Source organism: Caballeronia calidae (assembly GCF_900044055.2).
GTDB lineage: Bacteria > Pseudomonadota > Gammaproteobacteria > Burkholderiales > Burkholderiaceae > Caballeronia > Caballeronia calidae.
Map to the genome: position 1 here is coordinate 1 of NZ_FCOX02000061.1, position 40,644 is coordinate 40,644.

Annotated in this window: 33 protein-coding genes and 7 pseudogenes; 19 read left to right on the top strand and 21 right to left on the bottom strand. The window is 60.5% G+C overall.

The features are described 5' to 3' along the window. The first annotated feature begins 332 nt into the window (after positions 1–332). Positions 333–485, top strand: coding sequence for a hypothetical protein (locus tag AWB78_RS46925; RefSeq protein ID WP_157697698.1), 153 nt, complete (start codon positions 333–335; stop codon positions 483–485). 379 nt (positions 486–864) lie between these two features. Here the strand turns inward: AWB78_RS46925 and AWB78_RS33660 are convergent, their stop codons facing one another. Continuing rightward, positions 865–1,170, bottom strand: coding sequence for a type II toxin-antitoxin system RelE/ParE family toxin (locus AWB78_RS33660; protein ID WP_062610952.1), 306 nt, complete (start codon positions 1,168–1,170; stop codon positions 865–867). Continuing rightward, entirely contained in the window at positions 1,158–1,442 is a 285-nt protein-coding gene (locus AWB78_RS33665; RefSeq protein ID WP_062610953.1) for a CopG family ribbon-helix-helix protein, read from the bottom strand. Before AWB78_RS33665 ends, AWB78_RS33660 begins: the two co-directional genes overlap by 13 nt. A 149-nt stretch (positions 1,443–1,591) precedes the next feature. Here AWB78_RS33665 and AWB78_RS48660 point away from each other — a divergent pair. Next, positions 1,592–1,919 (top strand): annotated as a pseudogene (locus AWB78_RS48660) (tyrosine-type recombinase/integrase); the annotation flags it as partial. Between the two features lie 428 nt (positions 1,920–2,347). On the opposite strand, the gene AWB78_RS33670 reads toward AWB78_RS48660, so the two are convergent. Continuing rightward, complete coding sequence (locus AWB78_RS33670; RefSeq protein WP_062610954.1) at positions 2,348–3,562, bottom strand: MFS transporter; 1,215 nt, start codon at positions 3,560–3,562, stop codon at positions 2,348–2,350. A 33-nt stretch (positions 3,563–3,595) separates the two neighbouring features. Further along, a complete protein-coding gene (locus AWB78_RS33675) occupies positions 3,596–4,267 on the bottom strand; it encodes a DsbA family oxidoreductase (RefSeq protein WP_062610955.1) in 672 nt (223 codons plus the stop codon). Positions 4,268–4,387: 120 nt separating this feature from the next. Here AWB78_RS33675 and AWB78_RS33680 point away from each other — a divergent pair, with 120 nt between their 5' ends. The 4 genes and pseudogenes from AWB78_RS33680 to AWB78_RS47835 all read left to right on the top strand — a co-directional run bounded on the left by AWB78_RS33680 (position 4,388) and on the right by AWB78_RS47835 (position 7,897). Next, the gene (locus AWB78_RS33680; RefSeq protein WP_062610956.1) at positions 4,388–5,308 is read left to right on the top strand and encodes a LysR family transcriptional regulator; all 921 of its coding nucleotides are present in this window, start codon (positions 4,388–4,390) and stop codon (positions 5,306–5,308) included. A 515-nt stretch (positions 5,309–5,823) separates the two neighbouring features. Next, positions 5,824–5,883: pseudogene (locus AWB78_RS49880) on the top strand (hypothetical protein); the annotation flags it as partial. A gap of 353 nt (positions 5,884–6,236) precedes the next feature. Beyond that, complete coding sequence (locus tag AWB78_RS47830; protein WP_062610958.1) at positions 6,237–7,616, top strand: putative bifunctional diguanylate cyclase/phosphodiesterase; 1,380 nt, start codon at positions 6,237–6,239, stop codon at positions 7,614–7,616. Further along, positions 7,562–7,897, top strand: coding sequence for an EAL domain-containing protein (locus AWB78_RS47835; RefSeq protein ID WP_232477986.1), 336 nt, complete (start codon positions 7,562–7,564; stop codon positions 7,895–7,897). The genes AWB78_RS47830 and AWB78_RS47835 overlap by 55 nt, the downstream gene beginning before the upstream one ends. Before the next feature lie 2 nt (positions 7,898–7,899). Here AWB78_RS47835 and AWB78_RS33700 read toward each other — a convergent pair whose 3' ends face one another. The 5 genes from AWB78_RS33700 to AWB78_RS33720 form a co-directional block, all read right to left on the bottom strand. Then, positions 7,900–8,412, bottom strand: a complete 513-nt coding sequence (locus tag AWB78_RS33700) for a lipocalin-like domain-containing protein (protein WP_062610960.1) — start codon at positions 8,410–8,412, stop codon at positions 7,900–7,902. Positions 8,413–8,716: 304 nt separating this feature from the next. Further along, complete coding sequence (locus AWB78_RS33705; protein WP_062610961.1) at positions 8,717–9,649, bottom strand: ornithine cyclodeaminase family protein; 933 nt, start codon at positions 9,647–9,649, stop codon at positions 8,717–8,719. Between the two features lie 11 nt (positions 9,650–9,660). Next, entirely contained in the window at positions 9,661–10,719 is a 1,059-nt protein-coding gene (locus AWB78_RS33710; RefSeq protein WP_062610962.1) for a proline racemase family protein, read from the bottom strand. A 99-nt stretch (positions 10,720–10,818) separates the two neighbouring features. Next, positions 10,819–11,793: a LysR substrate-binding domain-containing protein gene (locus AWB78_RS33715; RefSeq protein WP_062610963.1), complete on the bottom strand. Its 975-nt coding sequence runs from the start codon at positions 11,791–11,793 to the stop codon at positions 10,819–10,821. A 367-nt stretch (positions 11,794–12,160) separates the two neighbouring features. After that, positions 12,161–13,840, bottom strand: a complete 1,680-nt coding sequence (locus AWB78_RS33720) for an ABC-F family ATP-binding cassette domain-containing protein (protein WP_062610964.1) — start codon at positions 13,838–13,840, stop codon at positions 12,161–12,163. A 371-nt stretch (positions 13,841–14,211) separates the two neighbouring features. On the opposite strand from AWB78_RS33720, the pseudogene AWB78_RS33725 reads away from it, so the two are divergent. Both AWB78_RS33725 and murJ read left to right on the top strand, forming a co-directional pair. Next, positions 14,212–15,356: pseudogene (locus AWB78_RS33725) on the top strand (IS110 family RNA-guided transposase). A 1,577-nt stretch (positions 15,357–16,933) separates the two neighbouring features. Further along, positions 16,934–18,307: a murein biosynthesis integral membrane protein MurJ gene (murJ, locus tag AWB78_RS33735; RefSeq protein ID WP_062610966.1), complete on the top strand. Its 1,374-nt coding sequence runs from the start codon at positions 16,934–16,936 to the stop codon at positions 18,305–18,307. Positions 18,308–18,456: 149 nt separating this feature from the next. On the opposite strand, the gene AWB78_RS46940 is transcribed toward murJ, so the two are convergent. Beyond that, on the bottom strand, positions 18,457–18,630 hold the full coding sequence (locus AWB78_RS46940) for a hypothetical protein (protein WP_157697700.1): 174 nt from the start codon (positions 18,628–18,630) through the stop codon (positions 18,457–18,459). Between the two features lie 408 nt (positions 18,631–19,038). Here AWB78_RS46940 and AWB78_RS33740 point away from each other — a divergent pair, with 408 nt between their 5' ends. The 5 genes and pseudogenes from AWB78_RS33740 to AWB78_RS49885 all read left to right on the top strand — a co-directional run. Next, on the top strand, positions 19,039–19,884 hold the full coding sequence (locus tag AWB78_RS33740; RefSeq protein WP_062610980.1) for a DUF3667 domain-containing protein: 846 nt from the start codon (positions 19,039–19,041) through the stop codon (positions 19,882–19,884). 48 nt (positions 19,885–19,932) lie between these two features. Then, a pseudogene (locus AWB78_RS48670) lies at positions 19,933–20,172 on the top strand (ATP-binding protein); the annotation flags it as partial. 960 nt (positions 20,173–21,132) lie between these two features. Next, the gene (locus AWB78_RS33745) at positions 21,133–22,218 is read left to right on the top strand and encodes a hydrolase (RefSeq protein WP_198399407.1); all 1,086 of its coding nucleotides are present in this window, start codon (positions 21,133–21,135) and stop codon (positions 22,216–22,218) included. A gap of 327 nt (positions 22,219–22,545) precedes the next feature. Further along, positions 22,546–22,758, top strand: a complete 213-nt coding sequence (locus tag AWB78_RS33750; protein ID WP_062610967.1) for a hypothetical protein — start codon at positions 22,546–22,548, stop codon at positions 22,756–22,758. Between the two features lie 370 nt (positions 22,759–23,128). Then, positions 23,129–23,335: pseudogene (locus tag AWB78_RS49885) on the top strand (transposase); the annotation flags it as partial. Between the two features lie 265 nt (positions 23,336–23,600). On the opposite strand, the gene AWB78_RS33755 reads toward AWB78_RS49885, so the two are convergent. Next, a complete protein-coding gene (locus AWB78_RS33755; protein ID WP_062610982.1) occupies positions 23,601–24,401 on the bottom strand; it encodes a gamma-glutamylcyclotransferase family protein in 801 nt (266 codons plus the stop codon). Between the two features lie 578 nt (positions 24,402–24,979). Between AWB78_RS33755 and AWB78_RS46945 the strand changes: the two are divergent. Both AWB78_RS46945 and AWB78_RS46950 read left to right on the top strand, forming a co-directional pair. Next, positions 24,980–25,066 (top strand): annotated as a pseudogene (locus tag AWB78_RS46945) (AraC family transcriptional regulator); the annotation flags it as partial. A gap of 380 nt (positions 25,067–25,446) precedes the next feature. Then, complete coding sequence (locus AWB78_RS46950; protein ID WP_157697701.1) at positions 25,447–25,755, top strand: hypothetical protein; 309 nt, start codon at positions 25,447–25,449, stop codon at positions 25,753–25,755. Positions 25,756–26,107: 352 nt separating this feature from the next. On the opposite strand, the gene AWB78_RS33765 is transcribed toward AWB78_RS46950, so the two are convergent. From AWB78_RS33765 to AWB78_RS33775, 3 genes are all read right to left on the bottom strand, one after another. Continuing rightward, positions 26,108–27,601 carry an ISNCY family transposase gene (locus AWB78_RS33765; RefSeq protein WP_062610968.1) on the bottom strand — a complete coding sequence of 498 codons (1,494 nt, stop codon included), beginning with the start codon at positions 27,599–27,601 and terminating at the stop codon, positions 26,108–26,110. A gap of 357 nt (positions 27,602–27,958) precedes the next feature. Continuing rightward, on the bottom strand, positions 27,959–29,353 hold the full coding sequence (locus tag AWB78_RS33770; RefSeq protein ID WP_062610969.1) for an ATP-binding protein: 1,395 nt from the start codon (positions 29,351–29,353) through the stop codon (positions 27,959–27,961). A 786-nt stretch (positions 29,354–30,139) separates the two neighbouring features. Continuing rightward, positions 30,140–30,703: a TetR/AcrR family transcriptional regulator gene (locus tag AWB78_RS33775; RefSeq protein WP_062610970.1), complete on the bottom strand. Its 564-nt coding sequence runs from the start codon at positions 30,701–30,703 to the stop codon at positions 30,140–30,142. 60 nt (positions 30,704–30,763) lie between these two features. On the opposite strand from AWB78_RS33775, the gene AWB78_RS33780 reads away from it, so the two are divergent. Together AWB78_RS33780 and AWB78_RS33785 are read left to right on the top strand one after the other, a co-directional pair. Next, entirely contained in the window at positions 30,764–31,216 is a 453-nt protein-coding gene (locus AWB78_RS33780) for a monooxygenase family protein (RefSeq protein WP_062610971.1), read from the top strand. A 225-nt stretch (positions 31,217–31,441) separates the two neighbouring features. Beyond that, on the top strand, positions 31,442–31,747 hold the full coding sequence (locus tag AWB78_RS33785) for a hypothetical protein (RefSeq protein WP_062610972.1): 306 nt from the start codon (positions 31,442–31,444) through the stop codon (positions 31,745–31,747). 380 nt (positions 31,748–32,127) lie between these two features. Here the strand turns inward: AWB78_RS33785 and AWB78_RS33790 are convergent, their stop codons facing one another. The 5 genes from AWB78_RS33790 to AWB78_RS33810 form a co-directional block, all read right to left on the bottom strand. After that, positions 32,128–33,327 (bottom strand): M20 aminoacylase family protein, encoded by a 1,200-nt coding sequence (locus AWB78_RS33790; protein ID WP_062610973.1) that lies wholly within the window; start codon positions 33,325–33,327, stop codon positions 32,128–32,130. 11 nt (positions 33,328–33,338) lie between these two features. Further along, entirely contained in the window at positions 33,339–34,571 is a 1,233-nt protein-coding gene (locus AWB78_RS33795) for a diaminopropionate ammonia-lyase (protein ID WP_062610974.1), read from the bottom strand. 256 nt (positions 34,572–34,827) lie between these two features. Continuing rightward, positions 34,828–35,991 carry a M24 family metallopeptidase gene (locus tag AWB78_RS33800; RefSeq protein WP_062610975.1) on the bottom strand — a complete coding sequence of 388 codons (1,164 nt, stop codon included), beginning with the start codon at positions 35,989–35,991 and terminating at the stop codon, positions 34,828–34,830. Between the two features lie 33 nt (positions 35,992–36,024). After that, positions 36,025–37,575, bottom strand: a complete 1,551-nt coding sequence (locus AWB78_RS33805) for an amino acid ABC transporter permease/ATP-binding protein (protein WP_062610976.1) — start codon at positions 37,573–37,575, stop codon at positions 36,025–36,027. A gap of 56 nt (positions 37,576–37,631) precedes the next feature. Then, the gene (locus tag AWB78_RS33810) at positions 37,632–38,468 is read right to left on the bottom strand and encodes a transporter substrate-binding domain-containing protein (protein ID WP_062610977.1); all 837 of its coding nucleotides are present in this window, start codon (positions 38,466–38,468) and stop codon (positions 37,632–37,634) included. A 221-nt stretch (positions 38,469–38,689) separates the two neighbouring features. On the opposite strand from AWB78_RS33810, the gene AWB78_RS33815 reads away from it, so the two are divergent. Next, positions 38,690–39,172, top strand: a complete 483-nt coding sequence (locus AWB78_RS33815; RefSeq protein WP_062610978.1) for an Lrp/AsnC family transcriptional regulator — start codon at positions 38,690–38,692, stop codon at positions 39,170–39,172. Between the two features lie 2 nt (positions 39,173–39,174). Further along, positions 39,175–39,399 (top strand): hypothetical protein, encoded by a 225-nt coding sequence (locus AWB78_RS33820; protein ID WP_062610979.1) that lies wholly within the window; start codon positions 39,175–39,177, stop codon positions 39,397–39,399. A gap of 443 nt (positions 39,400–39,842) precedes the next feature. Here the strand turns inward: AWB78_RS33820 and AWB78_RS33825 are convergent. Together AWB78_RS33825 and AWB78_RS48685 are read right to left on the bottom strand one after the other, a co-directional pair. After that, positions 39,843–40,453 (bottom strand): annotated as a pseudogene (locus AWB78_RS33825) (IS6 family transposase); the annotation flags it as partial. 2 nt (positions 40,454–40,455) lie between these two features. Next, the coding region (locus AWB78_RS48685) for a hypothetical protein (protein WP_157697702.1) at positions 40,456–40,644 on the bottom strand (189 nt) is incomplete at its 5' end.

Consider the following 40,644-nt stretch of genomic DNA (forward strand, 5'->3'; position numbering starts at 1 on the left):
ATGATTTATTCCATCCAAAGATGAAAAAACCTTCCTCTGATACTTCGTGTGAGACTCTTGATTACTTTTGCTATTGCCGATTCCGAAGAACCAGCCGCACTCGCCATCAAGCGCCCACACTTATCGGCTGTTAGTTTTTAAAGAGCAATTGCGCAGTTATTTGCTTCGCGAGTAATTTGTTTCGCTTGCTTTCTTGCGCGCCGTCATTCAACGGGAGGCGAATTATGCGGATATAGCTCTGTGCCGTCAAGCGACTTTTTTTAAACGCTTTGAGGGACAGAATACGACGGATTGAAAGGAACAGACGAAACCGGCAGACGGAAGGGAGCAGCATGCACCGCAGGCCGATGAAGAAGCTGCCTTACTTCTTCACCCAACTGCGCGACGTGAAGTCGGACGGTATTCCTGATCCGGCGACGCTCGCGCGCCCGGGCACGAAGTGGCGCATCGAATTTCTCGGGCCACCGCTGACAGTGGATCAGTGATTCGTTTGCCGTCGCGATATGTTTCGTTGCGCGGGTGGCGCATCTTGACTCACGGCCCGTCGCCTCCGAACTCTTGAACGATACAACGGCATCGGGTCGGCATCGGCGGATATTCCTAGCCGGCAACGCTGAAATACAGCACGGGCGCATCATGAACGGAAAGCGGCCACTCGAGCGATCAAGGTTGCGCGCGATTCGATGACCGCTGATGACCGGAGCCGGCGGTTCGTCATCTGGCGCCCTTCGCCCTGCGCACGTGTGTCATACGGCACCCGGCATGGCGTTAGCTGAATCGCGTCATCTGCGACTCTGCCAGACGACGACTTGCGCAGAGCCCCTATCGATCATTTGCGATCAGCATGTTGTAGTTGTGGCCCGCTCACTGAGATTCTCGTCGGTACCGCAGTTCGCGCTGACTTCGAACTGCCACGACGAACACCGCATCGAATTCAGGCAAAAACCGATACAGCGCCAAATAGCCATGCGCACCGTTCGAAATAACCAATTCGCGCATGCCCGGATTATCGACCGGCCGGCCAATCATTGGGCTTGACTTGAGGATGTCGAGTGCGGACACGATGTCGTCGATGCGCTCGACTGCACGCTCCGGCGTGTGTTCGAAGAAAAACTCAAATATGCGATCAAAGTCCTCACGAATTTCCGGCGCCAGGACTATTCGCGCCATCGTTTGGCCTTAGGCGTTATCGGCGAGCCACCAGCCGCGCGCTCGCGCAAATAGTCACGCATCTCGCTCCAGTCGAGCCCCGCGCCGGTCTCGAGCATCCTCGCGAAGCGAGCGTTCCCCTCGTCGAGAAACGCCTGTCGTAGTTCTTCATTCGCGACCCTTTCTGCGATCGCGTCCAACATGAAACTGTGTGCCGTAGTGCCGGACCGCTGGGCGAGTCGGGAGACGCGATCGCGAAGATCCGGTGGCAGGCGAAGCGTGGTCGTCGACATGACATCCTCTCTGTGCTACAGATGTGCTACATCCTACGCGGACCTGCGCGAATTGCAAGTGACAGTGATTGTTCAGCGCTCAAAAACCCACCTATCATGTTGATTAAATGGAATATTATCGTTAGACATTCATCCTATAATGTTGGTCTTTCGTCCGGCGCAATGCGAAAGGCGCTGTCCGTTGGTGGCTAACCGTCCCTGGCAAAGGCGGCAAGGAACGGCTGGTGCCGGGCACCCAGGAATTGATGACGGAACTCTCGCGATACCGACAATACCTCGGGCTGAGCGCGCTCCCCTCCCCCAATGAAGATACACCGCTGGTTCTGCCAATTGGCGCGACGGCCGCGAACGGTGGCAAACAGACGTGCACGCCGTTGACGCGGGCCGCGCTACATGTGATTGGGGGGCGACAAAGACGTGTTTGCGGGGGCCGCAGCCTTACTTCGTGAGCGCGATGAAGTGTCTGCGGGGCGTGCCGTGTATTCCGCTCCGAACGCCGCTGCGATTCATCGTGAAGCGGAAGGTGGTGTTCCTTGAGCATTGCTTTTTCTCTCGCGAGGACAAAGTTTCGAGTCGTTGCAAGCCACGGTTTCACCGAGGGCGGCTTAAACATGCGTGAATCTGGCTGACCACGGCCGCGCCGTCTCCGACCGCCGACGCCACTCGCTTGGCCGACGCCGCGCGCACGTCGCCAATGGCGAACAGTCCCGACACGCTCGTTTCCAGCGCAAAGCGCGCTGACGCAGCAAAGATGAAGGTGAAGACATGTCGATTTTCCTTGGCGAGTAGTGGAGCGTCGTTCGGGCCTTATCGACGATGGGAAGCGTATCGGCAGGCCCCTTGCGATGTCCTGAACGGCAATGAATTGTTGTTAACCCAACGTCGCTGAAGACAGCACCCTCGGTTCACGCGTGACGCCTGGCATGGGAGCGGCCGATCAATAGGTAGTGAGCGAGCGCGAGCAGTGGAAAGGAGGTGGCGACCGCGGCAACCAGCGGCCAGCCGCCATGCTCGTAGAGCGGACTGGCAATTGCCGAGCCCAACGAACCGCCGACGAAGATGCTCGTCATGTACAGCGCGTTAAGCCGGTTGCGGCTTGCCGCATGCAGCGCATAGATCTCGCGCTGACCTAGCACCATGTTCATCTGCACCGCGAAGTCGAGCACGATGCCGGTTGCCACCAGGCCTGCCACCCCCCAAGACGAGTGGATGAATGTCGGCATATAGGCTAGCGCGCCGACCACGAGCGCGATCAAGGTTGCGCGCACGGTGTGGCCCGCGTCGGCGAGACGGCCTGCTACCGGTGCGGAAGTCGCGCCGATCGCCCCGACCAGTGCGAACAGCCCGATCCGCGTCTGCGTGAGACCGAACTGGCGCGTCAGCTCAACCGGAATCGCGGTCCAGAAGAGGCTGAACGACGCAAACATCAACGCCTGATACAAGGAGCGGTGACGCAACACCGGCACAGTGCGCACGAGGTGGCCAAGCGAGCCGATGAGCTCAAAGTATGTGGCTTGATGGGTGGGCTGGCGCCGCGGAATGGTCAGTGCGAGCACGGTGGTCACCATTGTCATCAGCACCGCTGCGGAGCCGAACACGGCGCGCCAGCCGAAGTGTCCCGCAACTACGCTGGAGATCGGGCGTGCCAGCAAGATACCGAGCAGCAGGCCGCTCATAATCGTGCCGACCACCTTGCCGCGCGATTGGTCCGGTGAAAGATGGGCGGCGAGCGGAATCAGGATCTGCACGGCGACCGAACTGAATCCCACGAGGAGCGAGATGACGAGGAACCCGCCGGGTTGGTGCGCGAATGCCGCGGCGGCGAGACTCGCAATTGACACGAGTGCCGTGGAAATCATCAGCTTGCGATTCTCAATCAGGTCGCCAAGCGGCACAAGAAAGAACAGCCCCAACGCGTAGCCGATTTGCGTGAGCGAGACAATCAGGCTCGCCATGCCGTTCGACATGTGAATGTCGGGGGCGATCAGCTCAGTGATCGGCTGTGCATAGTACAGGTTGGCGACAATCGCGCCGCAGCAGATAGCGAACAGCGCGATCAGACCTTGTGTCAGTTTGACCGGACTGCCCGCGCTCGCTGTGGCAGATAGCTGATTTGACATGACGACTCCAAAAAGTAGATAGCAAAGAAGGGGTTATACGGGAGGCCCGGCAAACACGAACCGTTGCGCCGCTGCATGCAACGCGTCGACAAAAACCGCTGGCGGCTGCGCGCCGCTGATCACGTGCCCGTCGATCACGACGGCCGGCACGCCGGGAAAGCCGTAACCATCGGTCGGCTCATGAGATGCGAGTGGCGCGGCAATGCGTGCAGACAGTAACTCGGCGCGTAGGTCGTCGGTGTCGAGGCCGTACGACGCGGCGATTTCAAGCAGTACGTCGGGCGAACCGATATCGCGTCCTGCCGAGAAATACGCCGCAAAGATGGCCTCGCACAACGCAGCAGTCGCGCGCGACTGGGTGCGCTGTTGCGATAGCTGCATCAGTCGATGCGCAATGCGCGTGTTCGGCGTTCGCAGCACCTTGTCGTAGTCGAAGCGGACACCGGCCACGAGGCCAGCGGCGCTCGCCTGCGCGTCCCTCATTTGCGAGCGCGCCCAACTGCCGAATTTCTGGCTGCGATACGCGCGGCGATCCATGCCTTCGGACGGCATATCTGGGTTCAGCTCAAACGGCACGTAGCGGAAAGCAACCTCAGCCGTGTGTTCGATTCCGGCTTCCGCAAGCGCTGCGGCAAGGTTGCGCTGGCCGATCCAGCCCCACGGACAAATGAAGTCGTAGTGGACATCGATTTGGATGGTGGGCATGGCAGGTAGTCGCGTTGAGCAATGCCCGCAGCTTAAGCGTTGCGTTGAAAGTCTGGAATTGAGATAGAATGCAAGCTAGCGTTGCGTTGGGCGCAACGGCACTGATTGCATGAGTCGCGCATGGACAAATTACTCGCCATCAAAACTTTTCTCGAAGTAGCCGACGCGGGCGGCTTCACGAAGGCCGCCCAACGTCTGGGTGTGGCCACCTCATCCGTAACGCGCCTTATGGATTCGCTCGAGGCGTCGCTCGGCACGTCGCTGTTGACGCGTACCCCGCGTAAGGTAAGCCTCACTGACTCGGGCATTGCGTACGTCGAACAGGTGTCAAAGGTGCTGGACGATCTGGCGGAGGCCGACGAAAGCGTGTTCGATAGTGGCGCCGCGCCAGTAGGCGCGCTTCGTGTGTCGGTGCCGTCCACCTATAGTCGCTTGTGCCTCGCGCCACATCTGGCGGCGTTTCTCTCTGAATATCCGCGTGTACTCCTCGATGTGGCGGTAAGCGACCAGTTTGTCGATCTCGCAGTTGAGCGCATTGATGTCGCCATTCGCATCGGCTCTGCCGAGCGCGACGCCAATCTGATCGTGAAGCAGTTGGCAGATAATCCGCGTTACGTCGTGGCGAGCCACGAGTACCTTGAACGCAGCGGCGCACCCGCTGCGCCTGCGGACCTCGCCCGACACGAGTGCTTACGCTTTGCCTATGGCGGCGGCTACCGCGCGCGGCAGGTGTGGGCCTTCGAGCGCGAACGCACGGAAGAACGCGTCGACGTGCGCGGCCAACTGCTCTCCAACAATCTCGACATTCTGTTCGAAGCGGTCATTGCCGGGAGGGGTATCGCGCTGCTGCCCGAGTGGCTTGTGGCGTCCGAAATCCGCGCCGGTCGCCTGGTGCGCCTGTTCGAGACATTCCAGGCGCGACCTCAGCCGGGCGATGCAGTCGTGTATGCCGGGTACCTGCCTAATCGCCGCCAGTCGAGCAAGGTGCGCGCGTTTTTGCAGTTCATCGAGCCGCGGTTAAAATCTCGGCTGGAAGGCTGAGCCGTCCGGCCCGGGCGCAACGCTTGCGGGTCTCACGACGGGAGGTGCCGCCATGAAAGCGACCGCATTCTTGGAACAAGCCAAACGAACAGCGCAACTCGTCGATGCGCTTCTCGTTGCGCGCTATGCGGTCGTCATCCATGACGGCATCGCTTCCGGGCGCACGTCGTCATCGATGCCCTGCGCGACGAGCACGGCCATCTATTCGGCTTCGCCAAGATCACGCGCGATTGGACCGCGCACCGGCGTCTGCGCGAAGACACGCTCGATCATGAGCGACGCTTCCGCTATCTCGTGCAAAGTGTCACCGGCAACGCGATCTACATGCTCGACATCAACGGCATCGTGTCGAACTGGAATGCAGGCGCGCAACGGACCAAGGGCTATGCGGCGAACGAGATCGTCGGCAAGCATTTCAATGTTTTTACACGCCGGAAGGCCGGAAGACGGGCGCGCCCGCGCGCAGTCTCGCCATCGCGCTTACGGAGCGCAAGTACGAAACGGAAGGCTGGCGCGTGCGCAAGGACGGCACGCGTTTCTGGGCGCACGTGGTCATCGATCCCATTCATGAGGACAACGGCAAGCTGCTCGGCTTCGCGAAGGTCACGCGCGACCTGACAGAGACGCGCACGTTGCATAAGCAGACGCGCGATCCCGAGCGCAGCTTCCGTCTGCTGATCGAAGCTGTCACCGATTACGCGATCTACATGCTCGACCCAGGTGGCATCGTGTCGAACTGGAGTGCGGGTGCGCAACGTGCCAAGGGCTACACAGCGTGCGATCTTCGGCAAGCAGTTCTCCTGTTTCTACGATACGGGCGACCGCGGACGCGGCCTGCCGCAACACGGCCTCGATACCGCGCGCACGACGGGCAAATTCGAGGCAAGGCTGGCGCATCCGAAAGGACGGCACCCGCTTTTGGGCGCATGTGGTCATCCAGCCAATCTACGATGACGCCGGCGACCTCTTCGGCTTCGCCAAGATCACGCGCGACTGCACCGAACAGCGCGAGACCGCGCTCGCCCTCGAAGAGACGACGCGCAATCTCGACCTCGCGCTCGACAACATGCAGCAAGGCCTCTGTCTGTTCAACCGGCGCGGCAGGCTCGTGCTGTGCAATCATCAGTTCACGCGCATCCTGGCGCTTGCGTCGGACAGCCTGCCTGCCGGAAGCACGTTGCGCACTGTGCTACGGCGTATCGGCGAGCGCTCGGGCGAGCCATGCGGCGAAGCCGTGGCGCGGATCAACGCGCTGCGCGAGCAATTCCTGCGCGCCCGCATACCGGAGCGGGAACAATCGCAGGTCGAGTTTCAACATCTCGGACGCAGCATCGCTGTCGTGACGCGCATGCTGTCGAATGGCGGATGGGTCTCAACGATCGAAGACGTGACTGAGCGGCGCGCTGCAGAAAAGCGCATCACGCATCTAGCGCACCATGATCAACTCACCGATCTGCCCAATCGCGTGAGTTTTCAGGATAAGCTGAAGCAACTCGTCCATTTGCTGTCGCCCGAGCGGCCGTTCGCCCTGCTCTATCTCGATCTAGACCGCTTCAAAGTCGTCAACGACACGCTCGGCCATCATGTCGGCGACGAATTGCTGAGGGCGGTGGCGCACAGGCTGTTGTCGACATTGCGCGCGAGCGATCAACTAGCCCGGCTGAGCGGCGACGAGTTCACCATCCTGCAAACTTCGTTTAGACACGCCGACGATGCCGCGGCACTCGCGGAGCGCTGCATCGAAAAGCTCGCCGCGCCATTCGAGGTCGCGGGCAACGAGATCACCGTGGGCGTGAGCGTCGGCATCGTGTGCTGCACGCACGGCGTCGAGCACGACGCCGTGCTGCGACAGGCCGATCTTGCGTCGTACGAAGCCAAGCGCGAGGGCCGGAACTGCTATCGCATCTACGAGCGCGGCATGAACGATCCGCTGCGGCTTCGCAACGAGCTCGAAGACGAACTGCGCCGTAGTCTGAGCGCCGATGAACTCGAAGTGCATTACCAGCCGATCATCGACGGACGCACGGGGCAGACCACCGCGATGGAAGCACTGCTGCGATGGACGCATCCGAAGCGTGGGCCGATATCGCCGGCCGATCGTCCCGATTGCCGAGGAACGGGGCCTCATGCCCGAACTGGGCGCGTGGGTGCTCGAGCGCGCATGCCGCGACGCCGCGCGCTGGCCGGCATATATCCGCCGGAGTCTCAACGGCACGCCGGCTCGAACTGGCGATCACCGAGACTGCGTTGCTGGTGTCCTGGGGCACGCCGCACCGCATTCTCAACGAAGTCCGGGCCTTGGGCGTGACGATGGATGGCTTCGGTACAGGCTATTCCTCTTTGAGCCTGCAGAGCTTTCCGTTCACGCGCGTGAAGATCGATCGCGGCTTCGTGAACGGGCTGGGCCGAAATCCGAAGTCCGGCGCCATCGTGCGTGCAATCACCGAATTATGTCGCACGCTGGGCCTGCCGATCATTGACGAAGGTGTGGAAACGGAGCCGATTCCTACTGGATGGCGAGCGCGAGCGGATCGACGGCTGCCGACATTCGCGCAATCCATTGAGGGCGAGCCAAAACGATCGCGCTGAAATTATTTCAGACGCCGCAGAATAACTTCGGCCGTGCCGCCGCTCGAAGCCGGCGTTGCCCATTTCAGCTGTTCCGCATCTACTGTGAACGGTCGCTTTTGCTGCACCCCATTCCAATTGGGATAGGAACTTGCGATGACATGAAACGTAATCGTATTATCGAGACGGTTCACTGTGTAAGTGCCGAAGTGCGCGATCATGCCTTGGACCACCGCTTTATTTTCCTCTGCGGTGCCTTCCATTCGATTGTCGGACGCAAACTTCGGAATATCGCCGCGCGAGGTCATGAGAATATAGTGACCGCTCTCGTCGAAGACGGCGATCCCTTGCGGATTGGTCCCGTACATGGCTTGCCGAGTGCCGTCCGGACGCACGATGTCGACCGAGACGTACGCCCATGTTCCAATGACCTCATCCCTCAACGTGCCAGTCTGGACGGCTCCACGCGTGCAGGAAGCCAGCGAGCCCGCCAGCACTACGAAGGCGGAGCACCTGAGAAGACTTTTCCGTCTCATTGCAATCCTCCATCGAGAATATTCAGGCATGAGTCTCCCGAACTGGCTCAGCGCGCAAGTCTGTTTGGCCTGGTCGCAATATACGCCTTAGGTGCAGTAGTAGTCTGATCCTACCAAGGGATATTCACCGTACTCACATGTTATGTTCAACCGCGGCCGGCATAACCCGACCCGTAGGAGCCGTTCGTCACGAGCGCGCCCCTCTGGCGGCTTCCAGGGTACAACGGTCATCGATGTCACATTCGAAAACGTTGGCAAATCGGCTGAACCAGTCTTCCACCCTATCTTGCGCCGGGCCCGTTGGTTAGCGTGGTTTCAATTGCTCGACAACATACTGGCTGACGATCAGATCCAGGTGCGCACCGCCGGCATTCTTGTACACCGTCCTATCTGCGGCCGAACGATGGAACGCCGTCATTCGGCACAGATCGAACAGATCGCCTTCTATATCACTATCCCGAATCACGCCCGCTTGCAGCGGGATTTGAATGTCCCCCGACTGAACAGCATTCTGGCGGTCGTCCACGAAGATCCGCGCCCCGCGGAACACATCGCAATCGGCCTCCTGCATGTCGGACCGGTATCCGCCCACCAGATCGACATGGGTACCAGGGCGAACGCACTCGCCCCGGATCACGGGCGTGGATGCGCTTGTGGCGGCCGTGATGATGTCCGCGCGGGCGACCGCGGCATCGAGGTCCTGGACAATGCTGACCCGGATGTTTCTTGCGTCGAGCGCCGAGCGCGCGGCTTCCAGCCTCGACGGCGTGCGATTCCACAACAACACTTCGCGGATGGAAGGCCGGATGTGCAGGTAAGCGTCCGTCAACGACCGTGCAACCGGACCCGCGCCCAACACCAGCAGGACCTCGCTGTGCTCGCTGCACAGCATGCGGGCCGCCAGCGCGGAATCGGCCGCGGTTTTCCATCGCGTGATTTCGGGGCCGTCCAGCATCGCGACGAGTCCCTTGGTGCGCTCGTCCAGAACCAGAAACGCGGCCTGCTCCGACGGCAGCGGCGGGACGGCAACGCCATTGGCCGGATGGATCGAGGCGATCTTGACCCCGGCACCTTTGCCCGGCAGGATCACGCCCCGGCTGAACAGGCCGAACCTCGCATCCCCGATGAAGTAGCTGCCGCCGCTGGGCCGGGCACCCGCGTGCCCGCGGTGCAACGCGTCGAGAACACCGGACCAGTCGAGTACCGACTGGATCTGCTGCGCGGAAATGATCTGCATGTGTACCGTTCCTACTGTTTCGGCCATATGTCCCCAAGGGTGTAGCCCTCGGGAAAGGGGTCGTCGTGATCCAGCACGATGGTGTGGATGCCATGGATCCAGCTTGTGCCGGCCAGCGTCGGCACCACCGCCGCTTGCTGGCCGATGCGGGTCGTCTCCTCCAGGCGGCCAGTGAAGACAGTGCCGAGGATGCCCTGGTGCCGGAAGTCCTGGTGCAGTGGCAGTTCGCCCTTGGCGTGCAGCACGGCCATCTTGGCGCAGGTGCCGGTGCCGCAGGGGCAACGATCGATCGCGCCGGTCCAGGTGGCCGGATCGTCCCACGAGAGCGGCCCCGTGGGCATAGTGACCGCGTTCTTCCAGTCGGCCCGCGGGTCGTCGGTGGGGCCCGAGAGCTGGGAAATCGTGATGCCAACGCCCGGATAATCGGGGTGCGCAACTGGCAACTGCTCGATGGCGGCCTGCCGGATCATGGCCGAGACCCGCGCAATCTCCTTGCCATGTTCGGGCTTCAGTTCGAGCCCCGGAAACTGGCGCACGTCGGCAATCGCGTAGAACATGCCGCCCCAGCCGACATCCACCCGCACCTTGCCCAGATGCGGCACGTCGATGACGGCATCCAGATGCGCGGCGAATGCCGGTACGTTCCTGAACTTCACGCTCTTGACCTTGCCGTCCTTGCACTCGGCGGTGATGCGGATCAGGCCGGCCGGAGCTTCCAGAGTCAGTTCGGTCACCGGCTCCTGCATCGGCAGCATGCCCATTTCCAGCAGCACGGTGGCCACGGAGATGGTGTTGCCGCCCGACATCATCGGGTATTCGACCTGCTCCAGGATGATGTAGCCCGCATCCGCCTCCGGGTGACAGGGCGGCACGACGATGTTGCAGCAGTGGGCCGGGTAGCCGCGCGGTTCGCGCAGCAGCAGCTTGCGCAGTCCGTCGTCATTGGCCTCCAGCCATTTCATCTTGGCCTGGACGCTGTCGCCGGGAATATGCCGGATGCCGCCGGTCACGACGCGCATGGGAATACCCGAATGGGTCTCCACCGCATGGATGCTTCGCTTGAAACCCATGTGCTGATTCCTCTTACGTACCGCCGCCCCTGTGCGGCGTGAAGAGAAATTTAAGCCGGTTTCGTCGCAAACTTAAGCGACATTTCCTCCGGCATTCCTTCAACTTTTGGTTGAAGATCGCACGCCGAGTTGCTGCCTGATCCACTGACAGAATCGTTTGCACACGCGGGCGTCGGCCTTGTCCTTCCGCACGGACAGGTAATGTCCGCGATTCCTCATGACGGTCTTGTGCGGCAGCGGACGCACGAGGTCGCCGCTGTCCACCAGGTGTCCGACGAGATGATGCCAGCCCAGAGTCACCCCCTGATGCGCCAAGGCCAACTGCACGATGGCGGGATAATCGTTGCTGGTGAATAACTGCCGTGGGATATCGGCGCGCCAGCTGGTGTCGACGTCATGCAGCGCCAGCCAGACTTTCCAGTCGATATGCTCGGAAATCTGCGAGCGACCGTAAGCGCTGAGATCCAGCAGCGACATATCGAGCAATCCTTCGGGCGCCGAGATCGGGCCATGGTGCCGCAGATATTGCGGAGTGCAAACCGGATAGACTTCGTCGTCGAACAGGTGCTCGCTGTCGTATCCCTCGCGCAAGCTGGCCAGCTTCGCGATGTACACGTCCGGCTGCACGCCTGCCTCCATCGAAATGAAATTCTGCGTGGCCAGCACGGTGAGTTCGATATTCGGCGCGTCCTGAAGGAATTCGGGCAACCGCCTATGGAGCCACAGCGCCGAGAACGCCGGGGAACAGCACACGATCAGCGTCTGCCGGGAGGGAATTTTCTTGCGCAGGCGTTCGGCAGCCTGATGAATATTGATCAGCGAGAGCTGGGCGGCATCCTTGAACATCTCTCCATCTGCCGTCAGCGTAACGGTTCTTCCCGATCGGACAAACAGCGCCGTCCCGAGGTAGTCCTCCAGTTCCCGTACTTGTTTGCTTACGGCTGCCGGGGTCACGCTCAGTGCGTTGGCGGCCCCCGTAAAACTGCTGAACTTTGCGGCCGCAAGAAATGACTTGATGGCCCTTAGCGAGAGCGCGCCGACCAGGGTTTCGCTGATTTCGAATTGAGGCGCCATGACTACGTCGACCGGTCTGAGTGAATCAGGACAGAGTCCGAAGCGAAGGATCTGCTCGAGTTTACATGAGACAACGGCGCTATTCTCATATCCCAACGGACCGTGTTCAAGTAGCAGGCGCCTAAGTTAGGGTCCAGCAAACCCGGTGAACAACGAGGTCAAGAAGACTGCTTTGGTCGATGACACGACGCCGGCTCAGGGCGATCGGGCGGCCCTTTGCGGAGTGGAGGACCTGCTCGATGTCATGGCGACGCATCAAATAAAGGTCTCCTTCTGGCCGATATCTAGCGTTTGACCGCGCTTGGTCCTTGGCGAACCTCTGCGCTTCGCCTAGCACGCAACGCCCGCCACCCGCCCGAGCGGTATCTCAGGCGATGACCTTGTGCTCCCCGGCAGCCTGCTCGCGCATGCGACGGGCTTCGTCGCGCAGGAACTGCTGGTAGTCGTCCAGATCGCCATCGAAGGGCACGACGCCTCCCTTGGTAACAAGCCAGAACTCGTCGCATACCGCGCGCAGTAGGGACCGGTCGTGACTGACGAGCATCACGGTGCCTTCGAATTCGTTGAGTGCCATACCCAGCGCTTCGCGTGTGGCCAGGTCAAGGTGGTTGGTAGGTTCGTCGAGCAGGAGCAGGTTGGGTCGCTGCCACACGATCATGCACAGCACGAGCCGCGCCTTTTCGCCGCCGCTCATCGTGCCGACCGCCTGGTGGACCATGTCACCACTGAAGTTGAAGCTGCCAAGGAAAGTGCGGAGCGATTGATCGGTGCCACTCTGGCCGGGGGCACGCATGTGCGCCGGCGTGTCCCTGGCAAGGCGAATCATGTGTTCCATCGGCGTGTCGAGAGGACGCAGCACGTCGAGTTCCTGCTGTGCGAAGTAGCCGATGTTCAGGCCTTTGCCTTCGCTGATTTCGCCGGCAATCGGCGCCAGCTGGTGCGCCACCGTCTTCACCAGTGTGGACTTGCCTTGGCCGTTTGCACCCAGAATTCCGATGCGATGCCCCGCCAGGACGGATCGACTGATGCCCCTCACGATGACCGTCGGCGGCGTGCCCGGCGGTGCGCCGGTCGGCGCTGGGTAGCCGAAGCTCGCGTCCAGCATCGATAACAGCGGGTTCGGGACGTTGAGCGGCTCCTTGAACTCGAAGTTGAACTCTGCGTCGGCAAGCACCGGTGCGATCTTCTCCATGCGTTCGAGCGCCTTGACCCGGCTCTGCGCCTGTTTCGCCTTCGAGGCCTTGGCCTTGAATCGGTCGATGAATTTCTGCAGGTGGGCGATCTTGTCCGCCTGCCTGGCCATCGCGGCCTGCTGCAACACCAGTTGCTCGGCGCGCATGTCCTCGAACTTGCTGTAGTTGCCGCCGTAACGCACGAGCTTGGCGTTGTCGACGTGAACCGTCACCTGCGTCACCGCGTCGAGGAATTCTCGATCGTGGCTGATCACTACCAGCGTTCCTTGATAGCGCTTGAGCCACGCTTCCAGCCAGACGAGCGCGTCGAGGTCGAGGTGATTGGTCGGCTCGTCGAGCAACAGCAAGTCAGACGGGCTCATGAGCGCGCGCGCCAGCTGCAGTCGCATGCGCCAGCCCCCGGAGAAACTGTTGACCGGGTGGTCGAGCTGCGCATCACTGAATCCAAGGCCCAGGATCAGCGCTTGGGCACGTGCGGGGGCATCATGGGCGCCGGCGTCGTGCAGGGCCATGTAGGCGTGCGCCATGCGCATGCCGTCGTCGCTGGCCTCAGCGGCGGCTACTTCAGCCTGCGCGGCCAGCAGTACGGTGTCACCCTCGACCACGAAGTCGGTCGCACTCTGCTCGGTCTCTGGCATCTCCTGCGCGACTTGGCCCATTTTCCATGCAGCGGGAATCGAGAACTCGCCGCTATCTTCGTGCAACGTGCGGTTGAGAAGGCCGAAGAAGGACGACTTGCCGGCGCCATTGCGGCCGACGAGACCAATCTTTTCGCCGGGGGTGAAGGTGACGGACGCGCGGTCGAGTACGACATTGACGCCGCGGCGCAGCGTGACATTACGGACGGAAATCATAAGGAGCTACTTCGGAGAGGATAGGCATGATAGCCGACCGGACGTACAGGGCTGTCGCTTTTCTGGCTGCATGAGGAACGAGCCGCTTGCGCTTTGCAGGCACCCGGCCAAAAAGCGAGGCGGGCATTGACGCACGGGCGTTCCGGATGCGGGGCCAGCGAACAGACGGTGAGTGATGGCTCCTGGTCGACTGCCGTCCGCGCGTCGGGCCAAAGCCGACCCACTACGGTTAGACAAGTTTCTCCAAACCGGTCAATCAGCCACATCCAGATTTTCCAAACTGGAGTGCCACTAAGATGCTATCTGGGACTACCGGAGAAAGGTCCGTTTAGCTAAAACGGAATTTCCAACTCTGTGCGAAGGAGACGGAAATGTCCACGACCCAATTCGTCCCACAAGACGAGAATATGGCAATCGACGTCGAGCTATACATAAGCTTCGAACTCGGCGACAGGTCCTGGATATCGACGGCGAGCGATAGTCGTCGTGGCCCAAGTCGTTACATCGTGCAAGGCGACGACACGGCAGCGGTGCTCGATTGTGTACGCCGTGCGAAGGAGCGCTGCCGGCTTGCGCCCGGGGCCAAGGTAAATTCCTGCTATGAGGCTGGCCGGGATGGCTGGTGGCTACACCGCTGGTTGACGGGGCAAGGCATCGACAACCTCGTGGTTGATGCCGCCGGCATTGAAGTGAATCGACGCGCGAGACGGGCCAAAACTGACCGGCTCGACGGCGACAAGCTGCTGACGATGCTCAGGCGCCACCACGCCGGCGAGCGCGTCTGGTCGGTGTTACGCGAGCCCACGCCTGATCAGGAGGACGCTCGCCGCACGCATCGTGAACTGGCCCGGCTGATCCAGGAGCGTGTCGCCCACACGAACCGCATCCGCTCACTACTGGTGCTGCACAACGTAGGTCCGCAGGTCATCATCGGCGGGCGCGACTGGGCGCAGTGGTGGGCAAACCACCGCGGGCAGACACCGGCCGCGCTTTGCGGCGAGATCGAGCGCGAGAGTGCGCAGCTGGCGCTGGTCAGGCAGCAGACGAAGATGCTCGAAGCCACCCGGCGCGAAGAGCTGGCCGAGGGCAAGCACCCGCTGGTGGCCCAACTGGCCCAGCTGCGCGCGATCGGCCCCAAGGGCGCCTGGGTGCTGGTGAAGGAAGTGTTCGGTTGGCGACGTTTCGCCAACCGGCGTGAGGTCGCCGGATGTCTGGGACTGACGCCCACGCCCTACGCCAGCGGAAATAGCCAGATCGAACGATCGAACAAGGCACTAGCAAAGCCGGTAACCGACGAGCGCGCACGATACTCGTCGAACTGGCCTGGCGCTGGTTACGCCTGCAGCCCGACAGCCTGCTGACTCAGTGGTTCAACCGGCGCTTTGCGGGCAACGGCAAGCGCATGCGGCGTGTGGGCATCGTCGCGTTGGCACGACGTCTCGCCATCGCCCTATGGCGTTACATCGAGCACGGCGAGATTCCGGCCGGGGCTTCGCTCAAAGCTGCAGCTCCTTGAAGTTCCGGGTCAACATCGTTTGCGTGCCCTGGGAAGGAACACATCATGATCAAAGGTCGACGCGCCCGAAACGGCCGCGGGTCACGACACGGTGACCGCTCGCTAAGCTGGGGTGCGCCGGTAACTGGGGTTTGCCAGTGCGCCTCGCGCGCATGCTGCGTGAGGTGCAGGACCTTCACATCCTGCACGGATAGAAGTTCGTTCCGGCACTGGCTGGAACGCTCGTCATACCCCGACCTGCGATCAGGATCAAGCCACCGTGCAGCACGACCCCTTCACATCGCACGCAATACAAAGGTGGCGGGATGAAATCTGATCCGCTACCTGACGATCGAACACGGCTTGACAAACAAGTCCCCATAGAAGCGGCCATTGGCGACCTCACCCAAGCGGCCAATTTCTGCCGCTCGCTGAGCCATGGAGTGGTCACTCGAACGGCTGCTCCACTCCAAAACCCGCCCGGTGCTCAACGCGTGCTTGTCTTAAGGTTTGTTCGACGCGTGCCCATGTCCGCCCGCCTGAAAGCGCGAGACAGCGTATGCGGGCAGGCGTCGAACAAACCTTAAGGGAGGAAACCGCGGAGTGCTCCGATGCAATCGGAGTTTTCGGGTCTATGGCGATTGATAGACCAGGAGAACCCGCGGTGCTACAGGATGCGCGGCCCGGCGGAGTGCTGAGCGAACGCTAATGCTGTGCCGACGGGGTGCAGTCGTGCAATCGTGGTCGGATCGGAGGCGTGAGGGAGTCCGGGGAGCGACGGGCGGCCGGATGATCGTTGGCGCACAGCAAGCCGTTTAGAGGTTTGCGGTATTAGCGGCGGCACACTGAAATGTATTATTGGGAAGGAACCGGCAGAAGCTCCGGCGGCGAGTCGGAGGCGAGAAAGAACAGCGGAGCCGGCGAACTAGCGTCAATCTATGCGGCCGCAACGGGCGTCCCGTACACCATCTACGAGGGGCGGCTACGCACGAAGCACCTTGCGACCGACCTTGACGAGCTTCACGAGCGTGGGCTAGTTCAGCGCGATACAGTCACCGTGCGGCAAGACGGAAGAACGGCCGTCGTGAAGAAGCACGAGCTAACTGCCGAAGGCCGAGCAGAAGCAAAAGTCATTATCGCGCGCACAACATTGAGACCCGCATGAACCGTGAGGCCCCTCTCCGCGCACGGCGCAATTCGCATCGATCGGGCCCAGGTCGGCGAGTTAACGTGGTCAACTTCGCCATCGAGGACAAGCCATCGTTTGCCGCGACCAGGCCCATCGCAAAAATCAGCTACTGGCTCTGTCCCTTGCTCATCTGGCGGAGCGGGTCGTTCAAAGTTGCCAGTGCGCCCTGCAATGCCGCGAAGATCAAGAAGACTTCACCCGACTACTTTCGTCGAACTCCTGCCACGCCTTCGTCACTGACGACTGGTTGGGGATGGTGCCTTAGCAAACGGTCGCGCAGCCCGCTTTCGCGCACGCCCCTTCCTTCTCAAGCGCTGGATCGGTCAGCCCGCGCGACATTCAAGCGAACAATGAAATTCGTCCTGACGTCGAGACAAGCGGCGAAAGGCTTTCACGCAGGAGGAGCACCGTGCTGAGCGCAGCGGTCCAATCGGTAAGACGACGTTTCGGCGGCGTGCATGGGGATCACAAGCGAATCGCAAGAAGCGCGGTCGTGCTCCTGGCATTCGTGATCCTCGGCAAGTGCATAGGCGCATCAAAAGAAATGGCGATCGCATATCGCTATGGGATCAGCGGAACCGTCGACGCCTATCAGCTCGCGCTCACGCTCGTCACCTGGCTGCCTACGATGCTCACGAACGTGTTGGGCGTGCTGCTTGTTCCCGCGCTCGTCTCGCTCAAGGACAGCAAGTCCGAGCAGAACAGCTTTCTCAGCGAGCTCGAAGGCGTGGGGCTCGTCGTCGGCACCATCTCGTGTCTGCTGCTCTGGCTGTGCTGGCCATATATGGCGGAGGCCGTCGGGGGCAATCTCGCCAAATCGACGCGGGAGATTTGCCGGAACATGATCATCAGCATGATGCCGGTCGGCGTGCTGACCTTGACGATCTGCATCTCATCGGCGCGGCTGCAGGCTTCCGGCAAGCACATCAACACGTTGCTCGAATGCGTGCCGGCCATCGGCCTGCTCGCGTTCGTGCTCGCCGCGCAAGATAACGAGTCGATCTGGCCGCTCGTCGTCGGGACGTCGCTCGGCTTCCTGGTGCAGGCCGCGTGGCTGCGCGTGCTGGCGCGGCGCGCCGATTCGATGTCAGCGATGCCAAGCGTCTCGACGCGCGCGAAGCAGTGGCCAGACACGATCCGCTCGATGGGCACACTGACGATCGGCTGGGTCGTCGCAGGTCTCTGGCTCCCCGTCGACCAGTACTTCATGGCGCAACAGGGCGACGGCGCCATCGCGACGTTCGGCTACGCGAACCGGCTGCTGTCGCTCGTGCTCAGCATGGGCACTCTCGCGATCGCCCGCGCAACCCTGCCGATTCTCGCGGAGATTCTCCATCGCGGCGATCATGCGCGCGCTCGCAGCACGGCGCTCAAATGGTCCGGCGTGATGACGGCCGTCGGCTTGAGCGGCAGCCTCATCGCGTATGTGCTCGCGCCGTTCGCCGTGAAGCTGCTCTTTCAGAACGGCGCCTTCACGGCCGACGACACCGTCGCCGTCACGACGCTCTTCCGCTATGGGCTGCTGCAAGTGCCTTTCTACTTCGGCATGTGCGTGCTCACGCAGCTGTTCGCGAGCGAGAGGCGCTATCGGGCGATCACCGTGATTTCGCTGATTGGTTTCGGAATTAAGATCGTCGGCAATCTCATTCTCATCCGCTACTTCGGCGCGCAGGGCGTGCTGCTCGCGACCGGCGTCGGCGCGTTCGCCGTGCTAGCGTGCTACGTCTATTGGACGCGCTTCGCGCCGGCTTCCCGTGCCCCTGACACGAACGATCTCGAATGAACGACGGCCTGCTGGACGGCGGCCGTTGAGCCGTAGGCAGCATCAGCAGGCGGATGCACTCGGCCTGCCCGCTAAGCCTTATCGACCCGTTCCAACCGATTGGTCGCTTTACCGAGGGCGTATACTAAAAAACGTGAGCGACGAGTCGCTCAATTCTGCTCGAAAACCGCCTGAACTGCCGAAACACTGGACACGGCACGGAAGCGATTGCCGTACTCGCTCACCGTGATGTGCGAGGGAAGCGGCGCATCGCGGACCCGCTCGAAGCTCAGATCACCAACCCGTCCACACTTGAGCAGGTGGCTGTTCAGCTTCCAACTCAACTTACGAGTTCTGCGCGGTAAAACGGGCGTCGTTAGGCCGAACGCGGACTGCACGCAATTGAAATGTCACCCGCGACGCAACATTCGCTTGCGGCGATGCTCATGGTAAGGAAATCAAGAAACGCCGTGAACGTCTTACAATTGCTCAGGTTTTCCGTCCGTCGTCGCCGATGGCGACACGGTTTGAAAAGGCGCAAACTTCTCTGAGAACGCCTTGCCTGCGGCGCGCGATTGGTAAATGAGATCCGCCGAAGCGAGTTCGTGCGCCCTTTCGCTCTCGGCGGCGCCTTTTGAGACTATCCAACGCGGAGTCCTTCGGTCAAATGCGCAGCCTTGCAGACAAATCGGCCGCAGGCTTCGAAATCCACTTTATTAGTCCATTTGCACGAGCAGACCAACGAGGCAATCATGTCTGAAACCGAACCATGGACATGTCCGACGTGTGCGATGCACGTCACCACGCCTTTCTGCCCGATGTGCGGCGAGAGCCCAATTAGGCCGCCCGATCTTACGCTGCGTGGGATTGGAGCAAAGGTCCTGCACGCGGCGACGAGCATCGATGGGCGACTGCTTCGCACCATTAGCGTTTTGCTACGTCACCCGGGCGAGCTGACGGTCGCGCATCTGAACGGAAAGCGCATGCCTTTCGTCCCGCCGTTTCAGCTGTTTCTGATCTCAAACGCGATCTTTTTCGCGATGCAGTCGCTGACCGACACTCAAGTCTTCGGCTCGACTCTTCAGTCGCATCTTCATCATCAGGACTGGAGTCCGCTCGCTCAGTTGTTGGTTGCCGAGCGCATTGCAAAGCTCCACACGGACCTGCCCCAGTACACCTCGACTTTCGACCGCGGCGCCGTGCTCAATGCGAAATCACTCATCATTCTTATGGTGGTTCCATTCTCTCTGTTGTTGTGGATTACCTTCCTGCGCGCGAAAAAGCCATTTGTTACCTTCGTCTATTTTTCGCTCCACCTCTATGCATTTTTGCTTTTACTGTTTTCGATCGCGCTAGCAGTCGCGGCCGTCGAGGTCCGTCTAGGGGGCCTCGGACTCGATTCACCCGTCGTCGACAACATTCTTTCTATTATTAATCTTGCTGTCTGTGGCACTTATCTGTTTTTTGCATTAAAGCCTGTCTTCGGTTCTTACGGTATAGTGCGGCTCATTACTTCTGGAGCTATGGCGCTGGCCGCTGGCTTCATCGTTGTAGCCTATCGATTTGCAATTTTTTTGATCACGCTATACACAGCGTAGCGACCGAACGTCTTATGTAAAGGCGTCTTAAATTGGACCGTTTGCTTCGTCGGCTACCTCTCGTACTCGAACCGGCATCCCGACTTACTATTCGAACTCGTCAGCCGCCGGGTATGAGGCACATTCGACCATCATAACGACCAAGCCGTTTAGAAAATGGTCAGACGTGGTCCCGAACGCGGCCGGCGTAGTGTGGCTGGTCGACTCGCGGAAGCAAGCGAGCGCAACGAAGCCCGGGCCAGACAGCGCAAAACCCGCAAGCCCCCCACGAAGACGGAGACCGCGTGATGAACCGCCCCTTGTTGCCATCGGTCGCCGTCGAGGATTGCCGTTCACCGTTCCGGACGACTGGACGCCTGAGCAGGCATTTGCCGTGTTCAAACTGCTTGAGGATCTGCTTGCCGTCGTAACTGACTTCTATGGCGCTTAGCTTAACGAACTGCTGCGTGAGCAGCGCTCTTCTGAGGTGCGCGCGCGTACTCACGAACGCGACCCGTCGTTCTGACGTGAACGCCGCTGCATCACAATGAGGGGGCTTGCGAAGCCTCCTCGTGCTTTAGCAAATCACTCTGAATTGCGCCGCCCAGAAAGCGCGGTTTTATGGCGTCGTCAACACTTCGCGGGATTGTGATGTGGCGTTCTGTGAATCAGGCTCGCCGCCAGCTGATGCCAGTCAGGCCGGAGCGCAACAGCGACAGCGACAACGCTTATCGTGACCAGGCCGAGCAGTGACATCCTTTCTCGACCAGCCCGAATGTGGCGCGCCACAGCACGAACCACGCAAAAAGCCCGACACGAAAAGCCCGGCACGGGTGCCCAATGCCGGTGACCATCTCCGGTGCCGCCCACGATCGCCCTGCCGGGCTCAAAGCGGTACGCAGCCCGCCCGGTGCGGCCGTTGACAGAGATCCCGTCTTCAGAAAGCGGCCGACGCCTAACAGATTTCGAGCTGTTTCTCCAATTTGTTGTTGCTACGCGAAGGCACGGCGCTTGCGGGAAACTTGATCGCGGCGAGACATTTGAGCGCCGCGCTCGATGCCGTCGGCGCGGTTGCGCCGGCGAGTCCTCGTGAAGGTTGATTCGACGAAACCACGAGTGCTTGATGAGGCCAATCCGCCCGCGTGTATCGTTCTTTGACGGTTTGCTGCCGAAATGAGACATGGTCAGGGTGCGCTGTATCCGAGCGACCCACAAGACCTGCTTGACTGAAGCCTCGGCTCGGGGCTTCACTTGAATACCGGTGTTGGCATGAGCACGATCCAAGACAAGAAGGCGTCGCCCAGACCGGCGCTCGATGCAGCAGCGGCAGCTGTGGAGGCCGTTGTGGCTGCGCCCGTCGAGGCTGCCATCGGCATGCTCTACCGTCCCCCGCCTTGGCTGCCCAACAGCCACATCCAGACGATCGTCCCCGCGCTGTTCGGCCGCCGCCCCGCGGTGGCCTACCGGCGCGAGCGCTGGGACACGCCCGACGGCGACTTTATCGATCTCGACTGGCTCGCGCCCGATCCGCTTTGCGGCTACCGCGCGAGGGCGGACGCGCCGCTGTTCGTGCTGTTCCACGGACTCGAAGGCAGTTCGAACTCGCACTACGCGCGCACGTTGATGGCCGCCGCTTGCACGCGCGGCTGGCATGGCGTCGTGCCGCACTTTCGCAGTTGCAGCGGCCCGATGAACCTGATGCCGCGTTTCTATCACCTCGCGGACAGCACCGAAGTCGACTGGGTGCTGCGGCGTTTGCGTGAAAGACACCGGGGGCCGATCGTCGCGGCGGGCGTATCGCTCGGCGGCAATGTTCTGTTGCGCTGGCTCGGCGAGCGCCGCCAGGATGCATCGATCATCGCAGCCGCCGCGGCGATCTCCGCGCCGCTCGACGTCCACGCCGGTGGTCGCGCGCTGTCGCAAGGCTTCAACATGATCTATACGCGCAGCTTCCTGAAGACGCTCAAGCACAAGGCACGGCAAAAACTCACGCAATACCCGGGGCTCTTCGATCTCGACGACGTCTTCGCCAGTCGCACGTTATACGAGTTCGACGACGTCGTCACGGCGCCGCTGCACGGCTTCCGCAACGCCGACGACTACTGGACCCGGTCGACAACGCGTCCGCTCCTGCCAGAAATTACGGTGCCGACGCTCGTTCTCAACGCGCGCAACGACCCTTTCCTACCCAGCGCCGTGCTGCCGACGCGCAGCGAGGTATCCTCAGCCGTGGAACTTGACCAACCGGAGCAAGGCGGACACGTCGGCTTCATGACCGGCCCATTTCCTGGCCGGATCGACTGGCTTTCGCACCGGGTGTTCGTCTACCTCGATCCGTTCACGGAAGATGGCTAACATCGTCAAGAGGGCGCGGGCAAACGCTCGAATCTGCACGCACCGGCTCGCAGCGCTGGCGCATACGCGCAGTATCGACGCGCAGGTGACGTGTTGCTTTCGGGGCACACCGTGGCGGGTGGCCAGCCCTCTTGTTTAAAATAACAATCCGTGGGCTTTGGTCTTTGCAGGGTTTGCCAATCCTCCAGCCCTCTCCTCAGATGTTCGAAAGGCATGCCCTAGCGCTCAAATGTAGTGGCTTATGTACATGCGGAAGTTCCTAGGTTCAATGCGACCGTCGTTCGGCTAATTTTCCACTGTCTAGGCCCAGAGCCGTAAGGGGGAGTCATGGATCAACCCATCGTGCTGCGGATCTATCAAGCCCGAAGCGGCAAGTGGGCAGGGCGGCTGATGATGGGTAATGAGCAACTCGGCGAGGTTGCATGGTATGCCTCGCCCTCGGCAGTCGAGCAGGCAATGAATGAGACTGGCCTGTTCTCAGATCATGTCGTAATTGAGGTCCCCGCTAGATTGCGGGCGCACCTGCGGGATGTTCGGTAGATCAAGCCTTCATGCCCCAGCGCCGCCCCCTCGTTCTGCGAATCTACCGCATCCATAGCGGGCGGTGGGGAGGCGTACTGTCCGCCAATGGGGAAGAGCTTGGAAGGATTACGGGAGGTGGATGCACACAATGAGCAGCATGACCGGCACCTCGATAAGCACGCCCACGACGGTCGTGAGCGCGGCGCCGGAGTTGAACCAGAACAGGCCGATTGGTGAGTGGGCAGGCTTCTATTAGGACTACAGAAGGCCTACGAAGCGTCGACTGCAAACTGCACTTCCAGCATCGATAATGCTTAATTTGCAAGACCAGTTACGGCGCATCGACGCGTTCGAGGACGACATCGATCAACTCGAGAAGCGTACCGGTGCCTGGCAGAAACAGGAAGTGGCATGTCGCGCGATTTCCGACGTGCCCAGCATCCGCCGGCTAACCGCAACGGCCTTGGTAGCAACTATTGGAGACGCGAGGACCTTCAGGTCGGGACGTGAATTCGCTGCCTTCCTCGGACTTGTTCCGCGGCAAAGCGGTACGGGCGGTAAGATTCGGCTGGGCTCCATCTCCAAGCGAGGTGATCCCTGCTGCCTCGCACGCCGCGAACATATCGCGCCCGCTGCTTTCCTTGAGCGCGTTCGTTCTCACGAGGCAACTCGGCGCGGTCGTACGCGACGTCCTCGACAGACCGATTGCACAAGGAGGACTTGCGAAGCCGCTACGGCGCGTCGATCGTCTTGATGTCGTCAATGGTCGCGACATGCCCTCCTTCAGGCAGCGCGTCGCGCTCACCGGTCATAAGCGGCAAGACTCGATGGATCATGAAGAAAGCGCGCCGACTCATGAGTCAACGTCCACACACGTCGCCTTTTCGTCCCGCGATGGCCGCGCTCCTCGCGGCATAGTCCTCAGAGAAGGCCCGCTGCGCGAAGCATGGCGCCGTCGTCGCGAGCAGCGCGTCGACCTTAGCGAACTGCTTGTCGAACACCCACGGACGGCGCGCCAGCGTGCGATCGTTGAGCCAGTAGGCGCTCCAGTCCCGCGTCGTCTCAATGATCTCGCGCGCGAATTCCGGCCCGTACTCGAGACCTCCTTCGATTACGACATCGACGTAGGATTCGACGATCGGAAACGCCGCGTCCGGAACGGGAAGCCCTTCTCCCGGCTGCTTGCCATCTGCCTTGGGCACATAGACCCAGACGGTTCCCTGCGACGGCAGCGCCTGCCATGACACCGCTTCGATCAGTGCGCGCGGCACCTCGACCCGCACGTAGCCCTTCTCGCGCTGGTCGAATGCCGACATGTCATTGCCGACGGGATAGATGACGCCGTTGATTGTCATCGGCGCTTCGCCGTCAAACGGACGACGCAGGCCGAGTGCGGTGAAGCCGGGGCTTGCGCGATCGCTCCAGCTGCGCACGTAGCCGAATGCCGCCGAAACGCGCACCGGAATCGCCGCTACCGGCTTGCCGGCTGTTTCATTGCGCGATGGCGTGTTGATGAGCGAGCCGTAGCCGAAGATAAACTGCGTCGGCTGATCGGGCAGACGCGTTCCCCAGAAGTCGGTCGTGTGCGCGTGCGCCGCCAAGCCCACGAACGCGAGTGTGACTGCGACTGCGAATCCTCGAACGTTTGCCAGCGCCGACATCATCGTGTCTCCGCCCCTTGCGACACTGCCAATGTACACCGCCCCGGATGCCGGCGTCCGATCGATCGCCGTTCAGCATTTCGATGCTCTCGCATCAGCGCCGACAGAACGCCACGGCGGCAGGGAGCGCGCCGCCATGAAGAAAATCGAGCCGTGCTCCGCTTGCCTCAGGCCTCGACCCGACTCGCCGCGCCAATCGACCGATCGAGAAAATCGAGCAGCAGCGGCCCTATCTCATCGAGCTTGTCTTCGAGCGCGAAATATCCAGTGTCGAGAATGTGCAGTTCCGCATCGGGAAGACCGCGCAGATACGGGTGCGCGCCCTCTTCGGGAAAGATCTTGTCGTTCTTGCCCCGGACGATGAGTGTCGGCGGCTGATGCTCGCGAAAGAACGCCTGGAACTGCGGATAGAGCGGCACGTTCGTCCCGTAATCGAGGACCAGGTCCATCTGGATCTCGCGGTTGCCCGGGCGGTCGAGCAGCGCCTTTTTTGATGCGAGATGCGTCGGCGACGCTGTCCGTGTATTGGAGGATAGTTCAGCGCCTGGCGATTCTTTGTGGAGTGATCGGCCCATCCTCGGTCCTTGCATATGAGCGTGCCGGGCCGCGCGCTTCTGATTGAGCCCGGCGCGCTGCATGACGAACATGCGCAGGAAGCCGGCGGCCGAGGATCAGCACCATCACCCAGTCGCAGCGGGCGTCGAACATCAATTCGGAGCCAATACGCGCGAGATTCGGGCTGCGTTGGCTCGACGAGCGTTTCATGGCTATTCACGCCGCGGGTGTGCCGTAGAGCCTTGGCTCCCCGGCAGCCGACGTCCTCTCCCGCTTCGTTGGGCAGATGGAGACATCGGGTTTTGTGTCAATAGGAGAAACAAAGGCATCTTCCGCGCTTCCGTCGCTCGGCGACGCGAACGACTCCTGATTCGTCGATTGAAAGCCACGCTCACCACTCGCACCGCTCCATCGCGGGCTCGAGCGATCGCTTAGCCCACGACAGCCGGGCGCTCAAGAAGCCGAAGGAGTTCAGTCGAGGGATGCGACATTGCTTATCGTCGAAGGCGCGTCGCAAGCGGCGCATTGGTACGCTCATCCGTGCGGAGGTCTTTCACTTGGATTCTTAACGGGCCATCCCTCATCTTCGGTAAAGCATCGCAAGCATCGGCGAGTCGATGCCCATGTTCTTGGCAAGCATTGCATGGAAATCAGGGCGATCCCTGCTCGGCGTCTATCAGAACGCGTCGAGCAGGGATCGCGCAATCGTAACGCGGTGGCACAGATCAATGACCAAAGCTCGCCGTCGAGCAACGACTATCAGGCTTTGACTCGCAAGGGCTTGCGGCACCAGTTCTGATCGATCGAGCCAGCGCGCATCGAGCGAACGCCGCGCGCTCGGTCCGCTAGCCCGATTGCCACGCCTGCAGCCAGCAAGTGCGCACCATGGCGCGAGTCGGGCCGAATTCTAATGTAATGAGAGAGTGGCTCGCCAAGGCCACGCAGATGCCCGCCGGCTGGCTTCGCTGCCCGGCTGGTCCAACAAGATTGGTGCGGCGTCCGCGGGGCTGTGTGCATAGATGAACGCTCGGGTTTGGCAAACACAACATATGTATTCCAAATGTCAAAGCCATTTTCAGATGTCCGCTTCCCGGCCAAGTTCAAATGTCCGCTTTCGCGGGATTCACAATTTGTCTTTCACGGGTTGCAGTTCACGCAGTGTCGAAGGTCGGGTCATGAACGGGCAGGGCATTCGCGTCTGTTCCATTCACGCGTGCTGATCGATGACCTGGTTTGCGCTCAGCCCCCGAAGGCTGCTTTTGCCCGGCCAGGTCGACGATCACCTGCTCGATGTCGGCCTGTGTGAATTCGCGTTGCTTCTTCTTGCGCGCATGGCTTTGCTTGCGCTGCGTTCGGGTCGAGTCCCCGCGGTGCGTTCGGGAAGGGGCTTTACCAATCCGCTCGTTATCGCGTTGCGCCTGAATCACCTGTGAGACCTGAAGCACGTGGCTCAGCCGTTTGTGTTCAACGATGGCGCCCTGATCAACCTCGGTCAGCCGGTCGTACTCGCGGTACTGCAGCGCCTGGCCATCGGCGCGAATCTCGATGCGCCCGTCCGGATACTCCCAGACCTCGACATACCGGCGAATCAGCTTGCGGTTCTCCGGCGTATCGTCGAGCAGGTACATGACCCGGTCGTACTGCACCGTGAGCGCCTTCGTCACGATCCTTGGCTCACGCCACGTAAGCACAGTCTCCAGGTTCTCATCGGCCCGTAGTGGCCGATGCGCGTCGAAGTCACTCTTGGCCGGCTTGGCAAAGCGCGCGTTGTAGGCCGTCATGAAGGCGAGCGCATACGCATTGGCTTCAGCCATCGTATTGATGCCACGCAGCCGCAACTCCTTCACGAGGCGATCCTGCAGCGTCAGGTGCGCACGCTCCACACGGCCCTTGGCCGAACTGCTGTTGGCGCAGATCGTGTCAATGTTCAGCTCGTACATCGCGCGGCCGAACGGCGTCACGCTGCGGCCGGTCCGCTCAGCACTGGTGTTGCGGAATACGCTGGCCTTGTCGCTGTAGAACGCGCCAGGCTTGCCATAGCGCTCGATGTACGCGCGCGTCGCCTCGAAATAGCTGAAGGTCGACTCCGTCTGCGTGAAGTGCAACTGCATCAGCCGGCTCGTCGCGTCGTCCACGTACACCAGCAGCGTGCATTGCGGCGCCCGGTCCTCGAACCAGGCGTGGTCGCTGCCGTCGATCTGGATCAGTTCGCCCAGGCACGAGCGGCGTGCGCGTGGCTGGTAGACCTTCGGCGGGCGCTGCCGCCGCGGCACCCACAGTCCGGCGTCCACCATAAGCTTCCTGAGCGTTTCCTTCGCCAGCCGGATGCCGTGGCATTCCCGGAGCTTCTCGCACGCCAGCGTCGGCCCAAAATCAGCGTAGCGCTCGCGCACGATCGACAGGGCTCGATCGGCCGTCCTCGCATCCAGCCGGTTGTTACTCGGCCTTGAGCGCTTGCGTGACACGAGACCCTCGGGTCCATGTTCGCGCAGCCGCGCTACGAGCCGGCGAATCTGCCGCGTCGTCAGCTCGAGACGCTGCGCTGCGCGCCAGGGTTTGAGCCTGCCGTCCATCACATCTTGAATGATCTTGAGTCTGTCCAGCTCGCCCATCGTCATTGTTATCCGTTCTCTTGCGGCTGCCATCGAAGCTCCTGAAGCTGGATCTCCAGCGGGCGGCAAGCTTACGATGAACGCGAAGCGGACATTTGAACTTGGCTAAAAGCGGACATTACAACTTAGCCGCTACACCAAACGGATAAGCCAATTCGCTTTATGTAAAGCCACTTCACGGGTTGATCGTCAAGTTCGACCGACGGTCTACGATCTACACGCGAATGAATCGCTGGTACAAGAGCGGTGTACTGGATCGCGACGTCACGGAATTGCAGCGCGAGCAGATCGTGCACCTCCAAATCACTGTCCAAGTTTTTTAAAGCTTCCCAGGACGGCAACCCTTTCGTTGCGGCCTGCGTTCGTGCCCAGATCAAGCGAGGTCACTGGTCATGTCTTCAGCGGCAACGTCACCCGAAAAATGGTTTCGCCTGGACGTGAAGCGGCTTCGATGGTTCCCCCATGCCGATTGACCACAATACGATAAGCGACATGCAGACCCATCCCCAGACCCTGCCCTTGCGTCTGACTGACCAGGTTGCACGTAAAGAAAGGCTCGAACAGATGCGGAATTGCGTCCTGCGGAATACCCGGCCCGGAGTCGATAAACTCGACCACGCCACGATCCGCGTCGCGGCGCGTGCGAATGGTGAGTTCCCCTTGCCCGTTCATCGCCTCAACGGCATTCTCGATGATCCGGGTCCACACCTGGTTGAGTTCGCTGCCATACGCCGGAAGTCGCGGCATGCCGGAATCGAAGTCGCGCATTATCACAATGCCCCGCTTGAGTTCGTGCCCCATCACGGTCAGGGTATCTTCGATGCCGGCGTGAATGTCGACCTCCTGCCGCGGCCCCTGGTCCATAAATGTGTAAGACTTCATCGCCTTGACAAGATCAAAGATTCGGGCCGCGCCGCGCTTCGCCTCATGCATCACAGAGCGAAGTTCCAGGACTTGGGCTATCCACGAAACTGCCGCATCGAGTTGATCCGCGTTCAGCCGGGCAGCCAACGGCTCGAGATCATCGGATGTGATCCCATGCGCGACAAGGCACGGAGCCGCCAGCCACGGCTTCGCCGTGCCATGTGATCCAAGCCAGTCACCAAGCCGCGATTCTGCTTCGCTTACTCGGAGCGCATCACCGACGCTCACACCGGTCTGCATTGCGCTGCGTGCGGCCATGGTTCTCAGCGCATCGACGGTCTCGCGAGGGACCGCGTGCAAGCCGAGCGCCAAGGCTGAATCCTCGAGCGTTGCGAGTCCGTCGAGCATGTAGTCGAGGGCCCGCGACACGGCTGACGCGGGATTGTTAAGTTCATGCGCGAGGCCTGCCGAGAGCTTGCCCAGTGCGGCCAGTTTCTCTCGATTGCGTCCAGAGACTTCGAGCGCGGCTAGAAAGTCGGTCATGCCGCGAGCGACCAGGCGCGTGAAGGAACCGGACAACAAAAAAAGATTGCGGAACGCCGTTTCCGGAAGTACGGCGATCAGGCAATCGCTCGTTGCCCTCAGCGTCGCGGGATAGGGGATCGACGCCACCAGTGCTGGCGCGCCGAAGAAATCGGGTGCAACGTAACGTTGAGTTGAAAGCTCGCCTTCTGCTCGCCGCGTCGTCGAGACCTCGCCTTCGAGCAGAAGGAGCAAACTGGTGTTCACCTCGCCTTCCGCGAGCAGCACATCTCCCGCCCTAGCGGTGAATTCGGTCAGGTTATCGCACAGCCATTGCAGACGCTCAGGTGGAAGGTCCGAAAAGATCGGCAGTTTGCCCAGTTTGTCGAGTTCGATCATGGTTCACTTCCCCCTCCCGACAGTAGTACGGGCGAGGACGTGGTGCGGTCGTCCACTTGCTTTCGACAAACGCCACGCCGTAGCCTCCCGCCGGAATGTCATCTGCGCGGCCACAATCGAGAACGGCGAGGAAGAGGTAAGCGTGCCGCTCAGAGTGTGTTAGAACACGTGCTGCAATTCGAGGGAGCGTGCGGGAGAGATCAGACCGGTACCAACAACTCTACTTGAAATCCAGCTACGACATCAGCTGCGCGCGCATAGGTCGGTGACTCCGGTTGTTCAATTCCCCTGTTTGATTACAAACCAGGAAGCGCTAGCCTGGCACCCGGACATCAAGGCCTTGATTTTAAGCCAATTCAGACTTCCCTCTCGTGCTGCGCCTGCGCATACACGGCGTCGAGCACGGCGACGCACAGCCCACGCCGTCGCTGCGCCCCGCTTCACCCAGACGGCCGCCATTGAAGATGTCGCCGGCCTCGGTGAGCACGCGCCAGTTTTCTCGGATCAGGCTGGCGTCGGAGAACCCGTGATGAAAAGACAAGACACGCGCTCCGGACGACGTACGGCGAGCGGCAGACCCGCCCACGCACCCAGCGACTGGCAAACGAACGCCCCACGATCGATGCGCTCTGCGTCCATGATCGCGCACATGTCCTCGGGAAATACTTCGGATGGACGAGTTCGGGCTCGCACTGCGAATGCTTGAATCCCCGCAAGTCGTTCTGCGTCCGGTAGGTGTTGTTGAGACCTCCCGATACTTCGATTAAAAACGTCACGGGAGCCGCGTCACGAAGCGATGGAGACGGACGGCGCTGTCCTCAGTGCTTGCGTCATCAGGACCAGCGCTGCCCTATCACCGGCCGGATCAACTGGAATTCGTCCGTCGAGCGCCAGCGTCGCCAATCCGTGCACCAGCCCCCAGCAGGCAAGCGCCCCCGCCTCGACCTGCTGCGGCGCCAGTTCTGTCACCCGCCGCACCATCAGCGCATAAGCGCCCTGACACTCCTCGTGCGGCAGGCGTAGTCCTGCCCCGTCCGCGAACATCAGTCTAAACAGCGCAGGATGCGCGCGGGCGAAGCCGACATAGGCCAAGCCCTGCGCTGTGAGCGCGTCGCCCGGATCGCCAGCCATGTCAGCACGCGCGGCGTCCGCTTCCAGCATGGCAAAACCCTTGAGCGCGACGGCGCCCATCAGCGCCGCCTTGTCTTCGAAATGACGATAGGGCGCCATCGCCGACACCCCTGCGGCCCGCGCAACTGCACGCAGGCTCACATCGCTTTCGCCCTGTTCGAGCAAGGCCAGCGCGCAGTCGACCAGGCGATCACGAAGGGAAGAAATGGAATCACTCATCGTTGTTTACGCTGTAATCATTCGGGGCTATGCTTACAGCGTAAACTTCGAGGAGTCGCCATGCAAGTCTCCGTCACCCGTAGGTCGGTCGACCTCAGCGCCTATCCGGATCTGGTGGTCGTGATATTAGGCTTTCGCGTCCGCAGACTGCGGGGGATCGCAGCCGTGCTCGGCATCGGCAAAGGCCTGCGACAGATCGAAGCGAACCCGCCCGCCGGCTTGTTGTCCAGCGAGCAGTTTCTCTTCGCCCTCAACCATGTCGGTATCCGCCAGTATTGGCGCGACCTCGAAAGCCTTGAAGCTTTCACGCGAAGCGAGCCACATTCCCGCTGGTGGCGCGACTTTCTCCGCGACAGCGGCGGCGCAGGCTTCTGGCATGAAAGCTATAGCCGGCAGGGAATGGAAGCGGTCTATATCGACATGCCCAGCCCCGTCGGCTTCGACCGCTTCGCGCCGGAGCGCCAGCCGACTGGACCTTTTATGAGCGCGCGAGAGCGGATGGCGGCGAATTAGACCGGTTCCATTTCTGATCGAACCGTTATGCGTTTCTGGTGCCAAAAGGGCACGGGTGCGGGAAAAGATGGGGCGGATGTTTCCTGAGGCCATTCCCTACCCATCTCTCACGCGCGCAATACTTTGCGGACGCTTACGCTCGCGACGTCAGCGGTTCGAATTCAGACGATGGTTCACAGATCGCCGCCTCCCGGTATTCCCCGGACTGCGGCAAGGAGTCAGGTAATGGAAAACGGCAAACCGCCGCCACGGCGTGTGACATACGAGAAAGATATCCAGGTCGGCGGTTCCGGATGGTTCGGCCGATTGCTGGCCATGGCACTGAGCGTAATCGTGCTCGTGACGGCCGCCATGCTGTCGCTAGTGCTGCTCGCAGTCTTGTTCGGGGTGGGCACGATCGTCATCGGATACCTCTGGTGGAAAACGCGCGCGATGCGTCGACACGCGCGCGCGTTTGGCGACGACGGCCGAACCGTCGACGTCGAGGTCGTCCACGAACACTCTCCCGACGATGATTCCGGGAGACGCTGATGATTGGCGACGACCTTCGACTCACTCATCCGCGCAATCTGCGCAAACAGCGCAAACATGACAGATCAGCGTCAAACATGGACCGACTTTTCTCCGCCGCTCGATACTCGGCCGTCTCAATGTCTCTTATTAATGTGAAGCGGTCATCGAGTCATTTCAGCCCTCGACTTCGAACTTGCTTCAGACATCAAGTCAGCGCGCACGTCGACAGCATTGCGGACGTTCACTCGAACGGGCGTGCTGGAACTACACATCCAACCGAGGTACGCTCGCCCGGGGGTACCAAAAAAGATGCCGACCTGGGTCGGCGAACAGTCCCGAGCGGGACCTGAGAGAAGTCGGTCAAGACTCTTCGTGTAATCGCTGTCCGTCGCCACGTGTCACCGGCTGGAGGCAAGCACAGTCCTTACGACTTCGGCGAAATACCGTGCGCCCGTCTCAAGGATATCGTCATTGAAGTCGTAGCTCGCGTTATGCAACGGCACGCCACCCCGGTCGTTCGATTCCCCGTTGCCAATGAAGATGAAGTTGCCCGGCACCGCCTGAAGGAACGCCCCGAAGTCCTCGGAAATCATCATCGGCTGCACGTTAGCATCGACGTTCGCCTCGCCTGCCACTTTGGTCGCGGCAGCGACTGCGGTGGCCACGTACTCCGGGCTGTTGACGGTGGGCGCGAACTCGTATGTGTAACTGAAGTCGCACTCAACGCCGTGCAGCCGGCATGTTCCCTCGCTGATTTCACGCATCCGCGTTTCGAGCAGCTGTTGAACCTCCGGAAGATAGCTTCGCGTGTCACCCCGAATCGTCACGGTTGAGGGAATGACATTGCGCAGTCCATCGGTGATGAATTCCGTGCATGAGACGACGGCCGAGAGACTTGGATCGAGGTTGCGCGAGACGACTGTCTGCAAGCCGAGCACGATCTGCGATGCAATGACGATCGGATCGACGCCCATGTGAGGCCGGGCCGCGTGCGTTCCTCGTCCTCGAATCGTGATGACGAAATTGTCCTCGCTCGCCATGATGCCGCCCGGACGCGTCGCGAACGTACCTGCCTTCATCCCCGGCATGTTGTGCGCGCCGAAGATCGCGTCTACAGGGAAGCGTTCGAAAAGGCCATCTGCCATCATCGCTTTCGCGCCCCGGCCGTGCTCCTCGCCGGGCTGAAAGATGAACCGGACTGTCCCGTTGAAGTCTCGCGACTCCGCTAGCAGGCGGGCCGCGCCGAGGACCATCGCCATGTGGCCGTCGTGACCGCACGCGTGCATCTTCCCTGATGTGCAGGATGCGTAAGCCCGCTCCGGTGCATTCTCGGTGATCGCCAAAGCATCCATGTCAGCTCGCAGGCCGACCACGCCCGGCCCATTGCCTACCTTCAGGTTGGCGACGAGCCCTGTTCCGCCAATATTGCGGTGAACATCCAGGCCTAAGGCGCTGAGGATCTTCGCGACAAAATCGGAAGTCTGCACCTCCTCGAAACCTGTCTCAGGGTTGCGGTGCAAATGATGCCGCCAGCCTGCGAGGCATTGCTGCAGCGGACGGTCCTGGGTTACTTCCAATAGATCGACGGACTGAGTCATGATTGCTCACCTCACACTGCAATGCCCTGTTTCCACTCTTGCTGGCGCACCAGCACGGAGTCTGCGGTCTCGCCAACCAGCTCGCGGTAAGCATCCGGCGCCGTTGCACCCTCGGTGCTGATGACCAGCACGCGCGAGTCTGAGTTCAGGCCAACGGCACGGAAGTGCTCCTGGTCCCGGGCGAGCACCGCAAGCCCCGCGAATCCTGCTGCGCCGGACTCACCGACGACGAGGGGCGCATCGCGATCAGAGCCGGACGACAACGAACGCATGGCCGTGATCGCGTCTTCATCTGTGATCGTCATGAAGTAGTCGACACATGACCGCAGGAACGTCCAGGCAAGCGGCGAGGCTTCACCGCACGCGAGGCCCGCCATAACCGAGTCGACCGAACCCGTGGCCGTCGATGCACGGCCCTGCAAGGCGCTCTGATAGAGGCAATCAGCCTGCTCGGGCTCGACTACAACGAAGGTCGGACGCGCGTCGCCGTAATGTTCCCAGAGATATGTAGCGATGCCCGCTGCCAGCCCGCCCACGCCACCTTGAAGAAATACGTGCGTGAACGGAGCTTTCGATTGCGTGTTTTCGAGCTGCTCGATCACTTCGGCCGAGATCACGCCATAGCCTTGCATCACGTCACGAGGGATCGCTTCATATCCCTCATACGACGTATCCGAGACAACGTGCCATTGATTGGTGCTGGCGAGTTGCGCGGCGTGCGCCACGGATTCGTCGTAGTTTCCGGCGATGCGGATGATCTCCGCACCGTACGATGCAATTGATTTCTCCCGCTCCACGCTGACGTTCGCATGAAGAACGATCACACAGCGGCAGCCGATCGCCTGAGCCGCGGCAGCAAGGGACTTGCCGTGGTTCCCGTCCGTCGCGCTGATGACTGTCAGGTCTGCGAGCAGATCCGCATATTTGCCCTGAATCATCAGCTTGGGATTCAACGTGTTTTGGGCCGCGTAAAGGCGAGTGATGAGACGCATGAGTGCGACGGGAGCGCCAAGCGCCTTGAAGCTGCCGAGCGGCGAGCGAGTTGACTCGTCTTTCAGGCGCAGTTCCGCTACGCCGAACGACGCGGCAGCGTCAGGCAGCTCCCAAAGAGGCGTTGCGGTACGGCTGATCAGATCCCAATGCGAAAGCCAGACGCCGCTCTCCTGCGCTGACTTGACATTCATCGTTTTGCGCAAGTCCTCGGGATACGTGGTGCGAGAGGAATGAGAGTTTCGGGTCAGCATGACGTTCTAGCTCCTAGTGTTTCCGCCGCATATTCGCGACGGTGAGTCCGTTCGTTACGTTCCGCCAAATAATATTGCAGAAGCACCCTTATTAGTTCTCTATTAGATGGCCGATTGCGAGAAATATTCTCGCGCTACTTCGGTTCGCAATCCTGGGATATCGGGCCTGGAAAACAAACCATCGCGTTGAAGAGCGTTGTCTGTGAGGAAACGCGCTCGATGGCGCGGCAACGCATGCCACCGAGGCCTTGTTTAATTAGTCGATCCGCCACATTTCGCGGGGCGCTCGAACCGTGAGCAAGTCAGGAAAGCCGTCCTCGGTGATTGCAATGTTCTCTTCATGAACAATGAGCTTGCCGGGCGCGTATTCCATGCCGGGTTCGATCGTGATGACCATGCCCGGCTTCAGGACTGCTTCGTCCGCTTCGCAATGAGAAGGTGGCTCTGTTAGCTGAAGTCCAAGGCCGTGGCCGAGTCGACCGGCGTTGTTCCCCCGCATCCCGGCCTCGTGCAACACGGCCATCATTGTTTTCCAAAGATCACTGACCTTCAGCCCGGGTCGGGCGGCGGCGATGCCGGCCTCTGTTGCACGCCATACCGCGTCCTGAGCGCGGAGTGCTGCGTCGGAAACGCGGCCAACCGCGTAGTTGCGATCAAAGTCACAGAAGTAACCGTCGACCGTCGCGCCGACGTCCATGATCAAAACATCGCCATCGCGAATTGCTTTACTGGACCCGCGAGCGATAATCTGATCGTAACCGCCTTCACCCGATGCACATGCTACATACGGGACCGTGTGCGCTCCGCCTCGCAATACGTCGATAGTCAAGTCCCGGCAGACTTCCGCCTCGGTCATTCCCGTTTTTGCATAGCTCGGCACAACTTCAAAAGCGCGACTGACTATCCCTGCAGCGGCGCGAATTTTCTCGATCTCCGCCTGGGACTTGATGTTACGAACGTTCCAGATACAGGGCGAGCCATCGACGACTTCAACGCCAGAAAGCAACTCGCGCACGCGCATGAAGTCGAGTACCGGCATCCGCAGTGCGGATTCACGTCCCAGTTCGAAGCCGATTCGGCCAAACCGTCGAGATACCGACTGCAATACGGACGCCAGCAAGGTCACGCCCTCGTCTTCGGGGCGAGGCGACGGCCACGACTGGATGCTTCCCACAAAGCACTGACGAACCGCGACTTCAGCGATCGCCGGAATGACTGCCAAGGACACCCCAGACGCCGGGATGACGAGAAACCACGGTCGGGCAGGACTTTCCCAGAACTGGCTATCGAGGCCAGTGAAATACCGGAAATTCGAGGGCGCAGTGAGTACCAGAGCATCGAGTTCACTCGACCGCATAGCAGCCTGCACTCGCTGGATGCGATCTTCGAACTCACTGATTGAAAAGGGTAAATTATTCATGGAGTCAATTCGTTTTGAATTGCAGGAAGATGGTCAGGCGGTCGCGCTTTGCACAACTGGATCAACCGGATCAACGCGGTATCCCTTCAGGAACCGGCCGACTCGCGAATCTCGCGGCATCTCTCGATACCCGGACGGTGGCAGATCGTGGGCGACAAGTCCACCTTCCATGAACAGCACGCGATCCGAAACCTTCATGGCGAAGTCGATTTCGTGCGTCACGATAATCATCGTCATGCCCTCGCTTGCGAGATCTTCGATGACGCGCAGCACTTCGCCGACCAACTCGGGATCGAGCGCCGAAGTCGGTTCATCGAACAAGACAATCGACGGCTCCATTGCGAGTGCTCGGGCGATGGCTACACGTTGCTGCTGACCACCGGAAAGCTGATGCGGATACTTATTCGCATGTGCAGCCATCCCGACCTTATGCAATAACCGCATGCCGTGCCGGTCAAGCTCTTCACCTTTGAGCTTGGAGTGATACTGCGGGGCAAGCGTGACATTCTCCAAGACCGTGCGGTGCGGGAAGAGGTTGAAGCTCTGGAAGACCATGCCGATATGCAAAATTCCGTCGTGGAAGTGTGCTCGTGCCTTGCGAGTAGCCGCGTGCTCCTTCGTGGTCAGGAATGGTTTGCTGTTCAGCTCAACGTTGCCATCATCGATAATCTCAAGACCGTTCAAGGTGCGAATGAGCGACGTCTTACCCGAGCCTGAAGGACCGATGATCGAGACGACTTCCCCGCTCATAACCTTAAGGTCGATGCCCCTGAGGACATGATGGCTGCCATAGCGCTTATGCACGTTATGCGCTTCGATGGCAGGCGTTGCTTTCCGTGCCTCGCTTGCTACCTGGATCGGAATGACTTTTTCGTTCGCCACCAGTTGGCCGTTGTGGACGTCACCGCTGCGACGCGTGAAGTCGATGTGCTTTTCGAGCCAGCCAAGCAGGTAGCCGAACACGGTGACAATCACAACGTAGTAGACGGCGACCGCGAGCATCGTCTCCAAAACCTTGAAGTTCTGGGTGTAGAGGCGTTCGCCGACGAGCAGGATTTCCTCGAGCGAGATGACCGATACAAGCGAAGTCAACTTTACGATGCTGATGTATTCGTTCACCAGTGCCGGCAAGGCAACGCGGAAAGCCTGCGGAAGAACAACGAGGCGCTGCAGGCCGAAGTAGCCGATACCGAGTGCCCGTCCTGCCTCCAGTTGCCCTCGGGCGACTCCCGAAAGCCCCCCTCGGTGGATCTCGGCGATATACGCAGTCTCGCTTAACGTCAGGGCGATAAGACCCGCCCAGAATGGGTTCGACGAGAACGATCCTGTCCACGGAAACATCTGCGGGAGGTTGTAGACGAAGATCAGCAGCACCAGCAGCGGAAGGCTGCGGAAAAACCAGACGTACCCGCGGCAGAACAGTTGGACTGGTCGCCATATCGATTGCTTCCCGAGCGCCAGCAAGAACCCGGCTACGATGCTGATTAGCCACGAAGCCAAGCTCAGTTTGATGACAAGCAACGCGGCGTTCCAGAAATCCGCGTACGTGAGAAGCGAGAGGGCATAGCGCCAGTCGAAAACCATTTCCGTCTCCTACCTATAAGAACTAGTGTTTGCTCTGCAGTACAACCAGACGCTAATTACTGAGCAGCACCTGTCGCCTTTGCAACGGCTTCCGCAGTCGGTTCCGTGAGGTGGTACTTTTTCAAGAGCGATTGGTATTGGCCCTTCGCTTTCATCTGAGTGATTGCACTCTGGATGTCCGTCTTCAGTTCGGTATTGCCCTTCTTCAACGCGATGCCACAGACCACTGGATCGAGCAGGCCGGATGTAATGTGCAGTCGTCCGCTAGAACGCTCGACGATCATGCCGGCGATTGCAATGTCCTCGTATTGCGCGTCGATAGCGCCCGAGAGGACGGCTTGAGCGGTCTCGACGGAGGTGTCGTACTCACGCACCTGCACCGCCGGTTTGCCCGCAGCGACGCATTCTTTATTGGAGGACTCGTTGATGGTCTTGATCCATGACGCGCCCTTGATCGAGCCAATCTTCTTTCCGCACAAATCGCCGATCGTCTTGGGTTTCAGGCTGCCGGATGCGCTCGCCATCAGCGAACCGCCAGTCATGAAGTAGGGAACGAAATCAACGACCTTGGTGCGTTCAGGCGTCACGTAGAGTGCCGACGCAACAACGTCATAGCGACCGCCCGTTACCCCGAGGATGAGATTGGCGAATCGGGTATCGACAAACCTGGTTGCCGCCTTCATGTTGGTTGCCACCGCGCCCAGAAATTCAGGATCGAAGCCGACCGCTTTGCCGCTTTCCAGATACGTGTAAGGAGGCAGGGTTTGATCGCTGCCGACCGCAAGCACGCCGGGCGTCAACGTCGCCGCAGCGTTTGCGGCGGTACAAGCGAAGGCACAGACAGCGGACACCGCCGCCAGTGAGAGCTTGCTCTTCAACGACTGATTCTGCATTTGGAACTCCAAGGTGTGTCCCGGTGAGGGCGGCGTTCAGATCGACGCCAGTTCTGCAAGCATCGCCCGGTGGGCGGTTGGCTATTGGGTCGCGTTGGATCAGGAGCACCGCTTGTCGGACCTGCCGAGCGGCAACTGTGATATAACGCTTGAAGGAAAGTTTATTTCGATCCCGGCTTTAAATTTTATTTTTCTTGCCCATTCAAACGAGAAAATTTCTCATGGCTACAACGAAAAAGGCCGTGGAACTCGATGACTTCGATCTTCGAATCCTCGCGATCGTGCAGCAGAACAATCAGACTCCCCATCGCGAGATTGGTGAGCAAATAGGCCTCTCGGTGCCGTCCATAGCGCGTCGGCTTCAAAGGCTCAGGAGCGCCGGCGCGATCGCCGACGATTGCAGCATTCTCAATCCTGACGCCCTCGGAACACGTGTCACCGTAATCGCTCACGTGTTAGCGGAGAACGAAGCTGTCGAGCTGCTTGACGAAATGAAGGCGAGGTTCGAAGCATGTGAGCAAGTCCAGCAGTGCTATTACGTGACCGGCGACTACGATTTCATCCTGATTTTTTGCACGCGTGACATGGCCGAGTACACAGCACTGACTAGGACGCTTTTTTTCACCGAGGGGAACGTTCGCAGCTTTCGGACCTTCGTAGCCATGGAGCGTGTCAAGGTCACGCTCAATGTGCCGATAGGGTAGCAATGAGAACCGGTGATTGCCGACGCTCCAAGCCGGGCTCCGGGGTGAGCTGTAGCACTTCTCACACTGGAAAGACCCGTCACCTGGAGGTCATCGAGGCCTTCAAGGAAGAAGATCCCAAGAAGGCGTCCGCAGCGATTCGTGCGGATATCGCGGAGGCGGCAGAGCAGATTCGCGAAGCGATCGCATCTCAGACCGTTGGTGAAGTGGAAAGTATCGCTTCCTGAGGTGCGGTTTTCCTTGCTTGAACGATGCGGTAGCGCTTCAAGGCTTACCGTTGTGCCGGACGATCAGGCGCTCTGCAACGCGCAATCCCTCAGATCGCATGATTGGGAGGATGCATGTTCGCCAGATGGAAAGTCGTACTCTCAGGCTCTCTGAGCTCGCCTTGAATGGCGCTGCGATCCATGCGCGTCGTCCGCTGGAACGCTGGTTCTCTATGGTCGAAGAAGATCGGAAGGCGAACGGACTGGGTCAACGAAGACTGAATACATCAGAAACATATCGCCGTTTCTGACATTCCGATCTGGCACCCCTTGACGCAACGTTCCGTTTGCTCCAGCCACCGACCTTTTCCTGCCGACGGGTTTCGCATGAAAAGCACTGATCTCTCGCGGTCCTGGTGCAAATAGGTAAGCGGGTTGAGAAGTTTTCTATAGGAAAGGATAACTTATCGAGCAGACAGGACCGCATTCCATATGGCTGGCACAGCGGCATCCTTGAGGCCGAGCTTCGCAAGATCGAACTGGCCCTTGCGAGTGCGATGCGTCAACTCGATGCCTGAAATCGCGGTCGCGGCGCTCCTGAGCCGTTTGAATCCAAGCATCACGTTCGTTCTGGATTTGGTATGGCGGTGGTCCTGCTCGACCAGGTTATTCAGATATTTTGCGGACCGGACCTTCGTGTCTTCAGGCAGCATGCCATCGGCCTTCATCTCGCGCACCACGCGGTGCGAAGCGGCGTAGCCATCGAGCGTGATGGTCTCCGGCGACTGTCCCTGATGCCTGATGGCCTTGCTGAAAAAAGCTTTGGCCGCAGCCACGTCGCGCCGCGCCCTGAGCATGAAGTCCACCGTCTGGCCGGTCCGATCCAGCGCCCGGTACAGGTAGGTCTCGTCGACACGCCACGAGCGACCCGCAGGCGTAGCGAAGCGGTTCCAGCGTTTGACGAACTCGGGGGTATAACGCCTCACCCAGCGCAGGATTGTCGTGTGAGCCAGCGACAATCCCGTTCGGCCATCATCTCGACCGGATCGCGCAGGCTGAGCTTGTAGCGCAGGTACCTCAATGCGGGTCATCAGTTCGTTTTGCTCCGACAACTCTAACCGATTCGCCGGCGCTATTTGCACCAGAGCCGGTGCCGCTGCTGCCACCCGGAGGCGTATCGCCCGACGGCGGCGGCATGTTCTTCGGCGGACGCGGCGGACGATCCGACATGATGTCGCCTATCTGGTCCGCGTCGATGGTTTCCCA

Excerpts from the sequence above, each read along its gene's own strand:
- AWB78_RS33780 (WP_062610971.1), top strand. The coding sequence starts at position 30,764 with ATGCAAGTCTCCGTCACCCGTAGGTCGGTCGACCTCAGCGCCTATCCG.
- AWB78_RS33770 (WP_062610969.1), bottom strand. The coding sequence starts at position 29,353 with ATGATCGAACTCGACAAACTGGGCAAACTGCCGATCTTTTCGGACCTT.
- AWB78_RS33705 (WP_062610961.1), bottom strand. The coding sequence starts at position 9,649 with ATGCAGATCATTTCCGCGCAGCAGATCCAGTCGGTACTCGACTGGTCC.
- AWB78_RS33775 (WP_062610970.1), bottom strand. The coding sequence starts at position 30,703 with ATGAGTGATTCCATTTCTTCCCTTCGTGATCGCCTGGTCGACTGCGCG.
- AWB78_RS33810 (WP_062610977.1), bottom strand. The coding sequence starts at position 38,468 with ATGCAGAATCAGTCGTTGAAGAGCAAGCTCTCACTGGCGGCGGTGTCC.
- AWB78_RS33720 (WP_062610964.1), bottom strand. The coding sequence starts at position 13,840 with ATGATTTCCGTCCGTAATGTCACGCTGCGCCGCGGCGTCAATGTCGTA.
- AWB78_RS33785 (WP_062610972.1), top strand. The coding sequence starts at position 31,442 with ATGGAAAACGGCAAACCGCCGCCACGGCGTGTGACATACGAGAAAGAT.
- AWB78_RS33745 (WP_198399407.1), top strand. The coding sequence starts at position 21,133 with ATGAGCACGATCCAAGACAAGAAGGCGTCGCCCAGACCGGCGCTCGAT.
- AWB78_RS33765 (WP_062610968.1), bottom strand. The coding sequence starts at position 27,601 with ATGGCAGCCGCAAGAGAACGGATAACAATGACGATGGGCGAGCTGGAC.
- AWB78_RS33665 (WP_062610953.1), bottom strand. The coding sequence starts at position 1,442 with ATGTCGACGACCACGCTTCGCCTGCCACCGGATCTTCGCGATCGCGTC.
- AWB78_RS33715 (WP_062610963.1), bottom strand. The coding sequence starts at position 11,793 with ATGGCGCCTCAATTCGAAATCAGCGAAACCCTGGTCGGCGCGCTCTCG.
- AWB78_RS33670 (WP_062610954.1), bottom strand. The coding sequence starts at position 3,562 with ATGTCAAATCAGCTATCTGCCACAGCGAGCGCGGGCAGTCCGGTCAAA.
- AWB78_RS33660 (WP_062610952.1), bottom strand. The coding sequence starts at position 1,170 with ATGGCGCGAATAGTCCTGGCGCCGGAAATTCGTGAGGACTTTGATCGC.
- AWB78_RS33805 (WP_062610976.1), bottom strand. The coding sequence starts at position 37,575 with ATGGTTTTCGACTGGCGCTATGCCCTCTCGCTTCTCACGTACGCGGAT.
- AWB78_RS33750 (WP_062610967.1), top strand. The coding sequence starts at position 22,546 with ATGGATCAACCCATCGTGCTGCGGATCTATCAAGCCCGAAGCGGCAAG.
- AWB78_RS33820 (WP_062610979.1), top strand. The coding sequence starts at position 39,175 with ATGAGAACCGGTGATTGCCGACGCTCCAAGCCGGGCTCCGGGGTGAGC.
- AWB78_RS33700 (WP_062610960.1), bottom strand. The coding sequence starts at position 8,412 with ATGAGACGGAAAAGTCTTCTCAGGTGCTCCGCCTTCGTAGTGCTGGCG.
- AWB78_RS46925 (WP_157697698.1), top strand. The coding sequence starts at position 333 with ATGCACCGCAGGCCGATGAAGAAGCTGCCTTACTTCTTCACCCAACTG.
- AWB78_RS33710 (WP_062610962.1), bottom strand. The coding sequence starts at position 10,719 with ATGGGTTTCAAGCGAAGCATCCATGCGGTGGAGACCCATTCGGGTATT.
- AWB78_RS33755 (WP_062610982.1), bottom strand. The coding sequence starts at position 24,401 with ATGTCGGCGCTGGCAAACGTTCGAGGATTCGCAGTCGCAGTCACACTC.
- AWB78_RS33815 (WP_062610978.1), top strand. The coding sequence starts at position 38,690 with ATGGCTACAACGAAAAAGGCCGTGGAACTCGATGACTTCGATCTTCGA.
- AWB78_RS33680 (WP_062610956.1), top strand. The coding sequence starts at position 4,388 with ATGGACAAATTACTCGCCATCAAAACTTTTCTCGAAGTAGCCGACGCG.
- AWB78_RS33800 (WP_062610975.1), bottom strand. The coding sequence starts at position 35,991 with ATGAATAATTTACCCTTTTCAATCAGTGAGTTCGAAGATCGCATCCAG.
- AWB78_RS33790 (WP_062610973.1), bottom strand. The coding sequence starts at position 33,327 with ATGACTCAGTCCGTCGATCTATTGGAAGTAACCCAGGACCGTCCGCTG.
- AWB78_RS33740 (WP_062610980.1), top strand. The coding sequence starts at position 19,039 with ATGTCTGAAACCGAACCATGGACATGTCCGACGTGTGCGATGCACGTC.
- AWB78_RS33675 (WP_062610955.1), bottom strand. The coding sequence starts at position 4,267 with ATGCCCACCATCCAAATCGATGTCCACTACGACTTCATTTGTCCGTGG.
- AWB78_RS33795 (WP_062610974.1), bottom strand. The coding sequence starts at position 34,571 with ATGCTGACCCGAAACTCTCATTCCTCTCGCACCACGTATCCCGAGGAC.